Here is a 54,285-nt window from a genome sequence, read left to right as displayed (position 1 = left end):
CGACCTGGGCTCGGGCAGCGAGATTCCGCCGGTGTTCGCGGCGCGGCAGAAGTCGAGCGTGCGGCTCGTGGCCGTGACGCACGAAGACCTCAACAACCAGGCCACGCTGGCGCGCAAGGACTCGGCCATCCGCAGCATCGCCGACCTCAAGGGCAAGCGCGTGGGCTACGTGCGCGCCACTACCTCGCACTACTACCTGGCCAAGCAGCTGGCCGAGGCGGGCCTGTCGTTCGCCGACATCCAGCCCGTGAGCCTCACGCCGGCCGACGGGCTTTCGGCCTTTGCGCGCGGCGACCTCGATGCCTGGGCCATCTACGGCTACAACGGCCAGCTCGCGCGCACCCAGTACGGCGCGCGCACGCTCAAGACCGGCGTGGGCTACCTGTCGGGCAACTTCCCCATCTACGCCAACCCGCGCGCGCTCGACGACACGCTGCGCCGCGCGGCGCTGGGCGACCTGCTGCAGCGCCTGCAGCGCGCGTTCGCCTGGATCAACGGCAACTTCCTGGCCTACGCCCGCGCGCAGTCGGCCGAGACGCGCGTGCCCGTGGGCGACCTGGTCGAGCTGTTCAACGGCCGCAGCGGCGACTACAGCCTGGGCCCCGTCACCGACGCCGTGGTGCGCAGCCACCAGGACGTGGCCGACACCTTCCAGAAGATCGGCGTGCTCGACGGCCCGGCCGATGTGAAGCCGCTGTGGGACCGCCGCTTCGAAAACCTCCTGCGACTTCCTGCCGCCTGACCCCTTCATTCCATCCGCATCCACGAGGACACCATGAGCCAGAACGACGTTGAATTCATCGGCATGATCCAGGGCCAGAAGGTCTCGGAGATCCACGCCGCCAAGGGCCCGGCCATCGACCGCGACTACGTGCGCGCCTTCGCGCAGGCGCACGAAAACGCCGGCTTCGACCGCGTGCTGGTGCCGCACCATTCCACCAGCCCCGACGCCACGCTCACCGTGGCCTATGCGGCCTCGGTGACCGAGCGCATCCACTTCATGCTCGCGCACCGCCCAGGCTTCGTGGCGCCCACGCTCGCGGCGCGCCAGTTCGCCTCGCTCGACCAGTTCAGCGGCGGCCGGCTGGGTGTGCACTACATCTCGGGCGGCTCCGACGAGGAGCAGAAGCGCGACGGCGACTGGCTCGACCACGACCAGCGCTATGCCCGCACCGACGAATACCTCGAGGTGCTGCACAAGGTGTGGACGGCCGAGAAGCCCTTCGACCACGAAGGCGCGCACTACCGCTTCCAGAACGCGTTCTCCGAAGTGAAGCCGGTGCAGACCCGCCACGGCAAGCCGCACGTGCCCGTGTACTTCGGCGGCGCGTCGGAGGCGGCGATTCCGGTCGCGGGCAAGTACGCCGACGTGTACGCGCTGTGGGGCGAATCGCTCGACCAGGCGCGCGAGCTCACGACGCGCGTGCGCGCCGAGGCCGCCAAGCATGGGCGCAGCGTGCGCTTCTCGGTGTCGTTCCGCCCGATCCTGGCGGACACCGAAGAGGCCGCCTGGGCGCGCGCCGAGAACATCCTGGCGGAGACGAAGCGCCTGCGCGTGGTGCAGGGCTACAACCGCGGCGGCCCGCAACAGAGCGAAGGCGCCAAGCGCCTGCTGGCCGCGGCCGAGAAGGGCTCGCGCCTGGACAAGCGCCTGTGGACCGCGGTCGCGCAGGAGATCGGTGGGCGCTCCAACAGCACCGCGCTGGTCGGTACGCCCGAGCAGGTGGCCGACGCGCTGCTCGACTACTACGACCTGGGCGTGACCACCTTCCTGATCCGTGGCTTCGATCCGCTCGAAGACGCGACCGACTACGGCCGCGCGCTGATTCCGCGCACGCGTGAACTCGTCGCGCAGCGCCTGCAGTCGCAGCGCAAGGCGGCCTGAGCCATGAGCGCCGTCCTGTCCATCGACCGCAGCGCGGCCCAGCCGCTGAAGCTGCACGCGAACCCGCAGCAGAAGCACTGGTTCGACCCCATCCCGCCGCGCCCCACCGTGCAGGCCGAGCGCCGCCACCGGCAGGAGCGCCTGGCGGGCGCCTTCCGCCTGTTCGCGCGCTTCGGTTTCGCGCAGGGCCTGGCCGGCCACATCACGGCGCGCGACCCCGAGCTGACCGATCACTTCTGGGTCAACCCGCTGGGCGTGCACTTCTCGCGCATCAAGGTGTCCGACCTGCTGCTGGTCAATTCGAAGGGCGAAACGGTCGTCGGCGACCGGCCGCTCAACAAGGCCGCCTTCGCCATCCACGCCGCGATCCACGAGCACAACCCGAACATCGTGGCCGCCGCCCACACGCACTCGACCTACGGCAAGGCCTGGTCCACGCTGGGCCGCAAGCTCGACACGCTCACGCAGGATGCCTGCGTGTTCCACGACGACGTGGCGCTGTTCGACGACTTCACCGGCATGGTGGTCGACACCAGCGAGGGCGATCGCATCGCCCGCGCGCTGGGCGACAAGAAAGGCGCGATCCTCAAGAACCACGGCATCCTGACGGCTGGCCCCACCGTGGAGGCCGCCGCGTGGTGGTACATCGCGCTGGACAACGCTTGCCACACGCAATTGCTGGCCGAGGCGGCAGGCACGCCGCAGCCGATCGACGAGGCCACCGCGCGCCACACGCACGGCCAGATCGGCGGGCCCGAAGGCGCGATCCATTCCTTCGACAGCCTGTACGAAGGCCTGGTCGAGGCCGAACCCGAACTCCTGCTTTGACGATGACGACGAACCCCCGGAGCCTTTCCCCGATGAACGCATCCCTTTCCCGCCGCAGCGTGCTGCGCACCGGCGCCGCTGCCGCCGTGGTCGCCTCGGGCGGCCTCATTGCCTCGCAGGCCTTCTCGCAGCAGGCGCGCAAGCTCACCTTTGCCTGGAACGCCGCCGCGTTCTGCCTCTCGCCCGTGGTGGTGGCGCAGGAGCGCGGCTACTTCGAGCGCAACGGCCTGCAGGTGGACCTCATCAACTACACGGGCTCGACCGACCAGCTGCTCGAGTCGCTCGCCACCGCCAAGGCCGACGCGGCCGTGGGCATGATCCACCGCTGGCTCAAGCCGCTCGAATCGGGCTTCGACGTGAAGATCGTCGGCAGCTCGCACGGCGGCTGCGTGCGCCTGGTGGGCGCCAAGGACGCGGGCGCCACCAGCCTGGCCAGCCTCAAGGGCAAGATCATCGGCGTGTCGGACATCGCGAGCCCGGGCAAGAACTTCTTCTCGATCCTGCTCGCGAAGAACGGCATCGACGCCGACCGCGACGTGACCTGGCGCCAGTACCCGGCCGACCTGCTCGACATCGCGGTGAAGAAGGGCGAGATCCACGCCATTGCCGACGGCGACCCTAACGTGTACCTGATCGAGAAGCGCAACCAGGGCACCTTCGTCGAGCTCGCGAGCAACCTCTCGGGCGAGTACAAGGACAAGGTCTGCTGCATCGTCGGCGCGCGCGGCGAGCTGGTGCGCAAGGACAAGGCGACCGTTGCCTCGCTGGTGCGCGCCATCGCGCAGGCCTCCGACTACGTGGCCGAGAACCCGAACGAGTCGGCCAAGCTCTTCGCCAAGTACTCGCCCAAGGTGCCGGTCGAAGACCTGCGCGCGCTGCTGGGCACACTCACGCACAACCACCACCCGCTGGGCCGCAAGCTGCGCGACGAGGTGGAGTTCTACGCGCGCGACTTCCGCGGCGTCGGCGTGCTCAAGAAGACCACCGACCCGGTGCGCTTCGCGGAGCACGTGTCTTTCGATCCGCTGGCATGAGCGCCGTCATCGACCGGGTGCTGGAAGCACCGCCGGCGCCGGGCAGTTGGCGCCGCCCCGGCATCGAGAAGGCCGCGCCGGCCGCCGTGTTCGCGCGCCCCGCCGAAGGCTTCTGGCGCACCGGCGCGCTCGCGAGCGCGGGCTGGGTCGCGCTGGGCCTGCTCACCGTCTACTGGCCCAACAAGGCCGTGGGCTTCAGCGACTGGGCCTACACCGACGAATTCGGCATCGCCGCCATCGCCATCGGCGCGCTGCTGCTGCTCGTGGCGCTGCTCGGCACGCGCGCGGGCCGCGTGGCGCGCACGCTGCGCCCGGCCGGGCCGTGGCTGGTCGCGCTGCCGGTGCTGTTTGCCCTTTGGGAGATCACCACTGCCAAGCTCGCGCTGCTGCCCACGCCGTTCTTCGCGCCGCCGCAGAGCCTCATCGAAACCTACATCGACGACTGGCGCCGCCTCGGCGAAAGCCTGGCGCATTCGGCGCGGTTGCTCGCCCACGGCTTCGTGCTGGGCGCGCTGGCGGGCTTTCTCACGGGCGTGACCATCGGCTGGTCGCGCATCGCGGGCTACTGGGTGCATCCGGTGCTGCGCTTCGTGGGGCCGGTGCCTGCTTCGGCGCTGCTGCCGCTGGCGTTCTTCTTCTTTCCGTCGAGCTACGCGGCGGCCGTGTTCCTCATCGCGCTGGCCACGGGCTTTCCGGTGGCGGTGCTGACGTGGTCGGGCGTGGCGGGCGTCAACCGCAACTACTACGACGTGGCGCGCACCATGGGCGCGAGCGAGCGTTTCCTGGTGCTGCGCGTGGCCATTCCTGCCGCGCTGCCGCAGGTGTTCGTGGGCCTGTTCATGGGCCTGGGCGCCGCCTTCTCGGTGCTGGTGACGGCCGAGATGATGGGCGTGAAGGCCGGGCTGGGCTTCTATCTGTCGTGGGCGCAGGGCTGGGCCTCGTACTCGAACATGTACGCGGCGCTGATCGTCATGGCGCTGCTGTGCTCGGGCCTGATCACGCTGCTGTTCAAGGTACGCGACCGTGTGCTGTCGTGGCAGAAGGGGACCGTGAAATGGTAGCCACCGCTGAAGCCAACGTGCGCCAGGCCGGCGCGCAGATCGACATCCAGGGCGTGAGCCACTGGTTCGATGTGCCGGCCGGGCCGCTGCAGGTGCTCGACGACGTCGACCTCACGGTGAAGCCCGGCGAGTTCGTCGCGCTGCTCGGGCCGAGCGGCTGCGGCAAGTCGACGCTGCTGCGCCTCGTGGCTGGGCTGGAGCCCGCCACGGCCGGTCGCATCACGCAAGACGGCGCGCCCATCACGCGGCCCGACCCGTCGCGCATCGTCGTTTTCCAGGACCCGACGCTCTACCCCTGGCGCAGCGTGTGGGACAACGTGGCGCTCGGCCTGCAGGCGCGCGGCGTGCTCAAGGCACAGCGCGGGCGCGTCGACGAGGCGCTGAAGCTCGTCGGCCTCACCGACTTCGCCAAGGCCTTTCCGCACCAGCTCTCGGGCGGCATGGCGCAGCGCGTGGCGCTGGCGCGTGCGCTGGTCAACGACCCGCAACTGCTGGTGCTCGACGAGCCGCTGGGCAAGCTCGACTCGCTCACGCGCATCGCGATGCAGAGCGAGCTGGTCAACCTGTGGCAGCGCGCGGGCTTCTCGGCGCTGCTGGTGACGCACGACGTGGAAGAGGCGCTGTTCCTTGCCAACCGCGTGATCGTGCTGAGCGACCGGCCGGCGCGCATCGCGGCGGAGCTCGTGGTCGACCTGCCGTATCCGCGGCATCGCGGCCACGCGCGTCTGGCTGAACTGCGCCACGAAGCGCTGCGCCACCTGGGGCTCGACGCCACCTGGTAGATGTAGCTCGCCCCCAGGCTGCGCGCACTTCGTGTCGCTTCGCCAACCCCCTACCGGGGGCGGGCCGGCCGCTTCGGGCGGCCGTGCGCGGCGGCCCCCTTGAACAGATATGAACGCTCTGCCGGAAGCCGACTGGCTCAATTTCCTGATCGACCTGCTCCAGGGCGCCCAGGTGCAACTGCTGCGCGTGCTCGATGCGCTCGGCCTCGTGCAAAAGGTGAACGGCCAGCCGGCGTGGCCGTGGGCGCACCGGCTGTCGGGCGAGAACCTGCTGATCGACCTGGGGCAGGCGCGCAGCCTCGCGTGGACGCTGGTGTGCGTCGGCGTGGCGGTGCTGCTGCTGTCGGTCGCGTTGCTCTGGCGGCGCCCGCGCTGGTACCTGCTCGCGCTGGTGCCGATGCTGCTGATCGCCGCGCCCTGGCCCCACGCCAACGTCGTGCTCGTGCCTGCAACGCCGGCGAGCTTCCACGCGTCGCCGACCGGCTTCACGGCCACATCGATCGCGCAAGGCCGCGTGCTCTACGCGCAGCACTGCGTGAGCTGCCACGGTGCGGACGGCAAGGGCGAAGGGCCGCTGGCCGCCTCGCTGGCCGTGTGGCCGCCGAACCTCACGGGCCCGCTGCTGTGGCGCCGCGCCGATGGCGACCTGCTCTGGCGCGTGCTTCACGGCACCGCCACCATGCCCGGCTTCGGCGGCCCGCTCGACGCGGCCGATGCCTGGGCGCTCATCGACTACATGAAGGCGCAAGGCGCGGGTCAGAGCCTGCGCGCGCAGGGTCACTGGCCACAGCCCGTCGGCCTGCCCGACATGGCGGTGCGCTGCGGCGCGCAGGCGCCCCGGTCGCTCGCGCAGTGGCGCGGGCAGCGCGTGCGCGTCGTGGCGGGCGCCGTCGCGCCCAGCGAAGACCCGCGCCTAGTGACGGTGCAGCTGCTGCCGCCCGGGGCGAAGGCGGCGGGCATCACCGCCGATTGCGTGGCCGACTCACCGGCCGCTTGGGAGGCGCTGGCGCTCATCGCCGGCACCGACCAGCTTGCGGGCATGCAGCTCATCGCCGACCGCGACGGCTGGCTGCGCGTGCGCGGCCAGCCGGGGCAGGCCGGCTGGTCCGACGACGACCTGCTGTGCCGCAGCGACAGCCTGCCGGCCGCCTCGGCGAAAGGCGCCGTGTTGCCACCCGATGGCCTGGGCGCGCTCATTGCCCGCATGGACGCGGAGCCGGTGCGCTTCGTCAAGGGCGGCTTCATCCACTGATTTCATTTTTTACTGCTTCTACGGAGAACGAACCCATGACCTCGCACCTCGACCGATCGCGCCGCCAGCTGCTTGCCGGCGGCCTTGCTGCTGCCACGACCGCCACCTTGCCCGCCTTCGTGCGTGCACAAGGCCGCCCGGTGCTCAAGGCCGGCGACCAGAAGGGCGGGCTGCGCGCGCTGCTCGAAGCGGCGGGCGGGCTCGAGGGCCTGGGCTACGACATCCAGTGGTCGGAGTTCCCCGCCGCCGCGCCGCTGGCCGAAGCGCTCAACGCGGGCGCGGTCGATTCGGGCCCGATCGGCGATGCGCCGCTGATCTTCGCGCTCGCGGCCGGCACGCGCGTCAAGGCCATCGGTGCGAACCGCTCGGACGCCTACGGCACGGCGGTGCTGGTGCGGCCCGATTCGCCGCTCAAGAGCGCTGCCGAGCTCAAGGGCAAGAGCGTCGCCACCAACCGCGGCTCCATCGGCCACTACGTCACGCTCAAGGCGATCACGGCGGCGGGCCTGAAGCCCGAGGACGTGAACATCCGCTTCCTCGCGCCGGCCGACGCCAAGCTCGCGCTCACGCAGGGCTCGGTCGATGCCTGGGCCACGTGGGAGCCCTACACCGCGCTGGCCGAAATCAGCCGCCATGCGCGCGTGCTGGTCAGCGGGCGCGGCCTGCTGCCGGGGCTGAGCTACCTCGCCGCGACCGACGCCGCCATTGCCGCCAAGCGGCCGGTGCTGCAGGACTTTCTGCAGCGCGTGGTGAAGGCGCAGCGCTGGTCGTACCGCAACGTCGATGCGTTCTCGGCCACGCTGGCACGCATCATCGGCATTCCGCCCGAGGCGGCGAAGCTGCAGTTCGAGCGCCGCCAACAGCAGTGGATTCCCATCGACGCGCAGGTCATCGCCGACCAGCAGGGCACGGCCGATTTCTACCGGCAGGTGGGGCTCATCAAGCAGCCGCTCGACGTGAAGGGCACGTTCGACACGGGCTTCGGCACGGCGGCCTAGAACCGCCGTTCGAGCGCCTGCACGCGGAAGTCCTGCGGCGCGATGCCGTAGGCGCGGCGAAAGGCGCGGCTGAAGTCCGAGGCGCTGCGAAAGCCCGCGCCGTAGGCGATGTCGGTCACCATCACATGCGGGTAGCGCGCCAGGTCGCTCGCCGCCTGGCGCAGCCGCAGGCTGCGGATGTAGCTGCCCAGCCCGCCTTCGTGCTGGAACATGCGGTACAGCGTGGGGCGCGGCAGCTGCAGCGCGGCCAGCACGCTCTCGGGCGTGAGGTCGGCGCGGTGCAGGTGGGTCTGCACATGGCGGCGCACCCGGTCGAACATGGCGGCGCGTGCCGCCGCGCGCGCGTTGCCGTCGAAGCCGGCCTGCTTGCCGAAGGCCGACACCACCAGCTGCGCGCCCGTGCGCACCGCGCTCTGGGCCGCCGCCGGCGTCATGCCGCCGATGTGGCGCGCCAGCGAGATCGCATGCCCGGCCGCCAGCCGCGCCAGCGGCGTGGTGCAGGCCAGCGTGCGCCCGTGCAGGGCCTCGGGGTCGGGGAAGCTCTCCTGCACCAGCGCGCCGGGCACGAAGAAGGTGTGGACCCGGCAGTCGTGGCGCCGCATGCGCACCGGCTGGTTCATGTCCAGCGCAAGGATCGTGGGCGTGCCGGCGGGGGCGGGCGGCGGTTCGCCCTTGCGGCGCGCACCCGGCGTGGCGCGCACCCGCAGGTCGTCGACGCCGCCTTCCTCGAACACATGGAACACGAAGTCGCGCACGCTGTCGGTCGACACGCGGGCCAGCGAGCGCTCCAGCACCAGCGTGTCGGAGCGGCATTCGGTGAAGACCAGGCCGCCCACGTCGTAGCGGTCGATCGCGGCGTGGAAGGGGCGCTCGAGCGCGTCGCGCGAGGGCAGGGCGTCCATCACATGGCCGACGCGCGCGCGCCAGGCCAGGAACTGCCGGTCGGGCGGCTCTGCGTGCACGTCGAAATGGCTGTGCGCCACGCCCGGGGGACAGAGGGGACGTTCGGGGGCCGTGGCGGCGCTGTGCGTCATAGGGCGAGGTCGGAGCGGCGCCAAGGGGCTGGAGGGTCCATGCCCGCCAAATAGTACTAACTAAGCGTTAAAAAATCACAGATTTTGCGAAATTCTCCCAAGAACTGAGACGGAAGGTCAAGGCTGTTTACAAAGCGACCTCAGGCTCGCGAGAGGCGTCCTTGCATTGCATTTCGTGGCAGAGGGACGCCGGGTTTACTTTTTCCCCTAGCGTTGATCGACCGAGCGAGCATTGACATGTCCAAAGGAAGCGCCGAGCTGCGTGCCATTTCGGAACTGGACGACGCACCGCCCTTGAGCCCCGCCGTGGCCGCGAACGCCGCGGCGCGGCTCTTTGCCCAGGCCAACCAACTGGAGCTGGCCAACCTGATGGCGGCGGTCGAGCGCGGCGACGTGTGGGCGGCCGCGCGCACGGCGCGGCAGATCCTGTGCGACATCGAGGAGGCGGCCCTGGCGGCGCACGGGCTCGACAGGGCGCACGAAGAGGCCGGCGACGAGGGCTTGCTCTCGCCGCGCGAACTCAAGGTGCTGGAGCTCGTGGCCCAGGGCTGGAGCAACCGGCGCGTGGCCGAGGCGCTGCACCGCTCCGACAGCACGGTCGCCAGCCAGATCAAGAGCATCTACCGCAAGCTGTCGGTCCATTCGCGCACGCAGGCCGTGCACGAGGCCACGCGGCGCGGGCTGCTGCGCCCCTCGGGCGCGGCGCAGCGCCGGGTGATCAGGTTTCCGGTGTCCACCCCCGCTCGCAACTGAGCGGGGTCTGCGCGCGGCGCGAGCGCCGCGTGATCGCCATCGCGCCTGTCCACTGTCACCGTTCTGCCATCGGGCCTCAGAAGAATCGCGCCGTCAGCCAAGCTGACCACCGACTGACTTCTCCGATGAAAAGAACATGACCGACACCACGCAGCCTCGCTCGCCATTCCCCACCATTCCCCTCGACCTTCCCCAGCGCCGCGCCTTCCTGCAACGCTCCTTCGCGACCGCAGGCGCCGTGACGCTGCCGGCCTTTCTGGCTGCCTGCGGCGGCGGCGGTGGTGGCGGTGCGGTCGGCTTCCCGCCCCTGGCGGGCCTGCCGCCGAGTCCGCCGCCTGCGCCGGACGCACCGGCTCCGGCGCCCGCACCGGTCGAGCCGCCCGTCAAGAAGAGTCCGTTCGCTGAGTTCTCCGAGCTGCAGCCCGCCGATGCCAACGGCGTCATGCTGCCCAAGGGCTTCAGCTCGCGCATCGTCGCCCGGTCGGGCAGCGTGGCCGCGGGCAGCTACACGTGGCATGGCGCGCCGGATGGCGGCGCCGTGTACCCGGGTGCCGACGGCGGCTGGATCTACGTGAGCAACTCGGAAATCAAGGCGAACGGCGGTGGCGTCGGCGCATTGCGCTTCGACAAGAACGGCACGGTGGTCGATTCGTACCCGATCCTGAAAGGCACGACGACGAACTGCGCTGGCGGTCCCACGCCTTGGAACACCTGGCTGTCGTGCGAGGAATACGCCAGCGGCATGGTCTGGGAATGCAATCCCGCCAAGCCCTGGGTGGACGCCAGCAGCGCGCCCAGCCTGCCCGCGCTGGGGCTCTTCGCGCACGAGGCCGTGTGCGTCGACCCGGTCCACAAGACGCTCTACCTCACCGAAGACGCCTCGGGCGGCCGCGTCTACCGCTTCGTCTGCGACGCCACCGACTGGCCCGAGGGCGCCGACCGCGCCGCCATGAAGACCGGCCGGCTGCAGGTGCTGAAGGTCAAGGACATCGCGAACGACCTCGACCTGGCCGCACCGGCCCAGGCAGCGCTCAAGGACTTCAGCAAGCCGCAGCCCGTGGAGTGGCTGGACGTCATCAACGCCGACAAGGCGCAATCGACCGTGCGCAGCGGCATGCGCACCGCGGGCTTCACGCCGCCGGGCGCCATCTTCACCAAGGCCGAGGGCATCTGGTTCTTTGCCGGCATCGTGTACTTCGTGACCTCGTTCAATGCGCGCATCTGGGCCTACGACACGAAGAACGAGACGCTCGAAGTGATCTACGACGGCAAGGACAAGGACCCCGCCACGCATTCGATCGACGAGCCCGACAACCTGACGATCTCGGCGCTCGGCGACATCCTGGTGGCGGAGGACGCGGGCAACCTCGAGATCGGCGTGCTGCGCATCGAGGCCGGCACTTCGCAGCCGCTCATGCGCCTGGAGGGCCACGACGACAGCGAGGTCACCGGCCCGGCGCTCTCGCCCGACGGCACGCGCCTGTACTTCAGCTCGCAGCGCGGCGTCGGCAAGACCGGCCTCGGGATCACCTTCGAGATCACGCTGCCGTTCGCGGCGAAGTGAGGGGGCGCGGGGCCTGTGCGCCCCGCGTCTTCTTCACCGCTGCACTGGCACCCGGCGCCGGCAACTGCTCGCGCAGGTAGTCCAGGAAGGTGCGCACCACCTCCGGCAGCGTGCGATCGGCCAGCGTCTGCAACTCGACCGAACGCCCGCGCATGCCGGGCTCGCGGATCTCGGCCGCGACCAGCTCGCCGCGCTGCACGCGGTCGCGCACCGTGATCTCGCCCGTGATGCCCAGGCCGCCGCCCTGCAGCACGAAATTGGCGATGGCCTCGAAGCGGTTGCTCACCAGCACGGGGTCGAACACGAGGCCGCGGTTGCTGCAGGCCACGTCGAACAACTGGCGTACCGTGTTCTCGGGGCTGCTGAGTGCGATGGGAAACGGATGCATCTGCGCCAGCGTCACGCTGCGCGAGGTGGCCAGCGCATGGTCGGGCCGCATCACCACGAACACCGACGCCGGCTGGCGATGCTCGACCCGGATGCCGCGCACCGCCGCGCGGCTGTAGGTCAGGCCGATGTCCGCCTCGCCAAGCAGCACGGCATCGCTCACCTGCGTCGGCCCGGTGGCATCGAGCCGGAAGCGCACGCCCGGGTACTGTTCGCGGAACGCCGCGATGGTGCGCGGCAGGAACTCGTTGGCGAAGCCCGAGGAACAGGCGATGCGCACCCGACCGCTCAGCGGCCCCTGCAGCGCCTGGATGTCCGACAGCACGCGCTCGGCCTCCAGCGCGCCGCGCAGCGCGTGCGCCGCCAGCAGCTCGCCCGCGGCGCTGGGCACCATGCCGCGTGGGCGGCGCTCGAACAGCGGCGCGCCCACCAGCGTTTCGAGCGCGGCCACCTGGCGGCTGATGGCCGAGATGCTGACGTTCAGCCGCGCGGCCGCCTCGGTGAGCGAGCCCGTGCGGGCCACTTCGAGGAAGTAGCGCAGCGAGGTTTCCTGCAGGCGGCGGCTGGGCATGGGGTGATGTGAGGTTTGCAAGGAATGCAAAGGTAGCTCAAGAAAATAGCAATTGTTGAAAAGGTATGCGCTTTTTATGCTGCGCAGATCCCCGGTTCCCCGTCCTGCCCCCTTCTGCGCTGCCACCCATGTCCAACCCTTCCCCCCGTTCCCCCCGCCGCCTGATGGCGCTGCTCCCCACGGCCGTCCTGCTGCTGGGCCACGGCCTCGCGCAGTCCGCCGAACTCTCGCCGGCCCTGGCCGAGCGCCATGCGCAGGCCACCTACCGCGAGTACTTCGAGCTGCTGGCCCTGCCCAACGACGCTACCGTGCCGGAGGACATCCGCAAGAACGTCGACTGGCTGGAGCAGGCCTTCCGCAAGCGCGGCTTCACGACGAAGCAGCTGCCCAACAACGGCAAGCCGATGCTCTACGCCGAGTTCCCGGGCAGCGCCCCCGCGCGCAAGACGGTGCTCTTCTACATGCACCTCGATGGCCAGCCGGTGATCCCCGCGCAGTGGGCGCAAAAGAGCCCGTGGACGCCCGTGCTCAAGCGCAAGACAGAGAAGGGCGAGTGGGAAGAGATCGATGCGGCCCCGCTCTTCAGCGGCCCGCTGGACCCCGAGTGGCGCGTGTTCGGCCGGGCGTCGGCCGACGACAAGGGTCCGATCATGATGCTGCTGGCGGCCATCGACGCGCTGAAGGCCGGCGGCGGCCAGCCGGCGGTCAACGTCAAGGTGATCCTCGACAGCGAGGAAGAAAAAGGCTCGCCGTCGATCAGCCAGGTCATGCAGGCGCACCGCGAGCTGCTGCGCAGCGACGCCATCGTGATCCACGACGGCCCCATGCACGCGACCAACCGGCCCACGCTGGTGTTCGGCAACCGCGGCGCGGCCGATGCGCGGCTCACCGTGTACGGCGCCAAGGTGCCGCTGCACAGCGGGCACTATGGCAACTACGCGCCCAACCCGGCCCAGCGCCTGGCCAGCCTGCTGGCCACGATGAAGGACGACACCGGGCGCGTGACCGTGCCCGGCTACTACGACCGCGTGAAGATCGGCGAGGCCGAGCGCAAGATCATGGCCGCCGTGCCCGACGACGAGGCCGCGCTCAAGCGCCGCCTGGGCATCGCCCGCACCGACCGGGTCGGCGCCAACTACCAGGAGGCGATGCAGTACCCCTCGCTGAACGTGCGCGGCATGGCCTCGGCGGCCGTGGGCGACAAGGTGGCGAACATCGTCCCCGACAAGGCCGAGGCCGAGATGGACCTGCGCACCACGCCCGACTCCGACGCGCCCTACCTGGGCAAGCTGATCGAGGCGCACATCGTCAAGCAGGGCTACCACCTCGTGAAGGGCGCGCCGACCGACGAGGAGCGCGCCCGCTACGACAAGCTCGCCAGCTTCAGCTACCGCAGCGAGGGCGCCGACGCGGCGGGCTCGCCGATCAACTCTCCGATCGGCCAGTGGGCCTACAAGGCCCTGACCGACACTTTCGGCACCACGCCCGAGCCGGTGCGCATCCGCATGATGGGCGGCACCGTGCCGACGGCGGAAATCGTGCGCGTGCTGCAGGTGCCGTTCGCGATCATTCCGCTGGTGAACGCCGACAACAACCAGCACGCGGCGAACGAGAACCTGCGCATGGGCAACTACGTGACCGGCGTGCAGACGGTCTACGCGCTGATGACGCACGGGTTCTGAGCCCCCGAACGGGGCGGGTGCCCGTCAGGCCCCCTTGCCGGGCTTCTGCGCCTGTTCGCATTCCACCTGGACCAGCTCGCGCTGGTCCAGCGTCGCGCCGAAGCGCACCGCACTGAGGCAGCCGCCCCACACGCAACCTGTGTCGGTCGAGAGCAGGTCGGGCCGCGAGAGCCAGCCCAGCGTCGACCAGTGGCCGAAGGCGACCGTGGCCGCGGCCGTCTTGCGGCCCGGCACGTCGAACCACGGCAGGTAGCCTTCGGGGCCGGGAATCGCGCCGTCCTTGCTCTCGAACTCCATCACGCCCTCGGGCGTGCAATAGCGCAGGCGCGTGAGCGCGTTGACGATCACGCGCAGCCGCGCGTGGCCCGTGAGCGCGTCGTCCCAGTGGTCGGGCGTGTTGCCGTACATCTCGTGCAGGAAATCGCCCAGCGCGGGCCCGCGCAGCACCGACTCGACCTCCGAGGCCAGCGCCAGCGTGTCGCCCACCGTCCATTGCGGCAGCACGCCGGCATGCACCATCAGCAGGTCGCCGCCGCCGATCTGCATGTGCAGCGCCATGTGCTGCTGGCGCAGCCAGTCGAGCATCGCCGCGCTGTCGGGCGCGGCCAGCAGGCCGGCCACCGTGTCCTTGCGGCCGCCCTTGCGAACGCCGTGCGCCACGCCCAGCAGGTGCAGGTCGTGGTTGCCCAGCAGGCTGCGCGCCGAGGCGCCGTAGCCCTGCAGGCGGCGCAGCACCGCGGCCGAATCGGGGCCCCGGTTGACCAGGTCGCCGAGCACCACGAGGGTGTCGCGGCTGGGAGAGAAATCGATCTTGTCGAGCAGCCGGCCCAGGGGGACATCGCAGCCCTGGACGTCGCCGATACAGTAAAGTGACATTCCCTCATTCTCTCCCCCCGTTCATGGATGTCTTCCTGCTGGCCTTGCTGACCACCCTCAATGCGGTGTTCGCAATGTCCGAAATGGCCCTTTCCACCAGCCGCCGCGCACGCCTCGCGGCCTTGGCCGAAACGGGGGACACCGGGGCGGAGGCTGCGCTGAAGCTGATGGAATCGCCCACGCAATTCCTCTCGACCGTGCAGATCGGCATCACCTCCATCGGCATGCTCAGCGGCATCGTGGGCGAGGCTGCCTTCGCGGCGCCGCTCGCCGTGTGGATGGAAGGCCTGGGCATGGGCGCTGGCACCTCCAGCATCGTGTCGACTGCGGTGGTGGTGACCTGCATCACCTTCTTCACCATCATCTTCGGCGAGCTGGTGCCCAAGCGCATCGGCCAGCTGTACCCCGAGCCGGTGGCGCGTTTCGTGTCGCGCCCCATGCGCGGGCTGGCCAAGGCGGCCAAGCCTTTCGTGTGGCTGCTGGCCGGCGCCACTGCCACCACGCTGAAGCTGCTGCGCATCGACGCCAACGCCGCGCGCTCGGTGACCGAAGAAGAAATCTCGGCCAGCCTCGAGGAAGGCGTGGACGCCGGCGTGATCGAGCAGCACGAGCACCAGATGGTGCGCAACGTGTTCCACCTGGACGACCGCCGCCTGTCGTCGCTCATGATCCCGCGCGCCGACATCGAATGGCTCGATGCCTCCAACACCGTGGCGCAGGCGCTGCAGAAGGTGGCGGACGCCGCGGCGCTCAACCTCGTGCATTCGTGGTACCCCGTGTGCCGCAACTCGCTGGACGACGTGGTCGGCGTGATCAGCGTGGCGCACCTGCTGCGCCTGGGCTCCACCCACAAGGGCGTGCTCGGCCAGGAAGCCACGCCCGCCGTGTTCGTGCCCGAGACGCTCACCGGCATGGAGCTGCTCGAGCAGTTCCGCACGCGCGCCGGCCGGCTGGTGTTCGTGGTCGACGAGTACGGCGTGGTGCAGGGCCTCATGACCCCGCGCGACCTGCTCGAGGCCATCACCGGCGAGCTGCAGCCCGGCATGCAGGCCGACGCCTGGGCCCACCAGCGCGCTGACGGCATGTGGGAGCTCGACGGCCTCATGCCCGTGTCGGAACTGCGCGCGCGCCTGGGCATCCGCGAACTGCCCGACGAAGAGCGCGGGCGCTACAACACCGTGGCCGGCCTGCTCATGTCCGTGTCGGGCCACCTGCCCGCCGTGGGCGAGCACATCGACTGCGCGGGCTGGTGCTTCGAGGTCGTGGCGCTCGAAGGGCGCCGCATCGACCGCGTGTTGGCCTCGCCGGACCCGGCCGCGCCGCAAGAAGACTGAAGAGGAGGGCGCGGCCATGCTGTCGCTGCTTGCACTGAGTTGCCCCCAATGCTCGGCCCCGCTGCCGCGCGCGGCGCGCTGGCGCACCGTCAATTGCGGCTACTGCGGCGCCACCATCACGCGCGGCACCGAGACCGTCGAGCGCGAGAGCTTTCGCGCTGCCTGGCGCCGCGCCAACGCGGCGCAGCTGTCGGACACCGGTCGCCTCCTGCAATGGCGCGGCGCGCACTACCGCGTGCTCGCGCCGCTGGGCCACGGCGAACACAGCGAGGTGCTGCTGGCCGAACGGCTCGGCGCCGTGCCCGAGCGCGTGACGATCAAGCTCGCGCGCGACGCGGCGGGCGACGCCGTGCTGGCGCGCGAGGCCGCCGTGCTGCAGGCGCTGCAAGCCCTGTCGGTGCCCGGCGCGGCCTACTTCACGCGGCGGCTGCCGCAGCCGCTGGGCCTGGGCGTGGCGCAAGGCCTGGGCGACGGCGAACGGCAGGCGCTCGTGCTGCGCCACCCGACCGGTTTCTGGGGCAGCCTGCAGGAGGTGCAGCAGGCCAATCCGCAAGGCATCGATGCGCGCCATGCCGTCTGGCTCTGGCGGCGCATGCTCGAGGTGCTGGCCTTCGTGCACGGCGCCGGCTGGACGCACCGCGCGCTCGCGCCCGCGCATGCGCTCGTGCATCCGCGCGACCACGGCGTGCTGCTCATCGGCTGGTCGCAGGCCAGGCAGGACGTGTCGGGCGGCGCCATCGGGCGCGACCTGATGGCGTCGGCGCGCAGCGTGCGCGCGCTGCTGTCGGACAGCGCCACCTCCGCGCCGCTGGCCGCCTTGCTGCGCGAGTGCAGCGACGACGCCGTCGCCTGCGAGCGCCTGGGCGCGCAAGGCATCGAGCAGGCGCTGTCGGTCGCCTCGCGCGAGGCCTTCGGGCCGCCGCGCTTCGTTCACTTCGACCCCGCGCCGGTTCGCTAGCGAGCCGCCTTTCACTTTTTCCTCACGAAGGAGCACGTCCATGGGTTACGGAAACTACTCGCACGCCGCCCACGCGGCCATCGTGGCCGACCGCGCCGCCAAGTCCGGCAGCGAAGTCTTCACGCAGACCGCCACGCATGTGCTCATGAACCCGCAGGGGCTCAAGGTGCGCGAGTCGCGCGACAACGCAGACCATCCGAACTCGCTGGGCATCGCCTTCGCGCTCGACGTCACCGGCTCGATGGGCGACATCCCGCAGACCCTCGCACGCCGCGAGCTGCCGACCTTCATGAAGCTGCTGACGGACTGCGGCGTGGCCGACCCCCAGCTGCTCTTCATGGCCATCGGCGACGCCACCTCCGACCAGGCACCGCTGCAGGTGGGGCAGTTCGAATCGACCGCCAACCTCATGGACCAGTGGCTCACCTGGAGCTATCTCGAAGGCGGCGGCGGGGGCAGCGGCGAAGAAAGCTACGAGCTCGCCTTCTACGTCATGGCGCAGCACACCGACATGGACTGCTGGGTCAAGCGCAAGAAGCGCGGCTACCTGTTCGTCACGGGCGACGAGCTGCCGTACCCGGCCGTGTCGCGCCACCAGGTCGAAGGGCTCATTGGCGAGAAGCTCGACGAGGACATTCCCATCGAAGAGGTCATCGCCGCCGCGGCCGAGACCACGCACCTGTTCTTTTTGATCCCCGACGCGCAACGCCGCCGCCGCTGCGAGCCGCGCTGGCGCGAGCTGCTGGGCGATCACGTGATCTGCATGGACTCGCCCGACGACGCCTGCGCCGTGGCGGCCGGCATCGTCGCGCTCACCGAGAAGGCCGTGCCCAGCCTCGACGCGCTGGCCGGCGTGATGGCCGCCACCGGCATGGCCAAGGAGCGCGTGGGCGGCGTGCTGCACGCGCTCGACGGCTACGCCGCGCTGCTCGACCCGACCGCACCGCGCCGTGCCACGCCCGCCGCAGGCCACGGGGCGCGCAGCTCGTGGTGGAAGCGGCTCTTCGGCTGACGGCCTGCCGTTGACTTCGACGCGCTACGTTTCGCTGCTCGGCCTCGGTTTCGGCGACTGCGGCAAGGGCCGCTTCACCGACTTCCTGTGCGGCGCCTGGGGCGCGCACACCGTGGTGCGCTTCAACGGCGGCGCGCAGGCCGGCCACAACGTGGTGCTGGCCGACGGCCGCCACCACACCTTCTCGCAGTTCGGCGCGGGCAGCTTCCATGCCGGCGTGGCGACCGTGCTCGCCAGCCCGGTGGTGGTGCACCCGACGGCGTTGCGCGTCGAGGCCGAGGTGCTGCAGCGCGCGGGTGTGCCCGACGCTTTTGCTCGCCTGTTCGTCGATGCGCGCTGCCGCGTGACCACGCCGTTCCATCAGGCTGCTGGCCGCTTGCGCGAATGGGCACGCGGCGCGGCGGCGCATGGCAGCTGCGGCGTCGGCGTGGGCGAGACCGTGCGGCAAGCACTGGCCGCGCCTGAGACGACGCTGCACTACGGCGACCTTGTTCACTCTGCGCGCACGCTCGACAAACTCGAAGCCTTGCGCCTCGCGCTGCACCGCGAGTTCGCGAGCATGCCGCCTTCGTCGGACGACGCTGCGCAAGAGCTGGCCGTGCTCGCTGATGCTTCACTCGCACGACGCTGGCTCGACGCCGTGCAGCCCTGCCTGCGCCAGTCGCCGCCCGCGAGTGTCGACGTCATCGGCGAACGGCTCGCGCTTCAAGGCACCGTGCTGTTCGAAGGCGCGCAGGGCGTGCTGCTCGACGAATGGCGCGGCTTTCATCCGCACACGACCTGGAGCACCGTCTCCACCGCCGCCGTCGAGGCGGTGCTGCGCGACGCGGGCATCGCCGCGCCCGTGCAGCACCTGGGCGTGCTGCGCAGCCACCTCACGCGGCACGGCGTCGGCCCGCTGCCCACGCACGACCGCGCGCTCGATGCGCGGCTGGCCGAGCCGCACAACGCCGACGGCGGCTGGCAGGGCGCGTTCCGCCGCGGCCACCCCGACGCGGTGCTGCTGCGCTACGCGCTCGCTGCCGCCGGGCCGCTCGACGGGCTGCTCGTCAGCCACCTCGACGCGCTCGCGCACGCGGACCTGCGCTGGTGCACCGGCTACCGCGATGCCGACGGGCGCACGCTGTCATCGCTGCCGCTCGGCGATGCGACCGACCTGGACCACCAGCACGCGCTCACCCGCCTGCTGGAAGGCGCCCAACCTTTGTACGAATCGCAATCCGTCGCCCACGCCCCCGAGTGGGTGCGGCGCGTGGAAGCCCTCAGCAGCCTGCCCGTGCGCTTCGGCGCGTTCGGTCCAGTGCGCGAGGCCGTTCGCGCGCGCGACCTGCTGATCTGACCTGATGAGAAAGCCTGCGTGACCCCCAACCTCTTCCTGATCGCCGGTGCCGTGCTGAGCGCCATCGCCGCGCTCTTGCACATCTGCGTCATCTTCGGCGGCCCGGCCTGGTACCGCTTCTTCGGCGCGGGCGAGCGCATGGCCGCGAGCGCCGAGGCCGGCCACCTGTACCCCGTGGCCGTCACGCTGGTCATCGCCGGCATGCTGGGCGTGTGGGCCGCCTACGCGCTGGCAGGCGCCGGCGTGCTGCAGCCACTGCCGCTGCAGGCGCTGGTGCTGCCTGCCATCACCGCCGTGTACCTGCTGCGCGGCCTTGTCGCCGTCGCGATGTGGCTGTTCGACCGGCGCCGCCTCAACGCCTTCTGGATGTGGAGCTCGCTCGTGTGCTTCGTGTACGGCGTGGTGCACCTCGTCGGGCTCGTGCAGGTCTGGGACACGCTCTGACCACGACCCGCCATCGCACTCAAGCAGAATCCGAATCGAAGCAACCTCGTCCTGTTTTCCCTCCCACGATCGACACCATGACCACTCCCGAAGACATCTACACCGAACCCCCCGCCGATCCCGACACGCTCGCCAACCTGGGCCCGCTGCGGCCGCTGGCCGGCATCTGGGAGGGCACGAAGGGCGTCGACGTCAAGCCGAAGAAAGAGGGCCCGAAGACGCAGGTCTACGTCGAGCACTACGAGCTGCAGCCCATCGACGCGCAGACCAACGGCCCGCAGCTGCTGTACGGCCTGCGCTACCACACCTACATCCACAAGCCCGGCCTCACCAAGATGTACCACGACCAGGTCGGCTACTGGCTGTGGGAGCCGGCCACTAGCACCGTGTTTCTCACGCTGGCCATTCCGCGCGGACAGGTGGCCATGGCCAGCGGCCACGTGAAGCCCGGCGACACCGAGTTCACGCTCAGCGCCGAGCACGGCAGCCTGGTGAACGGCATCGTGTCGAACCCGTTCCTGGAGCGCGCCTTCACTACGGTGGCGTGGAACATCACGGTGAAGATCAACGCCGACGGCACCTGGTCGTACGACCAGGACACCGTGATGCAGATCCTGGGCCAGGCCGAGCCTTTCCACCACACCGACCGCAACACGCTCACGCGCGTCGGTGAGCCCGGGCTCAATCCGCTGGCGAAGATGGCCTGAGGCCCTTCAAGCAGCGGGTGGCTTCGGCGTGCGCAGGCGCCGCAGCCGCACGGTGAGCTCCTTCACCAGCTGAAGCTCCCCGCGCCGCTGCGCCACCTCCAGCGCCTGCGCGAACGAGGCTTCGGCCTTCGCGGCGTCGCCGAGCGCCAGCGCGAGCAGGCCCTGCAGCCGCCACGCGGCGGTGAACTCGGGGTCGAAGGCGAGCGCCTTCTCGACATGCATCAGCGCCGTGGGCGCGTCGTCGCGCCGGTGGTGCGCCAGCGCCAGGCTCATGCGCAGCAGGGCGCCGTCGCGGCCGGCGGCCAGCAGGCGCTCGAGCGCCTCGGGGGAGGGGCCGGGTGGGGTGGTGGCGGTGTTCATGGCATTCGTTCGACCTTCCTTGAGGGACTTTGAGCGCCGGCCGGCGGGCGTGTCAATATCAAAGAATAATCTTTGATATTTAAAAACGCAGGCGCCCCGATGAATCTCCCTACCTCCGTCTGGCTGTTCCAGTCCCTCCACGCGCTGGGCATGGCGCTGTGGCTGTCGATTGCCGTGCGCAACAACTGGCGCGGCTTCGCGGGCTCGGTGTTCGCGGTCGGCGGCACGATGTCGATGGCGCCGTTGCGCGTCGACCCCGCCATCGACACGCCCTTGCTCACGCGCGCCATCCGCTCGGTGGCGCTGCACCGCGCGGCGCTGGGCGTGGTGCTGGCGTTGCAGTTGGCGGCGGCGCTGGCGTTCTGGGCCGGCAGCGCGATGCTGGTGGTCGGTGGCGACCTGGCGGCCGCACGGCCATGGCTCAACCTGGGGCTGGCCGGCTTTGCCGCTTTCCTGTTTGCGATGCACCTGGGCGGCCTGTGGTTCGGCTACTGGATCCGGCAAGAGGGCCTGCAGCTTACGCACCTCGTGCTGCTCTTGTGGGTGCTGGCGGCGTTCTTCCTGTTCAACCTGTCATGGCACTGATGCCGTCTTCGTCCTACGCGCGCGGTGAGGCCACGCCCACAGCCCGCGCGACGCGCTGCACCCACCATCGGTCCCCATGAACAGAGTGATTCTTGCGTTCCTGGGTGGGGTTGCCTGCGCTGCCGCCGTGGTGGCCATCGCGGAGCCCGTGAGAGTGCCCGTCGACAGCGACGACAAGGGCACGGCCTACATCGCGCCCAATGTGAACTCCACCGAAACTTCGGCCCGAACGAACGGCGCCACGGTCGGCGTGCAGCGCCCCGATGGCAGTGCTTTGGAAGCCGGCACCGACACGTCGGGCAAGCGACCCACCTACTCGGTGGGTGCCAAGACCGGCGGCGACGTCTCCTTCTCGGGCGGTGCGCATTCGGACGGCAAGGCCAACACCGGCGTGAAGGCCGGCATCACCATCAAGTACTGATCGGTCAGACCATCGTCGCGTAGACGATGAAGCCCTCGTGCTTCGCGACCTTGTCGTAGAGCGTGCGCCCCGCTGCGTTGGTCGTGTGCGTCTGCCAGTACACGCGCTGCCCGCCTGCGCGCCGCACCGCGTCGTACACGCCCTGGATGAGTTGCCGGCCCACGCCCCGGCCGCGTTCGGACGACTGCGTGAACAGGTCCTGCAGGTAGCAGGTCGGCTCGATGCGCGTCGTGCTGCGATGGAACAGGTAGTGCACCAGCCCCACCAGCTGCCCCTCGCGCTCGGCCACCAGCGCATGCACCGGCTCGTACGCATCGAAGAAGCGCTGCCACGTGACCTGCGTGATCGCCTCGGGCAGGGCCGTGGCGCCCTCGCGGCCGTAGAAGGCGTTGTAGCCGTCCCAGAGCGGCTTCCAGGCGGCGAAGTCGCCGGGCGTGGGCGGGCGGATCAGGAGCGCGGGCGTGGTCATGAGGTCAGGAGGCCTTTCCGTTGGGAGCGGGTGTGTTGCGCGCCGCGATGGCGGTGTTGACGGGACAAGCCGGCAGCGCCACGGGCACTGCCGCGGGCATCGGTTCGGGCACCGGCCCCATCGATTTTTCGAGAAAGTCGAGCATCGCGCGCATCGCCGCGCTGTTGTGGCGGCGCTGCGAGTACGCGGCGTACAGCCAATGCTCGTGCGGCATGTGGTCGCGCAGCACCGGTACCAGCGCGCCGCGCTCCAGGTGCGACTGCGCCAGCGGCTCGGGCACGTAGGCCACCCCCACGCCGCGCAGCGCCAGCTCGATCAGCGCCACCGCGTCGTTGGCCTCCATGCGGCTGTGCACCGCCACGTCGTGCGGCTGGCCGTCGGTTTCGAACGGCAGGTGCGTGGTGGGCATCGGCGAGTAGCTCAGCACGTCGTGCCGCGCCATGTCCTCGGGCACCTGCGGAATGCCGCGCTGCGCCCAGTAGGCGGGCGACGCGCACACCACCATGTCGAAGCGCACCAGCCGGCGCACGATCAGGTTCATGTCGTCGATGCGCCCGCCCGTGAGGTGGATGTCGATGCCTTCCTCGATCAGGTCGATGTCGTGGTTGGTGAAATTCAGGCTCACGTACACGTCGGGATAGAGCTTGATGAACTCCGCGATCACGTCCGAAAGCCAACCCGCGATGAGCCCGTGCGGTGCGCTCATGCGCAGGCGCCCGCGCGGGTGCGAGCCGTGCGCCTGCAGGTCGTTGAGCGTGTTCTCGGCCATCGTCACCAGCTCGGTGCTGCGCTCCAGCAGCACCTCGCCCGCGTCGGTGAGGCTCAGGGAGCGCGTCGAGCGGTTGAGCAGGCGCACGCCGCTGCGCGCTTCGAGCTCGGCCACATAGCGGCTGACCGTGGCCTTGGACATGCCCAGCGAGAGAGCCGCGCGGGAGAAGCTGCGCCGGAACGCGACTTCGCGGAACGTTTTGATGAGATCGAGACCATCCATAGATCGGCGCATTGTTCCAGCATCGGGGGAGGGGGCACGGGTCGTAGGGGCATCCCGGTTTTGCGCTGCGAAGGGGGCGGGGGGGCGTGGCTATACTGCGGCCGTCACGTCAAAAACAGGCGTGGCCGGGATTGGCGTCCCGTGCAACTGCTGCGACGAAAGCCGCAGATTTCTCCGCAGAGACTCTGTGGCTTTGTCGTTCGTGCCTCCATTTTTTTGGCGGCTCGAGCAGGGAGCCGCGAGGCTCGCCGGTTTGCGCAAGCAGTTCCCGGTACGCCAACCTGTTCGAGCTGCCGCCCTCAATTGGCGTTGGGTGCGACGGTTGTTGCAAACCGAACTGCCTGGAGGCCACGCATGGCTCTCGCCCCTTCCGTCACAGCCGAATCGCTCGCCTTGCAGGCCTGCGATGACCTCGACAGCTTTCACATGGTGCGCCGCGCGTATGCGTGCATCGAGAAACTCATCGTGCCGCAACATGTGAACGACACCGACGATGTGTACCCGACGCGCACCGAACTCGGGGCGCTCGTGCGGCTGGTCAACGAAGAGCTGCAGCGACGCATCGAAGCCGCCGAGGCCACGCTGCAGTCGTTGCGTGCTGCCGCGGGCGATGCCCAGCGGGGCTGACGGCTCAGGCGGTGCGCTCGCCGTTCTCCGTCGGTAGCTGCTGTTGTCGCTGCTGCAACGTAGTCGAGATGCCGTAGAGCGCCAACATGCCGAGCACGTGCCCGATGGCAACGCCCGGCTCCCCCGATTCGATCCGCGCGATCGTCTGGACGTGAACGCCCAGGCGCGTGGCAGCGACGGCCTGGCCCTCGCCAGCGGTGGTGCGCGCCAGCTTGGCGGCAGCCCCGAACGCCTTGATCGCTTCGATCGCGTCGTCCCCAATGTCGGAAGAGATTCGTTTTCCTTTGGCCATGGGGTGATTGTCTCTGGTTGCCGGGGAGGCGTCCGGGGCGGGTAGGTACGATCAGGCGGGAGCGGTTCTTGGCGACCACAGCCGGACGTTCGCGTCGGCGGGCAGGGCCTGTCGTTCAAGAAGAGCTCAAGTCCCTTATTGCTTAGATTTCATGCCAGAACTTCCGGTCTACTTCCATATGCAACCTGGCGCCACGCTGCCCAACATCGGGTACTTGGCCCCCTTTCGGGCTGTTGTGATCATCGAGGAGGAAGTCTCCATTGAGTGGCGCGACGATGTCAGCAACTGGTTGGTGAATTCCGGCTGCCTCTACATGATGGCGTGGGGGCTGGACTGCACTTTGTGGGACGACTCTGTCGACTGGGCGAACATAGGTCAATTCCCCTTCGAGGACATTCCAGAGGATCGATTCGTCGTGACGACATGGCATGACAGTGATCCACTGGATGAGGTTTTCTATTTCTGCAAACACACTGCTGCTCATCCGATAGTGGAGCTACCTCAAGCGATCTTGCTGCACATCGCCCGCAATGAGAGTGCAGGCCCGATGCTTAATGCGTATAGCCGCGCCTGATAGGGTGGGCGAGACCTCTGACGCATCCCCAGCCATGAACCTAGTCAGCCTGTCAGCACTTTCCCCCGAGGATGTTCGCGCGATCTGGCGCCTGGCTGCATTGCCCCCCGTGGATGTTCAAGGCGCCGCAGCCTGGTCATTCGAAGGAAACGGCATTCGCACGCGCACGACGTTCCTGAAGGCATTCCACGAACTGAACCTGTCCGTCATCGAGCTGCCGAATCTCCTGAAGACAAACGAACGCGTGTGCGATCTCGCGGGCTATCTCGACCCTTTCTATGACATCTACGTCATCCGGGAATCGAACCATGAGCGCCTCGCGGAGTTCGCTGCTTCGTCCCGTAGGCCCGTAGTCAATGCGATGTCAAACGCCGGCCATCCATGCGAAGTTCTTACGGACGCCTACTTCATCGAAACAACCATAGGCCCGATCCAGAAGGTGCGCATCTGCCTTTGGGGGCCGCCGACAAACGTGTTTCGTTCGTGGCACGAGCTGGCCAGTGTGCTGGGCTTTACGCTGGTTCATGTCTGCCATGAGAGCTTCCACGAGACCATCCCCAACGTCGCCTTTTCATCGGCTTCCCCAGAAGCAGCGGACGTGGTCATCACCGATGGCTGGCCTCGGGGCACGGAGCAGTTGAGCCGTCCGCTGTCCGTCGAAGATCTGGCTCGGATGGGCAACCCCATGCTGTTGCCGACGCCACCGTTCACTGTCGGTGGTGAACTTTCGGTGGACCCTCGTCGCTATCCGCACTTCGCCGGCTACGAGCAGAAGAAGCTCCTCTTGCCGGTGCAAAGAGCGGTGCTTCAATATCTGCTTGCAACCTGAATTGGCCGGGGCCGGTCAGTCGAGTACTGGACGGAATTAGAGTCAAAAAAACTGAATAGCCTATGAGCGAGGACTTCATCTCCATCAGTCGATCGCTTGTCGAGGACGCATGGAACAACCCCGACAAGTGGGAAGCCAACCTTGCCTCTGCGCAAGCGTTGCTCTCGAAGGCGCTCATTGAATCTCCTGGCAATGTCCTTGCCCTGACGTGCTTGGGCGCCGTGCTTTCCGATCAAGGCAAGCACAAAGAGGCTGCATCCGCCCTGCAGCGTGCAGTCGAACTCGGCTCCACCGATCGGAACACTTTCTTCAACCTCGGCGTCGCAACGATGAACTTCGGCACGCGCGCGAAAGCGATGTCTGCATTCCGTGGGGCCGAAGGGCTCCAGGCTTCGCCGCTGTCGTGGCCGGCATACTTTGATGCGCAGGCCCATTGAGCACCCTCCACCCCAAGCAAGGAGACCCGCATGAGAACGCTGAAAATCATGGAGCACATCTCGCTGGATGGCGTGATCCAGACCTCGGGCGAAGACGGTTTTCCCTACGCGCACTGGACCGCGCCGTACCGCAGCCCCGCCGGCCGGGATGAAGTGCTCGCCGCGCATGGCGGGCGCTTCGACCTGCTGCTCGGGCGCCGTACCTACGACCTGTGGTCGGACTACTGGCCCAAGGCACCGAGCGGTGCGATGGCAGACGGCCTGAATGCAGCGACCAAGTACGTCGTGACCCACCGCCCCGAAAGTCTGGCGTGGGGCCCGTTCGAAAGCCTGGGGCCGGACATCGTCGAGGGCGTTCGTCGCATCAAGTCGCAGGCGGGCCCGAACCTGATTCTCTGGGGCAGCTCTACGCTGACATCGACACTGCTGGCGCACGGCCTTGTCGATGAAGTGCTGTTGATCGTTTATCCGGTCCTGGTGGGCGCTGGAAAGCGCTTCTTTGCGCAGGGAACCCCGCCGCGCTCCCTCGAGCTCGTCAGCACGAAAGCAATGCCGTCCGGCATCCTCGTCAGTGCCTACAAGGTCGCTGGCCCTTTGAACGCCGGGTAGTCGAACAGCCCGACATCGCGAGAGAAACTTGGCGTCACGCCAGACCCATCTGCCCCGTTCGAACGCCTCATGAATACCTCCACCCTTTCCGCCGCCCGCGCCTATGCACTGCGAAGGGCTGATGCGCGATGACCAGCGGCCACCGAACGTGACCTGAACCCCCCATGTTGAAGAACTCGCGCACGACAGCGGAGGTACGTTTTCTTGGGTAGCACTCAACCCCCTTTCCACACCACGCGCAGCGCGCCTGGACCGGCGGTGCAACGCGCGGTTGCCGACAGAGATCGGCTTCAAGCCGAACCGAAATCCCGTGCACTGCGCATGCTTCGCGCAGCAGCCGCCGCGATCGCTCTGCTGGTGGGATGGGCCGCCGCGCCCGTCGCCGCGCAGTCGCCACCGGCCACGGCCGGACCGACCACCGTGAAGGTGCCCCCCACCGGCGCGCGCACGTGCCTGGGCTTGCAGCAAGACGGCAGATCCGCCCCTCAGCCGTGCACGGACGCGGGACCGCTGGCCTTGATCCCCAAGCAGGACGGCATGTTGCGCGCGGGCCCACCCGACTACGAGGCGGTGGCCGGCCAACCCTTGACTTCGTGCGTGCGCGACCGGGTGTCCGGACTGGTCTGGGAGGGCAAGCCCGACAGCGGCAAGCTGGCGTGGATGAGGACACAGGCCGGTCCGCCAGGCACCGGCAAGCTGATCGACAGCTACGGTCCGCACAACGAGCCAGCGCCCGGCAGCCGGGCCAACACCGACGCCTATTCCTACTACGGCGACGGGCGGCCGGGCGATGCCATGGCCTATGTGGCGCAGGTGAACGCGATGCGCCTGTGCGGCTTCACCGATTGGCGCCTGCCCACGGTGGCCGAGCTGTACGGCCTGATCGATCTGGGGGAGCTGATCAACGAACGGACGGGGCGGTGGCCCGCCGAACAGGCCGCCGTCGATGCGCGATGGCTGCCCAACACCATGCCGGGCAACTACCTGAGCTCCGAGCCCGACGACCAGACCCGCATCTGGTGCGTGAGCTTCAAGCTCGGGTTCGTCTACAGCTGCAACCGCAGGATGGAGAGAAAACCGCAGCCGTTGTTCATTCGCCTGGTGCGCGGCCCCGAAGTGCCGGAGACGGGCCGCTGGCGCGAAGTGCCCGACGAGCGCGGCGTGCCCGGCGGCGTGGTCGAAGACCGCCACACCGGCCTGGCGTGGCGCCGCTGCGACGAGCCGCAGGTATGGAACGGCCAGCGCTGCACCGGAACGGCCGGGCGCTACCGCTATGTGCAAGCCCTGCAGCACGCTGCCACACAACCGGGTTGGCGCCTGCCCACCATCAAGGAGGTGAACAGCCTCGCCGAGCGTTGGTTCAAGAAGCTCGACATCCCCGCCGCCGATTTCCCGGCGTCCGGCACGCAGCCGCTGCGCGAAGGGTATCGGTCCTCCACCGTCTGCACCGCCGGCCCCGCGACGCGGGAGGCCCGTGCATGGATCGGCGGATGGGTGCTGGGAGGTGGGGGCGATGTCTCTTGCGAGGCGCAGCCCATGCCCCTCGGGGTCCGGCTCGTGCGCGAGTGATGTGCAGCGAGCGTCGGTCCCGAAGCAGCGTCGTGAACCTGCTTCCGGGGAAAGGGCGGCCGGGAACAGGCGAGACTCGCTTCACTCATTCACAAGGAACATCTTGATCCACCGCATCCGCACGGCCCTCGTGGCCTGCACCTTGGGCGCCGCGGCACTGGCCGTTTCCGCGCAGGTCAACATCGGCTTCATCGGCACGCTCTCCGGACCCGGGGCCGCGCTCGGGCAGGAGCAGTACGACGGCTTCATGCTCGCGGTCCAGCAACGCCAGGGCATGCTTGGCGGCGTGCCCGTGGCGGTCCTCAAGGAAGACGACCAGCACAACCCCGAGCGCGGGGCGCAGCTGGTGCAGAACCTGATTGAGAAGGACAAGGTCAGCTTCATCACCGGCGTGACCTTCTCCGACGTGATGATGGCCATGGCCAAGCCGATGGCCCGAGCGGGCATGCTGTTCGTCGGCTCGAATGCCGGCCCCGCGCCGATCGCCGGCAAGCAGTGCAACACCCGGTTCGTCTTCGCCTCGTACCAGGACGAGTACCAGGCCGGGATCGTGGGACGCTACGCGGTCGACAAGGGCTACTGGAAGACGCTGTTCATTGCGCCCGACAACGCAGCGGGCAAAGACCAGCTGCGGGGCTTCAAGCGCTACTACTCGGGCGAGGTGGTGAGCGAAATCAACGTCAAGCCCGACCAGACCGACTACGCAGCGGCGCTGGCGCAGATCCAACGCGTGGCCCCCGATGCGGTGGTGGCCTTCCTGCCGGGCGACATGGGCGTGAACTTCATCCAGCAGATGAACCGCTCGGGCCTGCTGAGCAAGGTGCCCTTGCTGACGGTGGGCACGGTCGATGGCACGACGCTGCCGCTGCTCAAGGATGCCGCGCTTGGTGTGGTGGCCGGCGCGGTCTGGGGCCCCGACCTGCCGAGTCCGACGAGCAAGGCTTTTGTTGCCGCCTTCGAAAAGAAGCACGGGCGCATCCCCTCGCAGTACGCGGCGCAAGGCTTCGATGCGGCGCTCCTGATCGACAGCGCGTTGAAGGAGACCAAGGGCTCCGTCGCCGATCGCGGTGCCTTGCGCAACGCACTCAACGCGGCCGACTTTGCGTCGGTGCGCAGCGGCTTCAAGTTTCTGCGCAACGGTTTCCCGGTGCAGGACGGGCACATCTTCGTGGTCGCGAAGGACACGCAGGGCCGCACGTCGCTGAAGCGGATCGCCACGCCGCTGGAGGCGAATCCGGACGGGTACTGGAACGATTGCCGGTAGGGGAGGCGGCCAGGACATGTCGCTCGCCGGGTCTTCGGCTCGCGCGGTGCGAGCCGGAAGACCCTGCGGTTCCTCCCAGACTCAGGGCGCCAGCGTGAGCTTGAAGATCTGGTTGCCGTTGGAGGCGCCCACGTAGACGCTGCCGTCGCTGGCCACTGCCACACCGATCGGGAAATTGAACGCGATCGCCGCGCCGGTGCTGTCGCGCAGCGTGCTGATCTCGCCCGCGGGCGTGACCACGCGCGCCACGCCGTCCCAGGCATGGGTCAGGAACACGTTGTCGTGCGCATCCACCGTCACGCCGTAGGAGAAGCCGAGCCGGGCTGGCGTGGCGGTGGTTCCGTCGACCACGCCGCCGTTGGCGCAATCGCCCAGCGGCGTGCTCACCGTGGCGCTGGCCACATCGATCTTGCGCAGGCACAGGCTGTCGGTGTCCGTGTCGTACAGCGTGCGGCCATCGCGGCTGATCGCCAGGCCCTGCGGGCGCGCAAACTGGGCGGCGGTGCCGACCCCGTCCAGGTTGGCCTGCGTGCCGTCGCCCGCGAGCGTGCTCGTGGTGCCATCGGCCGCGACCTTGCGCACGCGCTTGTTTCCCAGGTCCGCCACGAACAGGTTGCCCGCACCGTCGAGCGCGATGCTGGCGGGGTTGTCGAACATCGGCGTGGCCGGGCTGTCGGCATAGCCGTTGCTGGTGTCGCCGACCCAGGTGCTGTAGGTGGTGGCGTTGGGAGCGATCTTGTTGATGCGGTGCTGGTCGCTCACGTACAGGGTGCCGTCGGCGGCCAGCGCCAGGCCATACGGCGTATTCATGGTCGACCCCGGCGTGACTTCGGCGCCGGTGCCGCTGGCCGTGTCGATGCGGTAGACCGAGCCGTTGCCGCCCATGGCCACGTAGAGGTTCGCACCGCTGGCGTCCAGGACGAGCTGGTAGGGGCGGTTGTAGGTCACGCCGGTGGTCGCCAGCACGGTGGCGACCCAGGGCTTCACGGTCAACGTGGCGGCATGGCTGGTCACGCTGCTGTTGCCGCCCATCACCTGCACGCGCAGCTGCTGGCCGCTGTCGGCCAGCTGGCCGGCGGCGGTGGTGAAGCTGTCGCCGGTGGCGCCGGCGACATCGCTCCAGCTGGCGCCGCCATCGACGCTGCGCTGCCACTGGTAGGCGGTGGCGCGCACGGCCTGCACCTTCAGCGTGGCGGCCACGCCCTGGCCCACGGTGGTGTCCGATGGCTGCGTGGTGATGGCGGGCGTGGTGTCTTCCGGCGCGGGGGCGGGCGGCGGTGTGTCCTGGGCTGCAGGGGCCGGTGCAGGGGCGACGGCGAAGCCGGGGAAACCGCCGCCTCCGCCGCCGCCCCCACCGCAAGCCGCGAGCACGAGGTTCATCACCATGAGCGCGGCAGGTGCACGCCATGCACGAAGAACGGGACGAGAGGTAGTCATGAGGGGCCTTCCTTTTTTCAAGTGGAGTGAGAGAGAAGGCCTCCACGGTAGGGTCGGCAATACCCGCAATCCAGTGTCGAAGGTCATCGACACCCCGCAAAAAAAGTGCTCAGGCGCGCATGCCGGCGTGCGTTGCATCGTGCCGGGTCAGCGATGCCAGGGCCTGCAGCAGCCGGTCGGCGGCCACGGGCTTGAGCAGCACCTGCAGCCCCGATTCGCGCATCTGCTGCTGCCGCAGCGGCGCGGTTTCGCCGGTGATCAACAGCGCCTGCAGGCCGGGGCCGAAGCGCGCGCACAGCCGCTGCGCGGCGGCCAGTCCGTCGCCGCCGTCGGCCAGCCGCACGTCGCACAGCAGCACCTCGACAGGGGCGCTTGCGTGCGCGGCCTGCGCCAGCACGGCCTCGGCTTCGGCCTCGCTGGCCACGGCGTCGATGCGCACGCCGTGGGCCTGCAGCAGCCCGGTGACGGCCTGGCGGATCGCGGCTTCGTCGTCGATGAGCAGCACGCGCTGCGGCAACGGCAGGGCGGCGTCCGGGCGCACGGCCAGCGGCGCGACGCCCGAGGCCGACACCGCCGGCAGCACCAGGCGAAAGCGGCTGCCGTGGTCCAGGCGCGAGCGCACCTGCAGCGGGTGCGCCATCAGGCGCGAGAGCCGGTGCACGATGGACAGGCCGATGCCCAGCCCCTGCGCGCGGTCGCGCCCCGGATTCCCGACCTGGTAGAACTCGTCGAAGATGCGGCCCAGGTGCTCGTGCGGGATGCCGATGCCGGTGTCGCAGACGTCGATCCACACCAGCGGCCCGCGTGCACGGGCGGCCACCACCACGCCGCCGCGCACCGTGTACTTGAGCGCGTTGTCCACGAGGTTGGACAGCAGCCGCTGCAGCAGCTGCGGGTCGCTGAGCACCCAGCACGGCGTGGCGCGCAATCGCAATTGCAGGTCGCGGTCGGCCGCCTGGGCTGCGAACACATTGTTGAGCGCGAGGAACAGCGGGTTGAGTTCCACGGGGCGGATCTGCGGCGACACCTCGCCGGCGTCCAGCCGCGAAATGTCGAGCAGGGTGTCCAGCGAATCGCCGAGCGTGCCGACCGCATCCATCAGCCGCGCCGCGTGGTTCCATTCGTCGCTGCCCTGGAGCTTCTTCTCGATGACGGCGCCGAACAGCGCGATGGCGTGCAGCGGCTGGCGCAGGTCGTGGCTGGCGGCGGCAAGGAAGCGCGTCTTCTCCTCGCTGGCGCGCTGGGTCGCGGCAATCTGGTGGCTCAGCTGCTCGGCCAGCGCCTCCTTCTCGAAACGCATGGTCAGCGCGGCGGTCAGCAGCCGGTGGTGCTGCAGCGCGAAGATGATCATGACGCCCATGTACAGCAGGCAGCCGGTGGCCAGGAACAGGTGCACGGTGTCGCCGCGCCAGGCCAGCGCCAGGGTCAGGCTCGCCATGCTGGGCACGATGAAGCGGGGGATGTTGCGCTTGAGAACGGCCAGCGACAGCGCACCGCCGGCGCAGCCGCCCATCATCATGACGATGACCATGACCCACAGCCCGAGGTTGCGCCCCGGCGGCACGCACAGCCAGGGCGCCAGGCCCCAGACGCAGGAGCGCATCAGCACGTTGCGCGCGTTGAAGCGGGCCCAGTACTCGGGGTGGGCCGCCGCATCGGGGCTGCGCTGGTAGCGCCGGTACGCGCGCCGCAGGGTCAATGCCAGGTGCAGCGCCATCCACAGCAGCACCTGCCAGCGCCGCGTGGCCATGAACAGGCCGATGCCCAGCGTCTGTGCCGTGAGGAAGTCCGCGAGGTAGGCGGCCGGCGCGTTGGCATGCACCGTGGCCACCTGCTCGCGCAGCACGCGCTGGGCCAGCGCGGGCGGATGCAGCTCGGTCATCGCAGGCATGCGGGCATCGCCATGTCGAAGGCCGCACCGTGCGCGGGCGTCACCTCAGGCTGCTGATGAGCTGGGCCCGCGAGCGCATGCCGAACAGCAGCAACAGGGTGGATACGTGGTTCTTGACCGTGCCCTCGGTCAGGCGCGACAGCTGGGCGATCTCCTTGTTCGACTTGCCGGCCAGCAGCCAGTCGAGGATCTCGACCTGGCGCGCATTGAGCTGCGGCTGCAACTCGGCCACGGCCGCCTTCGCGTGCACGGGGGAGGGTGCGTCCGCCAGGGGCCGGGCCGGCAGGCCGACCAGGTCGTTGTCGCGCACGTAGCGCAGCACCTCGCCCAGGTGCCCGGTCTTGGGCAGGAAGGCCTGCGCGCCGAGCGCCATCGCGCCCTGCATCAGCGCATGGCTGTCCTTGCCCGAGAGCACGACCACGCGCGATGCGGGAAAGGCGCGCTTGAAGCGCACGAGGGTGTCCAGCCCCTGTGCGTCGGGCAGGTCGAGGTCGAGCAGCACCAGGAAGTGCGACGCCAGATGGAGCTCGTACAGGTGCAAGGCGTCGGCCAGCGAGCGCGCCTCGTACACCGGCACGCTGCCGGTCTCGGCCAGCAGCAGCGCCCGCAGGCCCAGGCGCACCAGCTCGTGGTCGTCGACCACCAGGATGCCTCGCGCGGGGATGGCAACGCCGGCCTCGCTGCGCAACGGCGCGGCATGCGACGGCTGTGGTGTGGCAGTGGCCATGGTCCGGGCATGGTAGTGCGGACACCAGCGAACCTGAAATGACCAAAGTCATGACGCACGCCGCATTCGCGAAGGGAAAAGACATACGCACAAAGGCATATGCCTTGCGGGCCGACCGGCTACAGTCGGTCGGGACCGACCTGCGCAGCGCCTGTTGCAGGCGTTCAGAAACCAGCCTCCTTCCTCCCGGCCACTGACGGGAGACAACCCGCCCATGCAATCGACCGGAACCCTGCGCGGCATCGCCGCGATGCTGTTGGCCTGCGCCTTCTTCGCCTGCATGGACGCGCTGCTCAAGACCCTGGCCGGGCACTACCCGCCGGTGCAGGTGATGGCGCTGCGCGGTCTCACGGCGCTGCCCCTGGTGTGCCTGTACATCGCCTGGCGGCGCGAGGCAGCCGGTGTTTTCAACCGTCGGCTGCGCTGGCGTCTGCACCTGCTGCGCACCGCGCTGAACATGACGATGCTGGTGCTCTTCGTCCACGGCCTGAAGACCCTGGGCCTGGCCGAGGCCTACACGCTCACGTTCATCGCGCCGTTGCTGATGGTGCTCATCGCCGTGCCGATGCTGGGCGAATCGGTGCAGCCGCGGCACTGGATCGCCATCGGGCTGGGCTTCGTCGGCGTGGTGGTCGCGCTGCGGCCCGAGCAGGGGGCCTTCCTTTCGACGGGCGCGCTGGCGATCCTGGTGGCGGCCGTCTGCTATGCGCTGTCGAACATGCTGGGCCGGCTCATCAGCCGCACCGAGCCGAGCGCTGCACTGGTCTTCTGGACCACGGCGGGCATGGCTGTCGGCGGCAGCCTGCTCGCGGCGCCGCAATGGGTGCCGCTGCAGGCCGGGCACGCGTGGGCGCTGGCGGGTCTGGCCCTCAGCGGCTTCCTGGGCCAGCTGGCCATCGCCGAGGCCTTCCGTCACGGCCAGGCCGCGGCCATCGCGCCCTTCGAATACAGCGCGCTCGCATGGGCGCTCGTGATGGACTGGGTGTTCTGGCAGGCCGCGCCCGATGCATGGACGCTGGGCGGCGGGGCGTTGATCGTCGCGAGCGGACTGTGGCTGGCGCGCAGCGAGGCGCCGAGGTCGGTACAGAAAAAACAGAAGACCGCCTGAGCCGCTAGAGTCGGCCGGAAGCAGCCACGCGCACAAGACTTTCAATGCCTCGAACCACTTCCGAGATCGCTCGCGACATCGCCAACTTCGAACCGCCGGAGGATGGCAGCTGGCGCCACCTGGACTCGCTTCTGGATGAACTCTGGCGGGCGGGCAGTCCGGAGCAAGCCATGCCCGAAATGCTGAGCGTTTTCGAGCGCTACCCGGAGGAAGACGGCTACGGGGTCATGTGGACCATCGTTCACGGATTGGAGAGCTTGCCCAACTACCAGCCTGAGCTTCTTCGCTCCCTCGCGCGACAGCCCAGCGAACTCGGCATCACGATGATCGGGCGCATCCTGAACGCCGGCACGACGGAGATCGGCGGCGTTTCATTGCTGCAGACGCTGCACGATCTGGCGAACACGGCGGCCTCTTCGTACCTCAGGGAAGAGGCGCAACGTGTGGCGTCGCGACCGCGCTGAACGTCCGCCGTCAAGAACCTAGAACTGCTTCGGCGCAACGTCGACCCAGAAGAGGGGCGAGGATCACGCCAGGGTGCGCGACCACGGCATGCAAGCCTTCGATCGTTCCCACAGGGCCGCAAAGCGGCTTGCCGTCGTTTGTCATGGGGCGCTGCGCGGCGTGGATGGAAAGCAGCGGTGGTGCCGCCGCGATCCCGAGCAGCTGCGCAATGGCGTCGCCGGTTCGCGCGGCAAGGGCAGGCATGCCGCGCTCGCCGTCGTCCGGGCAGTCGGCTGCAGACACGAGGCCGCCGCCCAAGGCGGGGCGCAGCTCCAGGTCTTGCGCGCAAACCAGGTGACGCATGCCGTGCGCCTGCGCATCGAACCGAATCAGCACCGCGGGCGACGCATGGACCGGCAGGTCGACGCCGACCGTCGAGGCCAGCGTGCGCGCGCCATGGCCGTTGGCGAGCACCACGATGTCTGCAGGAAGTGAGTGCCCGTCGATCACGACACCGGTGACCCGATGGCCCACGGTTTCGATCGCTTCCACCGTGCCCTGGCGGATACGGGCCCCGGCGGCTTGCGCCGCTGCCAGCAGCTGGCGTGCAAGGGCGGCCGGCTCCAATGCGAAGTCGTCGGGCGCCCAGGCCGCGAGCGGCGGTGGGTCTGCCAGCATCGGTTCCTTTTCGGCGACCTGGGAGCGGGAGAGTCGCTCCATCCGTGTGTCGGCGGCCTGATGCTCCGCAATCATGGCGGCCGTTTCGTCTTCCGAAGACCACCAGAGAAGCGCGCCGCGCGCTGCGATCGGCAACGGGCCGAGTTCGCGCTCGAGCCGGGAAAACTCTTCCAGCGCCTTCAGTCTCTGGGCGAAGGCTTCCGGGTTGTCGGAAGGCGTGCTCGCGCTGGCACCGACCCATCCGAAAGACGACGCGGTCGCAGAGAAGAGATCGTCAGGGGCGCGTTCAACCAACGTGACCGCGGCACCCGCCTTGGTCAGATGCCACGCGGCCGACGCCCCCATGAGGCCGCCGCCGACCACAATGACCTGGGCTCTGCGTTTCACGAAGCAGGGGTGCCTGGTTGCCGGGCCAGCACAGGCGCTTCATGCCGCGAGGCCACTTCCGGCTGGCCATCGAGCGTGGCCCGTGCCCCGGCAAAGCAATCCACGTCGGCCGGCAAGGTCACGCCGCTTTGGGCGGAGCGGGTCCAGATGTGGCTCGTGAGTTCAACGGCATTGGGGTCGTCATAGCAACCGCGCGAGATGGCGCGCACATCGGGCCAACGCTCGAAGGTCAGGCCCATCGTCGTGCCGCACGAGGGGCAGAAATGAACGAAGACCTGCTTGTGGCTGCCGTCCGATCGGTGCGCGTACTGCCGCAGTTCGCCTTCGTTGAACTGCACGGCGTCCATCGGAAAGAGCGACTCGGCGTAGAACGACGTGCCGGTCATGCGCTGGCAGAACGTGCAATGGCACGCGAACGTGCGCAGCGGCGGCTGGCTCGTGCTGAATCGGACCTTGCCGCAGAGGCAACCCCCTTCAAGTACAGCTGGCATACGGCACCCGGAAAAAAGAGGGGATTCTGCCCCCTCGACCGACGGCGTTCGATGCAGCTGCGCGAACCGCGCGCTCAGGCCAGCCCCAGCTCCTTGGCCTCGGCTTCGTAGTTCGGGTACGACGCCTTCATCGTCGCGCCATTGAGGATCATCTCGGCCACCAGCGTGCGCGAGGGCATCTCGTAGACCTGGGTGCGCACCCACACGGACTCGGTGCGCGCGCTTTCGCTCAGCGCGATGATCTCGCGCTCCAGTTCGTAGTCCTGGTCGACGAAGAGCGGGCCCTTGATGAGGCGGATTTCCTGTCCGGCGAACAGGCCCACGGCCGGCTTGCGGCCACTCAGTTGGGCCTCGGCGCTGGTGGAGCCGAGCAGCACGCTGATCATCTCGGTCGGGATGATGGCCCGCCCCCACGGCGAGCGTTTGCCGCCTTCGGCCGTGTACCAGTCGCAGGGCTCGGTGATGACCTTGAGCTTGTCGGCGAGCGTGAAGGGGTAGTGGTCGCCCATGTGCTGGTCGAAGCCCATGCGGATCTTCTCGACGACCGCGCCGCGCTGGCCCACGCGCAGGTCGCGGTTGATGACCAGGCCCTGCGGCGGGCGCAGCTTGGCGATGCGCTGCGGCAGCTCGTGCGGGTGTTGAGCGGCATCGCCCACCGACGCAGTGCCGGTCAGCACCGGCGTGCCGTCGGCCTTCTCGGCGCGCAGGCGCACGAAGGTGGCGCCAGGCGCGGGCAGGTCGACAAAGGCGCGCACCGACTCGCCCTCGACCACCATGTTCTGATAGTGGGCACTGATGCAGCCGGTCTCGAACCAGGCCTGTCCGAACACATGGAACAGCAAGGGGTCGAACTGGCTGAAGTGCGTCGGCCCTTCGATCGGCCCGGCGCGCAGGCCCAGCGTTTCCGCCGTCGCGTCGTCGTGGATCGACTTGTGGTCGTCGTAGGTCTGGTCGGCCAGCATCTGGCGCGGCTGGCGCAGCGGGCCGCACAGGCCCAGGGCGGTGGTGGTGAAAGGCGAGGTCATGGGGGAAGGGCTCCGTGTAGCCGGCGGCGGGCGCCAGTCGAGTTCGCGATGATGGCAAAGTCTCCGCGCCGCGCCTGTCGCCTAGGGAACGCCTGATGCGGCCGGCCACACGGTCACTGGCGGTCGGCGCACGGAAGATGCATCGGTCGTCCTTGCATGACGGTCCGGGTGGTCGCCTGCCTCATTGCGCCTCGACGCCCAGCTCGCGCATCCGCCTGGTGATCACGTTGAACTCCTCCTTGTACGACACCGCGAACTGCTCGGGCGTGCTGTTCATCACCTCGAAGCCCCGGCCCACGAACAGCTGGCTGACGTCGGGCGAGCCGACGATGGCGCGCACTTCACGGGCCAGCTTGTCGACGATGGGCTGTGGCGTCTTCGCCGGTGCCAGCAGCCCGATCCAGACGTTGGTGTCGTAGAGCGGGTCCTTGAAGCCCAGTTCGTTCATGGTCGGAACCTGCGGGAGCGTGGTGGAGCGCTGTCGTCCCAGCACGGCCAGCGGCACGACCTTGCCCGTCGGCACATGCTGCATCGCGCTGGGCACCGACGACAGGCCGACGTCGATGGTGCCCGACAGCAGGTCGGTCACCACGGGACCCTCACCGCGCTGCGGCACATGCACCATGCCTGCATTCAGGCCGCGGTTGAGGCTCTCGCCGGCCAGATGGCCCAGTCCGCCGACGCCCCAGGACCCGTAACTCAGCTTCGCGCCGCCCTTGGCCACCTTGGCCTTCAGGTCTTCGATGCTCTTGATGCCGGTGCCGGGGTGCGTGGAAATCAGCGCCGGGCTGCGCACCACCTGCGTGACGCCGACGAAGTCCTTCTGCGGGTCGTACGCCAGGGTCTTGAACAGCGCCGTGTTGTTGATCTGCGAATCGGTGATGGTCATCAGCAGCGTGTAGCCGTCGGGCTTGGCGCGGCCGACTTCGCCGGCGCCGATGGCGCCTGCCGCGCCCGCCTTGTTGTCGACCACCACCGGCTGCCCCATCGATTTCGACAGGCGATCGCCCAGGGTGCGTGCCACGAAGTCGGTCGCGCCGCCGGCGGCGTAGGGCACGACGAGGCGGATCGGCCGCGAGGGGTAGCTCTCCTGCGCGGCGATGGGCAGCGCCAGCGTGATCGCTGCGCATGCGGCAGTCATTTTTCTGAACATGGTTGTCTCCAGTGGTGGGGTTGGGTTGTCTGCTTGTTGTTGGGGGGCGTCAGAGATCGAGGACGAGGACGGCGCTGCGCGCGCGAGACACGCAGGGCAAGATGCAGGTGTGGCTGTCGCGCTCCTCGTCGCTGAGCACGAAGTCGCGGTGATCCGCCTTGCCCTCGAGCAGCGGGACCTCGCAACTGCGGCACATGCCTTCGCGGCACGAGAAGGGAATGCTGACGTTGGCGCCTTCCAGTGCATCGAGCAGGCTCTGCCGCGGTGCGACCTCGATCCTCTGGCCGCTGCGATGCAGCACCACGGTGAAGGTGCCGGCCGACGCTGCGGGCGTGGCGGGTTCCGGCGGTGCGAAGCGTTCGAAATGGGTGGCCGCCTTGCCGATGCCGACAACGCCTGCGGCCGCGCCGACCGCGTTCATCAGCCCTTCGGGGCCGCAGCAGTAGAGGTGGGCGCCTGGGGCCGCACCGGCCAGCCAGCCCGCCAGGTCGGGTGGCGTGCCCGCCGCTTCCTGGTCCACGTGCAGCTGCACGCGGTCATGGTGGCGCGCCAATGTCCACGCATAGGCGGCACGGGCTCGCGTGCGCACGCAGTACAGCAGCTTCCAGGGCCTGGCGTGGGCCTCGCACCAGAGGATCATGCTCAGGATGGGCGTGATGCCGATGCCCCCGGCCACGAACACGTGCTCGGTGGCGGCCGGGTCGATGCCGAACAGGGCGCGCGGTGCGCCCACCTCGAGCACATCGCCCACGACAAGGCGCTGGTGAACGAAGGCCGAGCCGCCGCGCGAGGCTGGCGCCAGGCCCACACCGAGCACGTAGCGGTGGCGCTCCAGCGGCGAGTTGGCCAGCGAGTACTGGCGGCGGATGTCGCCGGGCAGCAGCAGGTCCACATGGGCGCCCGAGGTGAAGGGCGGCAGCGCGGCGCCGTCCTGCGCACGCAATTCCAAGCCGAGCACATCCTGCGCCTCTTGCGTGAGGCGGGTGACGAGGAGCTTCATGGCTCAGGCCTTGACGGGTTCGGGCGCTGCTGTGGCGGCAGGGCGGGCCGCGGCTTCCTCGAGCGCTTCTTCTTCCAGCCGGCGCGAGACCATCCAGCGGAACTGGTTCAGCGCGGCGTCGATGCCGAAGGCCATCATCTTGAAGTCGGGCGCCAGCGCCAGGCTCCTTTGCTGCGCGGTGATGATGTCGCGGTCTTCGTCGAAGGCATCCACCACGGCCTGGTGGATCGAGTGCGTGACTTCGGGTTGGTCGATGGCGAAGTTGTGGGGATGCGCGAAGAAGTAGTGGGTGGAGTTTTCCGTCTCGGGCGTGATGGCCTGGCAGCCGCGAAATTCGATCGCACCTTCGCGGTTGCCTTCGGCAGCGCCCTGGCCGGTGGGCGCCATGCCGGAGTCCATCAGCAGGATGGCCGGGATGGTGAAGTTGTAGATGTTCCATCGATCGACCCTGCTGCCCCAGTCCTTCACCGCCTGGGCGAACGGCGGCGGCTCGGTGTCGAGGGCCCACCGGGTGATGCGCACGCCGTTGTCGATGCGTTCGACCTTGGGCTGGGCGGCGGCGTAGTCCGCACTGCCTCCCAGCGTGGTCGGGTGCACGAAGGGCAGGTGGGAAAAGTCCAGCAGGTTGTCGCAGATCAGCAGGTAGTTGACGTCGTAGTGGATGTAGCCGTCCAGGCTGCGCCAGTGCGGGTCGTCCAGCCAGGGCGTGTCGGGGATCAGCGCCGGGTCGGCCTTGTCGGGGGCGCCCATCCAGATCCAGACCCAGCGGTGGCGTTGCACCACCGGGAAGGTGCGCACCCTGGCCTGGATGGGAATGCGCTTCTGGGCCGGCGCCTCGATGCACTGGCCCGAGGCGTCGAACTTCAGGCCGTGGTACATGCAGCGCACGCAGTCGCCTTCCCGCCGTCCCACCGACAGGGGCGCGCCGCGGTGGCAGCAGCGGTCTTCCATGGCGACGATCTCGCTGTCGTCCTTGCGGTACATGAGAACGGGCACGCCGATGATGGTGCGGGCGAACAGGCCCTGCGGCGTGAGCTCGTTGTCCCAGGCAGCCACGTACCAGGTGTTTTTGATGAACATGGGGCGTCTCCTTTGTTGTTCGCCGCGTTCGGGTCACGGCATGGGCAGAGCGTAGGGCGAGGGTTCCCATGTATCAATGTCATTTCAGTCATTCCTAGAATGCGCGGCATGCATGCGGAAAACCTCGACCTGAATTTGCTGGCGGTCTTCGACGCGATGTTTCGCGAGGCCAGTGTCACGAAGGCCGCGCAGGGCCTCGGGCTGACGCAGAGCGCGATGAGCCATGCGCTCAACCGGCTGCGTGCTTTCTTCGACGACCCCTTGTTCGTCAAGGTCGGCAGCCGCATGGAGCCCACGCGCAAGGCCGAGGGCATGCGCGCCGCGGTGGTGGAGGTGATGACCACCGTGCGCCAGCAGATCCTGGCGGGCGCCCGGTTCGAGCCCGCACTGGCGCGACGCACCTTCACCCTGTGCATGACCGACATGGGCGAACTGGTGTTCCTGCCCCCACTGCTCGAGCGCTTCAAGAAGGAGGCGCCCGGTTGTTCGCTGCGCACGCTGCAGGTGCCGCTCGAGCAGGTCGAAGGACTGCTTGCGTCAGGCGAGGCCGACCTGGCGGTGGGGTCCATCCGTGCGGCGCCCGAGGGGCTGTTTCATCAGCGCCTGTTCCTGCACTCCTTCGTGACCATCGCCAGCGCGCGGAACAAGGACATCGGCGCCACCCTCACGCGCGAGCGCTTCGAGGCGATGCGGCACATCGTGGTCTCGCTCACCGGCCACTCGGCGGAGAGCTATGACAAGGTGCTGGAAGACCAGGGCATCCGCCGCACCGTGGCCGTGATGACGCCCCACTTCCTGATGGTTCCGCTCCTGATGGACCGGCACGCCGATCTGCTCGCGACGGTGCCGCGCGAACTGGCGGAGGTCTTCGCCCGCATGGGCACGGTGCGCATGTTCGAGCCGCCGGTGCCCGTGCCCCAGTTTCAACTCAACCAGCACTGGCATCCGCGCTTTCACCACGACCCTGCCGTGGTCTGGCTGCGCGACGTGATGAAACATACCTTCGAGCACTACCCGCGCATCACCACGCAGGCCAGTCCTCCGGCCAGGAAAGGGGCGCGAGCCAAGTCGCGTTGACGCGCCAGCCGGCATCGACTTTGCCTCTGCTGCGAACCTCATCCCCCACCCGTTTCTGCGTGCACGCTTGTTCGAGCGGCCGCGCACTGTTACAAAGGGCGTCTCCATGCGCTCGCCCACCTTCCTCTTCGTTTCGCTGCTCTGGCTTGTCGTGGCCGCCCCGGCCGCGCAAGCGGAGGTGGTGCGTTGCACCGACGCCGACGGCCGCATCGTCTACACCGACGGCGCCTGCCCGCCGGGCACCAGGCAATCGCGGCAGCTGCGCATCGACGAGCCGCCGCCTGCACCACCGCGCGCCTCCAACGAGGAAGCCGAGCCGCGCCGGCCGGACTACGCGGCACCGTCCGCGCCACCGCCGCAGCCCGTGCCCTCGGGGCCGGCCATCATTCCGCGCTACCCGGTGGGCGAGGCGCCCGCGGCCGACCCGGGGCCGACCTACATCTGGGGCGGCGATCCGTACTACGGCCCGCCGCGACCGGGGTATCACCCCCGGCCGCCGCGTCCGCCGCGCGATCCGGGGCCGCCACCCGGCCAGCGGCCGTGCAATCTCGCGGGCATCAAGCGCAGCAACTGCTGAGCGCGTTCGTCCTCTTTCCTCTGCTTCCTGCTTCTTCATGACCGTTGCCGCGCCCGAGCGCCTTCCCCCGTGGGTCGTCCATTGCGACGGCAGCGCCATGCCGAACCCCGGGCGCATGGGCGTCGGCGTCGTCATCACGCAGCCTGACGGCACCCGCCACACCTTCTCGCAGGCCACGCACACCACGGGCTGCAACAACGAGGCCGAGCTGCGGGCGCTCACGCTCGCGCTGCGCGAACTGCAGGCGCGCGGCGCCACGGCGGTGCAGGCCTTCAGCGACAACAGCACGCTGGTCGAACAGCTGAGCGGCGCTGCCGACGTGCGACCGATCGTGCGTATGGCGCCGCTGTTCGAGGAGGCGCGCACGCTGCTGCAGGGCTTCGACGAGGCGCGCGTGCAATGGATTCCGCGCCACCGCAACGGCGAGGCCGACGCGCTCGCGCGGGCCGCGCTGGGCTTTGGGCCGAAGCCGCCGCCCAAGGCCTGGAAGAAGCGGCGCTAGCGGCGCCCGCGAAGGGGCATGCGGCAGGTTCTATCATTCGGGTCGATTCAGACACCCGTTTCCCCATGACCGAAGAAGCCACCTCAAGCCCACGCTGCCCGACCACCTCTCGACCGATCCGCGCAGCCCGCACCACATTCCCGCCGTGTTCGAGCACCCGATCGGCATCCGCTTCAACGGCAAGGACCGCCTGGACGTCGAGGAGTACTGCATCAGCGAAGGCTGGATCAAGGTGCCCGCCGGCCGCACGCTGGACCGCAAGGGCTATCCGCTGCTGATCAAGCTCAAGGGCGCTGTCGAGGTGTACTACCGCGACTGACGGACCGGGGCGCAAGCCCCCACCGTTCCTGTTTTTCTTTCAGCGCCACTGCAGCAGCAGCGACCACGGCTGCCGGCTCATGTGGCGATCGATGCAGGCGCTGCCGCCCGCCGCGCAGCCTTCGGGCAGGTAGCTCGGGTCCAGCAGCCGCGTGCCGGGCGCAAAGGCCAGGCGCCGCAAGGTGACCGACTGCAGCACGTTGCCACCCACGGCATCGAAGCCCGCCCCGTCCACGTCCGCCACCACATCGCAGTGCATCGGCAGCGGCGCGCCGCCCGTGGGGCGCCCGGCGAGCCACTCGCCGATCTTGCCGAAGCCGTCGAGCGCGGCACCGCGCAGGCCGCGTGCATGGCAGACCAGGTCGCCCGGGCGCGGCGGTGTGCGCATCAGGTCGCAGGCGCGCAAGGCTTGCGGTGTCGGGCGGCCCGCCGCCTCGTCGATGCCGGCCTGCCACGCGGCGCCGGCGTAGTCGACGTGGGCCTCGGAAAAGACGAACTCGTCGGCGCCGAGCCCGGCCTCGCGCGCCACCCAGCTGATGAACGCGGCGGACCAGGGCGTGTCGATCACCGCGACGCGCTGCAGGGCCACCTCGATGGCGCGCTGGTCCGGTGCGTCCAGCCCCTGGCCGGGGCCGACGCCCAGGCCTTGCAGGCGCGCGGCGCTCGCCTGGTTCAGCGCGTCGGTCAACCGCGTGCGGTCGGCCGCCTGCGGGGCACCGAAGCGAACGAGAGAAGGCAACCGCTCACTCGACGGATCGACCGCGCGCCAGTAGCGCAGCACGCGTTGCCATGCGGGCAGCGCGTCGATCGGATAGCGCGTGTCTTCTGCTTCCGAATAGCCAGACTCGGTGAGTCGGCCTTCGGCGTCCATGGTCTGGCTGCCGAAGGCAACGTGCTCCTGGCGCGCCAACGCCGCCATCGCGAGGGCGCGCGGCGGTGGCGGAATGTAGGAGGCCGTGGCAAGGCAGCCGGACGCGGCCGATGCGAAGGTGGGCGCCGCCGCGAACACCAGGGCTGCGCACAGCGTGCGCGCGGCGTGGCGCAGCGGTTGTGTGAGCGCGGAGGAGGGCGCGATGACGGGCGGTGGCGGCATGTGAGGCGAGCATAGCGGGGCACTGCCCGTGGCAAGCAGAATGCAGGGCGCTCCCTGAAGCGCCGGGCCGTCCGGTGCAGGCGCTCCACCGTGAAGCTCAAGACCATCCTGCTGCGGATCCTCGGCGTCATCGCCGGCCTCGCGATCGTGGGCTATGCCGCGTTCCAGTGGAGCCCGTGGCCCTCGGTGCTGATGATCCGCTACGCCTTCGGCAAGGGCTCGGACGCCGCGTCGCAGTCGCTGCAGAAGCACGTGCCGCTCGGCATCGCGGCGGTGCTCGACCAGCACTACGACGAGGCCGACCCGGATGCCTACCTCGACGTGTTCCGCCCGGCCTCGGCGGGCGCCCAGCCCTTGCCCACCATCGTGTGGGTGCACGGCGGCGCTTGGGTCTCGGGCCACCGGCGCGACGTGGCGAACTACGCGCGCGTGCTGGCGGGGCAGGGCTTCACCGTGGTGGCCGTCGGCTATTCGATCGCGCCGGGTCAGGGTTATCCGGTGCCGGTGCGGCAGGTGAACACGGCGCTGGGTTATCTGGTGCGCGAGGCGGCGCGGCTGGGCGTGGACCCCGCGCGGCTCGTGCTGGCCGGCGACTCGGCGGGCGCGCACATCGTCGCGCAGGTTGCGAACGCCGTGGCCGTGCCGGGCTACGCGAAGGCCGTCGGTCTCACGCCCGTCATCGCGCGCGAGCAGCTGCGTGGTTTGCTGCTGCACTGCGGGGCCTACGACGCGGCGCAGGCCAAACTCGACGGTGCCTTCGGCGGCTTCCTGCGGACCGTGTTCTGGTCGTACAGCGGCAGCAAGGATTTCCAGAACGCGCCGGCCTTCGAGACTGCGTCGGTGCGCCGCTATGTGACCGGGGCCTTTCCGCCGTCGTTCATCACCGCGGGCAACGGCGATCCGCTCGAAGGGCAGTCGCGGTCGATGGCCGAAACATTGGCGGCGAAGGGCGTGCAGGTCGACAGCCTGTTCTTCCCCGCCGACCAGACGCCTGCGCTGCCGCACGAGTACCAGTTCAACCTCGACGATGCGCCGGGGCGGCTGGCGCTGGAGCGCTCGCTGCAGTTCTTGCGGCGCGTCACGGCGCCGTAGCTAGGTCAGCCCTGGGGCTTGCTCGGCAGGTCGCCTTCGCGCAGCTTGCGGCCGACCCACATCAGGCCGGTGGCGTAGTCGGCGCTGCCGACCTGGACGCCGCCCACGGTGCGCAGCGCGCCGGTGCCGTCGTCGGTGGCCGGGCCTTCGCCCGTGAGGTCGCCGGGGACCAGCAGGCGGCCGTCCTTCAGGAAGTCGGCGATGCGCAACTGGCGCATGCCGCGGCCCCAATGCCAGTGCTGCTTGAGGTCGAAGGATTTCGGCGATGGCGCGGGTTTGGATTTCTTCACGGGATGTCGGGGAGGGGCTTGCGAAGGTTCGCGTCGGCGCGATCAAACGTACAAGTTAACGCACCATGAAAAAAGCCTGCTACCTTGTGGGTAGCAGGCTTTCCAGCGTTGCCGCGATGTTGGTTGGTGGGCCCTGAGTGACTCGAACACTCGACCTACGGATTAAGAGTCCGCTGCTCTACCAACTGAGCTAAGAGCCCTTGCTTTGAAAACCGTTAGTGTTTTCTGGCAAGACCACGAGTATATACCAATCTTTTTGGGACTTCAAAAAATTTCTGCACATTTGTACGAGAGCGTTAGGATGCGCGACCTTCGGGGCCCGACCCCATCCCTGTCAGAGGAGAAATTTCGATGAGCGATGCAAGCAACACCCCCCATGTCCTGATCACCGGCGCCGCGGGCGCGCTGGGCCGGGCCGTGGCCCAGCACTTTCTTGACCAGGGCGCGCGGCTCGCGCTGGTCGATCACCACGCCGGTCGCCTGGCCGAAGTCTTTCCGGGCCTGGACAACTCGCAGCACCTGCTGCTGGCCGGCGACGTGACCTCGGCGCCCGACATGGCGGCGCTCACCGGCCAGGTGCTGCAGGCCTTCGGCCGCGTCGACGCGCTGGTGCACATCGCCGGCGGCTTCGAGATGGGCGAGGCGACGCACGCACTCACGCGTGCGAGCTGGGACCGGATGATGAATCTCAACGCTTGGTCGTTCGTGGCCGTGACGCAGGCCGTGCTGCCCTCGATGATCGTGCGCCGCGCGGGCCGCATCGTCGCGGTGACGGCCAAGGTGGCGGCGCGTGGCCTGCCGGCGATGGCGGCGTACATCGCATCGAAGAGCGCGCTGCAGCGGCTCGTGGAATCGATGGCGGCCGAGGCCGCGCCGCACGGCGTGAACATCAACAGCGTGGCGCCCAGCGTGCTCGACACGCCGGCCAACCGCCAGGCGATGCCCGACGCGAACCCGGCCGAGTGGGTGTCGACCTCGGTCGCGGCGCAGACCATCGGCTTCCTGGCATCGCCGGGCGCCGCGGCATTGCACGGCCAGCACCTGACGCTCGACGCCTGATCTGGCATTTCCCGGCGGCAGCGCACAGCTGCAAATGAAAAAGGCCTTGGCGATTGCCAAGGCCTTTTTGCTGGGTCGGTTGGTGGAGAGGAGGAGGATCGAACTCCCGACCTCCGCATTGCGAACGCGGCGCTCTCCCAGCTGAGCTACCCCCCCAACACAGCCCACATTTTATCCAGCCGCGCATTTCCATGCACGCGGCCGTGCCAAGATGCGCCCCGGAAAAACAAGGAGCAAGCACCGCATGGAAGCGCACGACCCCGCCTGGCTGGAAGGCATGTACAACAACCTGGCGCGGGTGAAGGACCACCCCGCCTACTTCGCGCGCTGGGGGCGCGATTCCGCCGCGGCGCGCGACACGCTGCCGTGCCGCATCGATGTTCCCTACGGCACCGGACCGAACGAAACGCTCGATATCTTTCCGGCGCCCGTGCCCGATGCGCCGGTGCTGGTCTTCATCCACGGCGGCTACTGGCGCGCCATGGACAAGAAGGACCATTCGTTCATCAGCCCCGCCTTCCACGACCGCGGCATCTGCGTGGTGCAGCCCAACTACGCGCTGTGCCCGGGTCCGGTCGACCAGCCGGTGACGGTGCCGGGCATCCTCTTGCAGATGGTGCGGGCGCTCGAATGGACGTGGCGCCACGTGGCGGCGCATGGCGGGGACCCTTCGCGCATCACCGTCGCGGGGCATTCGGCAGGCGGCCACATGGCGGCGGCGTTGCTGGCCTGCGACTGGAAGGCGGTGGCGCCCGATCTGCCCGCGCAGCTGGTGCGCAATGCGCTGTCGGTCTCGGGCCTGTTCGACCTGCGGCCGTTGCAGCGCACGCCCTTCCTCGAGCACACGCTGAAGCTCACCGATGCCGACGCGCGGCGTGCGAGCCCGGCGCTGTGGCCTGCGCCGGCGCGCGGCCAGCTCTATGCGGCGGTGGGGGGCAACGAGAGCGCTGAATTCCTGCGCCACAACGCGATGATCCGCGAGGCCTGGGGCCGCCACACCGTGCCGGTGTGCGAGGTGCTGCCGGGGCTCGACCACTTCGGCGTGGTCGATGCGCTGGCCGATCCGGCGCACGCGCTGCACCGCTACGCGGTGCAACTGCTCGAGGCCTGAAAGAAAAGAGACGGGCGGAGGGCCGCCCGTCGCGCTCACATCAGCAGGTGTTCGCCGGCGTTGTCGCCGCCCAGCGTGACGTAGTTGACCTTGCGGATGTCCATCAGCGTGCGGCCGCCCGCGTAGCTGATCGAGCTTTGCACGTCCTGCTCCATCTCGACCAGCGTGTCGGCCAGCTTGCCCTTGATGGGCTCGAGGATGCGCTTGCCTTCGACGTGCTTGTACTCGCCCTTGTTGAAGTCGCTGGCCGAGCCGTAGTACTCCTTGAAGAGCGTGCCGTCGACGTCGACCGTCTTGCCCGGCGACTCTTCGTGGCCCGCGAACAGCGAGCCGATCATGACCATCGACGCGCCGAAGCGGATGCTCTTGGCGATGTCGCCGTGGTCGCGGATGCCGCCGTCGGCAATGATCGGCTTGGTGGCCACGCGCGCGCACCACTTGAGCGCCGACAGCTGCCAGCCGCCCGTGCCGAAGCCGGTCTTGAGCTTGGTGATGCAGACCTTGCCTGGGCCGATGCCGACCTTGGTCGCGTCGGCGCCCCAGTTCTCCAGGTCGATCACGGCTTCGGGCGTGCCGACGTTGCCGGCGATCACGAACGACTTCGGCAGCTTGGCCTTGAGGTAGCCGATCATGTTCTTCACGCTGTCGGCATGGCCGTGCGCGATGTCGATCGTGATGTATTCGGGCACGAGGCCTTGGGCCACCATCTGGTCGACGGTGTCGTAGTCGGGCTTCTTCACGCCCAGCGAGATCGAGGCGAACACGCCCTTGCCCTGCATGTCTTTCACGAACTGGATGTTGTCCAGGTCGAAGCGGTGCATCACGTAGAAATAGCCGTTCTGCGCGAGCCACAGGCAGATCGACTCGTCGACCACCGTTTTCATGTTGGCAGGCACCACCGGCAGGCGGAAGGTGCGCTCGCCCAGCGTGACGCTGGCGTCGCATTCCGAGCGGCTTTCCACGCGGCATTTGCGCGGCAGCAGAAGGATGTTGTCGTAATCGAAGATTTGCATGACCAGGCTCCTGAAAGGAATCGTTGAGTGGAACGAATGAGCGCTTGGTCCGGCCGGTTCTCGTGGTCGCGTCATGAAAATGACGGCCAAAAAAAACCGGACGCAAGAAACTTGGGCCCGGTGATTGATTTTACGGCCATGGCGATGATGCGCAAGTCGCCGGAGCGTATTGACCCTATGGGTTGCTGCGTATACCCGACGACCATGGTGCGGCTCTTCCTCAGAACCGGTAGCCGATGCCTACGCCGAACAGCCACGGGTCGACCTTCACGGTCGAAAGCTGCACGCCATTCATGTTCACGGCGCTGCGGATGCGCAGCTTCTTCACGTCGAGGTTGAGGTAGGTGTTCTTCGCCACCTCGATGTCGACGCCGGCGCCCAGCGCGAGGCCGAAGCTTTCGTTCTGCAGCTGAAGGCGGCCCACCGTCGGCACCTGCAGGTTGACGCTGCTCAGCCGTGTGTAGTTCAGGCCCGCGCCGATGTAGGGCCGGATCTTCGCGGTCGGCATGAAGTGGTATTGCAGCATCAGCGAGGGCGGCAGGTGCTTGAAGGTGCCGATGTCCACAGGGCCCCCCAACGCACTTTGCTGCACGGTGACCGTCTGTTTCTGCGGCACCGTCAGCACCAGTTCGGCGGCGATGTTCGGCGTGAAGAAGTAGGTGATGTCGAGCTCGGGAATGGTCTTGCTGTTGACCGTGATGGCGTCGGCCGGAATCGACAGGTCGGCCACCGGCGCCGAGTGGTTCGCCGGCTTCAGGTACACGGCGCGGGCGCGCACCAGCCAGTTGCCTTGTGCTTCCTGCGCGGCGGCCGGCAGGGCGGCCATGGCGCCGAGCAGGGCGGCGATGCAGGCGGGGGCGAGTTTTTTGGGCATGGGTTCTCCAGTGACGGCCGGCGCGCAGGGCCGGCAACTGGAAGGCAGTCTCCCGCCCGGCACGGCCGCCTCGCTTGATCTGTCGCAAGCGCGGCGGGCCGGCGCACGCCAGCGGGCACTGCCTTGATCCAGGTCATGCCCGCAGGGGCAAGCGCGCCCGGCGGGGCCCGGGGCGGGGCAGCTTTCTACAATGGCACCCATGCTCCCTCACGACCTGTTTTCCGGCGCGTCCGCAGCCGATACGGGCGGCCCTGCCTCGCCGTTGCTGAACAACCTCAACGCCGAGCAGCTTGCTGCCGTCACGCTGCCCGCGGGCAACGCGCTCATCCTCGCCGGTGCCGGCTCCGGCAAGACGCGGGTGCTCACCACCCGCATCGCCTGGCTGCTGCAGACGGGGCAGGTGTCCGCCGGCGGCATCCTGGCCGTCACCTTCACCAACAAGGCGGCCAAGGAAATGATGACGCGGCTGACCGCGATGCTGCCAGTGAACGTGCGCGGCATGTGGATCGGCACCTTCCACGGCCTGTGCAACCGCCTGCTGCGCGCGCACTGGAAGCTGGCCAACCTGCCTTCGACCTTCCAGATCCTCGACACACAAGACCAGCTCTCGGCCATCAAGCGCCTGATGAAGCAGTTCAACGTCGACGACGAGCGCTTTCCGGCCAAGCAGACGCAATGGTTCATCGCCGGCGCCAAGGAAGACGGCCTGCGCCCCGGCGACATCGAGGCCCGCAGCGACGACGACCGCAAGAAGGTCGAGCTGTACCAGCTGTATGAAGAGCAGTGCCAGCGCGAAGGCGTGGTCGACTTCGGCGAGCTGATGCTGCGCAGCTACGAGCTGCTGCGCGACAACGAGCCGGTGCGTGAGCACTACCAGCGGCGCTTTCGCCACATCCTGGTCGACGAGTTCCAGGACACCAACCGCCTGCAGTACGCATGGCTGAAGATGCTCGCGGGCCACACGGCACCCGGCGGCCACTTCACGCCGGGCGAGCACAACAGCGTGATCGCCGTGGGCGACGACGACCAGAGCATCTACGCCTTTCGCGGCGCGCGCGTGGGCAACATGACCGACTTCGTGCGCGAGTTCGACGTGCGCCGCCAGATCGTCCTGGAGCAGAACTACCGCAGCTACAGCAACATCCTCGATTCGGCCAACGAGCTCATCAGCCACAACAAGAAGCGCCTGGGCAAGAACCTGCGCACCGACCAGGGGCCAGGCGAGCCCGTGCGCGTGTACGAATCGCCCACCGACCTCGCCGAAGCGCAGTGGATGGTCGAGGAAATGCGCCAGCTGGCGCGCGACGGCTTCGACCGCAAGGAAATGGCCGTGCTCTACCGCAGCAATGCGCAGAGCCGGGTGATCGAAACGGCGCTGTTCAACGCCTCGGTGCCGTACCGCGTGTACGGCGGCCTGCGCTTCTTCGAGCGCGCCGAAATCAAGCATGCGCTGGCCTACCTGCGCCTGCTCGAGAACAAGGACGACGACACCAGCTTCCTGCGCGTCGTCAACTTCCCGCCGCGCGGCATCGGCGCACGAACGCTCGAAAGCCTGCAGGACGCGGCCCGCGCCGCCGGGCGCTCGCTGCACGACGCGGTGAGCGCGGTCGGCGGCAAGGCCGGCTCGAACCTCACGGCTTTCGTCGCCAAGATCGACGTGCTGCGTGAGCAGACGCAAGGTGTGAGCCTGCGCGAGATCATCGAGCTGGTGCTCGACCACAGTGGCCTCGTCGAACACTACAAGGCCGACCGCGAAGGCGCCGACCGCATCGAGAACTTGGACGAACTCGTGAACGCGGCCGAGAGCTTCGTCACGCAGGAAGGCTTCGGCCGCGACGCCGTGGCGCTGCCGGTCGACGAGCTGCGCCAGTCGCCCGCCAGCCAGGGGCTCGACCCCAGCCGGCCGGTGCTCGACGAGCCGCTGGCGCCCGATGCCGAAACCGGCGAAACGCTGAGCCCGCTCGCGGCCTTTTTGACGCATGCGGCGCTCGAGTCGGGCGACAACCAGGCGCAGGCCGGGCAGGACGCGGTGCAGCTCATGACCGTGCACGCCGCCAAGGGCCTGGAGTTCGACTGCGTGTTCATCACCGGCATGGAAGAGGGCCTGTTCCCGCACGAGAACTCGATGAGCGATTTCGAGAGCCTCGAGGAAGAACGCCGCCTGATGTACGTGGCGATCACGCGCGCACGCAAGCGCCTGTACCTGAGCCATTCGCAGACGCGCATGCTGCACGGCCAGACCCGCTACAACGTCAAGAGCCGCTTCTTCGACGAGTTGCCGGAAGGCGCGCTCAAGTGGCTCACGCCGAAGAACCAGGGCTTTGCGCCTTCGGCCTTCGGCTATGGCGGCGGCTATGGCAGCACGCGCGGCGGTGCCGGCGGCTACGGTGGTGGCGGGGGCGGCGGCAACCGCTACGGTGGTGGCGGCAGCAGCGCCGGCAAGGACACCTTCGCCAGCCCACCCGTGCCGCCGCAGAAGACCGCGCCGTCGCACGGTTTGCGTTCAGGCATGCAGGTGTTCCACAACAAGTTCGGCGAGGGCACGGTGACCGCGCTCGAAGGCACCGGCGACGATGCGCGGGCGCAGGTGAAGTTCGCGCGCCACGGCGTGAAGTGGCTGGCGCTGTCGGTGGCGAAGCTCACGCCGGTCTGAGGCCGGCGGTCCCGCTTGCCCGAAAGGGCAGCGGGCGATGCCCGCTCAGTTCGCGTCGAAGCTGTCGCGGAACGTGAACCAGGTCGAGGCCAGCGACATGGCCGCCAGCACCAGCGCGGTGCCGATCATCAGGATGTTGCCGATCGCCAGGGCCGCGCCGTCGGAGCCCATGGCGCCGACGCCGATCAGCACGGTGGCGAGCAGGCCGATGGCGATGCCCGCGAGCATGAACACGCCGAACCACGCCAGGCCGAACAGCGCGTAGGCGCCGAAGTTGCGGAACAGCGCGACGATGCTGAAGAAGACGCTCTTCACCGGCTCCACGCGGTGCCAGTGCACCAGCGCCGGCGCATGCCACATGGCCAGCGACAGTGGCAGGTTCAGGCACATCAGCAGCGTGCGCGCCGTGAGGAACTCGCTGCTCTTCATGACCTCGGGCGTCACCACCTCGTCGAACAGGTAGGCGCGCATGAGCTGGCCGCCGTCGACCAGTGCCGTCAGCGTGACGGCCAGCACGAAGTACACGGCCGAGATCACGCCCAGCACCACCAGCGAGCGCCATTCGGTGCGCATGGCGTCGAACACCGCGATGAACATGGCCGAGCCCGTGGGGCGGCCCAGGTCGCCCGCGTTGCCCAGGCCGTCGGCGTTGTCGGTTGCTGCGACCGAGGTCGCGACCATCAGGCCGAGCGTCATGAAGGGCAGCAGGATCGGGGCGAGCACGCTGCCGAGCAGCGGCAGCATCGACACCGTCGAGATCATCGCCATCAGCAGGAAGAACAGCGAGATGAAGGCCAACGGCTGGCGCCAGAAGGTCTTGAGTCCGAGGCGGACCCAGTCGAAGCCGGTGCGCGCCGGCACGAGGTGGAGTTTCATGTGGGGGGTCAGAAGGTGTGAATGAATCCGGCGTGGCCGAGCAGGCCGCCCAGACGCGCCCAATCAAGGCGCAAAGCGCAGCCATAGCTTGGGCTATGGCGAGCATTTGCAACGCAGAGTGGGTGTGTCTGGGCGGGATGAGCGGGCATGGCGGGTTCGGTCACACCTTCTTTAGGCTGCCAGCGCCGGCTCTAAGACGTGGGCGATGGCGTGCGGGTGGGTGGCGCGCTCGCGCAGCACGCGCTCGAAGTGCGTCGGGTCGTGGGGCTTGAGCATGCTGGCCTCGCGTGGCAGGTGGAAGTCCCACAGGCGCGAGATCCAGAAGCGCAGCGCGGCGGCGCGCAGCATCGCGGGCAGCAGGGCGCGCTCGGAGGCGTTCAGCCTGCGCACGCTCTCATACGCGGCGAGCAGGGCGTCGGCGCGGGCGGCGTCGTGCCGGCCGCTGGCCAGGTCGATGGCCCAGTCGTTCAGGCACACGGCCAGGTCGAACAGCCAGGTGTCGGTGCCGGCGAAGTAGAAGTCGAACACGCCCGTGAGGCGCGGCGGCGCGTCGGGCTCGCCGCCGGTCGCGAACATCACGTTGTCGCGGAACATGTCGGCATGCACCGGGCCGCGCGGCAGCGCCGCGTAGGCCGACGATTCGGCGACATGGTTCTGGTAGGCCAGCTCGGCGCGCAGCAGCGCGGACTGCGGCTCGTCCATGTAGGGCAGCACCACCGGGGCGGTCTCGTTCCACCAGGGCAGGCCGCGCAGGTTGGGCTGGATGCGCGGGTAGTCGCGCCCGGCCAGGTGCATGCGGGC

At 68.9% G+C, this 54,285-nt stretch carries 58 protein-coding genes and 2 tRNA genes (2 of these 60 running past the window's edge); 36 read left to right on the top strand and 24 right to left on the bottom strand.

Annotated features, from left to right (window positions below; translation table 11 throughout):
- The 8 genes from FFI97_RS14345 to FFI97_RS14310 all read left to right on the top strand — a co-directional run.
- Positions 1–742 carry the 3' portion of an ABC transporter substrate-binding protein gene (locus FFI97_RS14345; RefSeq protein WP_062482537.1) on the top strand. It extends 257 nt beyond the left edge of the window, so only the last 742 of its 999 coding nucleotides appear in the window; its start codon lies beyond the left edge, outside the window; its stop codon occupies positions 740–742.
- Between the two features lie 33 nt (positions 743–775).
- Complete coding sequence (locus FFI97_RS14340) at positions 776–1,885, top strand: LLM class flavin-dependent oxidoreductase (RefSeq protein WP_062482534.1); 1,110 nt, start codon at positions 776–778, stop codon at positions 1,883–1,885.
- 3 nt (positions 1,886–1,888) lie between these two features.
- Positions 1,889–2,713, top strand: coding sequence for a class II aldolase/adducin family protein (locus FFI97_RS14335; protein ID WP_139701955.1), 825 nt, complete (start codon positions 1,889–1,891; stop codon positions 2,711–2,713).
- 32 nt (positions 2,714–2,745) lie between these two features.
- Positions 2,746–3,747, top strand: a complete 1,002-nt coding sequence (locus tag FFI97_RS14330; RefSeq protein ID WP_062482528.1) for an ABC transporter substrate-binding protein — start codon at positions 2,746–2,748, stop codon at positions 3,745–3,747.
- Positions 3,744–4,808, top strand: a complete 1,065-nt coding sequence (locus tag FFI97_RS14325; protein WP_139701954.1) for an ABC transporter permease — start codon at positions 3,744–3,746, stop codon at positions 4,806–4,808. The genes FFI97_RS14330 and FFI97_RS14325 overlap by 4 nt, the downstream gene beginning before the upstream one ends.
- Positions 4,802–5,590, top strand: a complete 789-nt coding sequence (locus tag FFI97_RS14320; RefSeq protein WP_139701953.1) for an ABC transporter ATP-binding protein — start codon at positions 4,802–4,804, stop codon at positions 5,588–5,590. Before FFI97_RS14325 ends, FFI97_RS14320 begins: the two co-directional genes overlap by 7 nt.
- A 109-nt stretch (positions 5,591–5,699) precedes the next feature.
- The gene (locus tag FFI97_RS14315) at positions 5,700–6,842 is read left to right on the top strand and encodes a c-type cytochrome (protein ID WP_144004453.1); all 1,143 of its coding nucleotides are present in this window, start codon (positions 5,700–5,702) and stop codon (positions 6,840–6,842) included.
- 35 nt (positions 6,843–6,877) lie between these two features.
- On the top strand, positions 6,878–7,840 hold the full coding sequence (locus FFI97_RS14310; protein WP_139701952.1) for an ABC transporter substrate-binding protein: 963 nt from the start codon (positions 6,878–6,880) through the stop codon (positions 7,838–7,840).
- Here the strand turns inward: FFI97_RS14310 and FFI97_RS14305 are convergent.
- Positions 7,837–8,874 carry an AraC family transcriptional regulator gene (locus tag FFI97_RS14305; RefSeq protein WP_095946785.1) on the bottom strand — a complete coding sequence of 346 codons (1,038 nt, stop codon included), beginning with the start codon at positions 8,872–8,874 and terminating at the stop codon, positions 7,837–7,839. The two genes, FFI97_RS14310 and FFI97_RS14305, sit on opposite strands and share 4 nt — an antisense overlap.
- 237 nt (positions 8,875–9,111) lie before the next feature.
- On the opposite strand from FFI97_RS14305, the gene FFI97_RS14300 reads away from it, so the two are divergent.
- On the top strand, positions 9,112–9,627 hold the full coding sequence (locus FFI97_RS14300; RefSeq protein WP_139701951.1) for a response regulator transcription factor: 516 nt from the start codon (positions 9,112–9,114) through the stop codon (positions 9,625–9,627).
- Positions 9,628–9,763: 136 nt separating this feature from the next.
- Entirely contained in the window at positions 9,764–11,191 is a 1,428-nt protein-coding gene (locus tag FFI97_RS14295) for an alkaline phosphatase PhoX (RefSeq protein WP_095744229.1), read from the top strand.
- On the opposite strand, the gene FFI97_RS14290 is transcribed toward FFI97_RS14295, so the two are convergent.
- Positions 11,166–12,149, bottom strand: a complete 984-nt coding sequence (locus tag FFI97_RS14290; protein ID WP_139701950.1) for a LysR family transcriptional regulator — start codon at positions 12,147–12,149, stop codon at positions 11,166–11,168. The two genes, FFI97_RS14295 and FFI97_RS14290, sit on opposite strands and share 26 nt — an antisense overlap.
- Positions 12,150–12,277: 128 nt before the next feature.
- Between FFI97_RS14290 and FFI97_RS14285 the strand changes: the two genes are divergently transcribed.
- Positions 12,278–13,831: a M20/M25/M40 family metallo-hydrolase gene (locus FFI97_RS14285; protein WP_139701949.1), complete on the top strand. Its 1,554-nt coding sequence runs from the start codon at positions 12,278–12,280 to the stop codon at positions 13,829–13,831.
- A 24-nt stretch (positions 13,832–13,855) separates the two neighbouring features.
- Here the strand turns inward: FFI97_RS14285 and FFI97_RS14280 are convergent, their stop codons facing one another.
- Positions 13,856–14,707: a symmetrical bis(5'-nucleosyl)-tetraphosphatase gene (locus tag FFI97_RS14280; RefSeq protein WP_139701948.1), complete on the bottom strand. Its 852-nt coding sequence runs from the start codon at positions 14,705–14,707 to the stop codon at positions 13,856–13,858.
- 23 nt (positions 14,708–14,730) lie between these two features.
- Between FFI97_RS14280 and FFI97_RS14275 the strand changes: the two genes are divergently transcribed.
- The 6 genes from FFI97_RS14275 to FFI97_RS14250 all read left to right on the top strand — a co-directional run bounded on the left by FFI97_RS14275 (position 14,731) and on the right by FFI97_RS14250 (position 20,501).
- The gene (locus FFI97_RS14275; RefSeq protein ID WP_139701947.1) at positions 14,731–16,041 is read left to right on the top strand and encodes a hemolysin family protein; all 1,311 of its coding nucleotides are present in this window, start codon (positions 14,731–14,733) and stop codon (positions 16,039–16,041) included.
- A 16-nt stretch (positions 16,042–16,057) separates the two neighbouring features.
- Positions 16,058–16,999, top strand: a complete 942-nt coding sequence (locus tag FFI97_RS14270; protein WP_139701946.1) for a protein kinase family protein — start codon at positions 16,058–16,060, stop codon at positions 16,997–16,999.
- A 40-nt stretch (positions 17,000–17,039) separates the two neighbouring features.
- On the top strand, positions 17,040–18,011 hold the full coding sequence (locus tag FFI97_RS14265) for a VWA domain-containing protein (RefSeq protein ID WP_139701945.1): 972 nt from the start codon (positions 17,040–17,042) through the stop codon (positions 18,009–18,011).
- 10 nt (positions 18,012–18,021) lie between these two features.
- Complete coding sequence (locus FFI97_RS14260) at positions 18,022–19,350, top strand: adenylosuccinate synthetase (RefSeq protein ID WP_260684997.1); 1,329 nt, start codon at positions 18,022–18,024, stop codon at positions 19,348–19,350.
- Positions 19,351–19,368: 18 nt separating this feature from the next.
- The gene (locus FFI97_RS14255) at positions 19,369–19,794 is read left to right on the top strand and encodes a hypothetical protein (RefSeq protein ID WP_139701944.1); all 426 of its coding nucleotides are present in this window, start codon (positions 19,369–19,371) and stop codon (positions 19,792–19,794) included.
- A 77-nt stretch (positions 19,795–19,871) separates the two neighbouring features.
- The gene (locus tag FFI97_RS14250) at positions 19,872–20,501 is read left to right on the top strand and encodes an FABP family protein (RefSeq protein ID WP_139701943.1); all 630 of its coding nucleotides are present in this window, start codon (positions 19,872–19,874) and stop codon (positions 20,499–20,501) included.
- A gap of 6 nt (positions 20,502–20,507) precedes the next feature.
- Here FFI97_RS14250 and FFI97_RS14245 read toward each other — a convergent pair whose 3' ends face one another.
- Positions 20,508–20,861, bottom strand: coding sequence for a hypothetical protein (locus tag FFI97_RS14245; RefSeq protein ID WP_139701942.1), 354 nt, complete (start codon positions 20,859–20,861; stop codon positions 20,508–20,510).
- A 99-nt stretch (positions 20,862–20,960) separates the two neighbouring features.
- On the opposite strand from FFI97_RS14245, the gene FFI97_RS14240 reads away from it, so the two are divergent.
- On the top strand, positions 20,961–21,446 hold the full coding sequence (locus FFI97_RS14240; RefSeq protein WP_139701941.1) for a DUF2165 family protein: 486 nt from the start codon (positions 20,961–20,963) through the stop codon (positions 21,444–21,446).
- A gap of 76 nt (positions 21,447–21,522) precedes the next feature.
- The gene (locus FFI97_RS14235) at positions 21,523–21,867 is read left to right on the top strand and encodes a hypothetical protein (protein ID WP_139701940.1); all 345 of its coding nucleotides are present in this window, start codon (positions 21,523–21,525) and stop codon (positions 21,865–21,867) included.
- Between the two features lie 4 nt (positions 21,868–21,871).
- Here the strand turns inward: FFI97_RS14235 and FFI97_RS14230 are convergent, their stop codons facing one another.
- Together FFI97_RS14230 and FFI97_RS14225 are read right to left on the bottom strand one after the other, a co-directional pair.
- Entirely contained in the window at positions 21,872–22,336 is a 465-nt protein-coding gene (locus tag FFI97_RS14230) for a GNAT family N-acetyltransferase (protein WP_139701939.1), read from the bottom strand.
- A gap of 4 nt (positions 22,337–22,340) precedes the next feature.
- On the bottom strand, positions 22,341–23,327 hold the full coding sequence (locus FFI97_RS14225; RefSeq protein WP_139701938.1) for a LysR family transcriptional regulator: 987 nt from the start codon (positions 23,325–23,327) through the stop codon (positions 22,341–22,343).
- Between the two features lie 354 nt (positions 23,328–23,681).
- Here FFI97_RS14225 and FFI97_RS14220 point away from each other — a divergent pair, with 354 nt between their 5' ends.
- Positions 23,682–23,954 carry a hypothetical protein gene (locus FFI97_RS14220; protein ID WP_260684996.1) on the top strand — a complete coding sequence of 91 codons (273 nt, stop codon included), beginning with the start codon at positions 23,682–23,684 and terminating at the stop codon, positions 23,952–23,954.
- Positions 23,955–23,958: 4 nt separating this feature from the next.
- On the opposite strand, the gene FFI97_RS14215 is transcribed toward FFI97_RS14220, so the two are convergent.
- Complete coding sequence (locus FFI97_RS14215; protein ID WP_139701937.1) at positions 23,959–24,246, bottom strand: helix-turn-helix domain-containing protein; 288 nt, start codon at positions 24,244–24,246, stop codon at positions 23,959–23,961.
- A gap of 151 nt (positions 24,247–24,397) precedes the next feature.
- On the opposite strand from FFI97_RS14215, the gene FFI97_RS14210 reads away from it, so the two are divergent.
- From FFI97_RS14210 to FFI97_RS14185, 6 genes are all read left to right on the top strand, one after another.
- Positions 24,398–24,820 carry a hypothetical protein gene (locus FFI97_RS14210; protein WP_139701936.1) on the top strand — a complete coding sequence of 141 codons (423 nt, stop codon included), beginning with the start codon at positions 24,398–24,400 and terminating at the stop codon, positions 24,818–24,820.
- A 34-nt stretch (positions 24,821–24,854) separates the two neighbouring features.
- Entirely contained in the window at positions 24,855–25,649 is a 795-nt protein-coding gene (locus FFI97_RS14205) for an ornithine carbamoyltransferase (RefSeq protein WP_139701935.1), read from the top strand.
- Between the two features lie 62 nt (positions 25,650–25,711).
- Positions 25,712–26,086: a tetratricopeptide repeat protein gene (locus FFI97_RS14200; protein ID WP_139701934.1), complete on the top strand. Its 375-nt coding sequence runs from the start codon at positions 25,712–25,714 to the stop codon at positions 26,084–26,086.
- Between the two features lie 30 nt (positions 26,087–26,116).
- Positions 26,117–26,695: a dihydrofolate reductase family protein gene (locus tag FFI97_RS14195; protein WP_139701933.1), complete on the top strand. Its 579-nt coding sequence runs from the start codon at positions 26,117–26,119 to the stop codon at positions 26,693–26,695.
- 540 nt (positions 26,696–27,235) lie between these two features.
- A complete protein-coding gene (locus tag FFI97_RS14190) occupies positions 27,236–28,264 on the top strand; it encodes a DUF1566 domain-containing protein (protein ID WP_221937672.1) in 1,029 nt (342 codons plus the stop codon).
- A 103-nt stretch (positions 28,265–28,367) separates the two neighbouring features.
- Positions 28,368–29,528, top strand: a complete 1,161-nt coding sequence (locus FFI97_RS14185) for an ABC transporter substrate-binding protein (RefSeq protein WP_260684995.1) — start codon at positions 28,368–28,370, stop codon at positions 29,526–29,528.
- Positions 29,529–29,609: 81 nt separating this feature from the next.
- Here FFI97_RS14185 and FFI97_RS14180 read toward each other — a convergent pair whose 3' ends face one another.
- The 3 genes from FFI97_RS14180 to FFI97_RS14170 all read right to left on the bottom strand — a co-directional run bounded on the left by FFI97_RS14180 (position 29,610) and on the right by FFI97_RS14170 (position 33,583).
- Positions 29,610–30,965, bottom strand: coding sequence for a hypothetical protein (locus FFI97_RS14180; protein ID WP_139701930.1), 1,356 nt, complete (start codon positions 30,963–30,965; stop codon positions 29,610–29,612).
- 109 nt (positions 30,966–31,074) lie between these two features.
- Positions 31,075–32,856: a hybrid sensor histidine kinase/response regulator gene (locus tag FFI97_RS14175; protein WP_139701929.1), complete on the bottom strand. Its 1,782-nt coding sequence runs from the start codon at positions 32,854–32,856 to the stop codon at positions 31,075–31,077.
- 40 nt (positions 32,857–32,896) lie between these two features.
- Positions 32,897–33,583: a response regulator transcription factor gene (locus FFI97_RS14170; protein WP_139701928.1), complete on the bottom strand. Its 687-nt coding sequence runs from the start codon at positions 33,581–33,583 to the stop codon at positions 32,897–32,899.
- A 214-nt stretch (positions 33,584–33,797) separates the two neighbouring features.
- On the opposite strand from FFI97_RS14170, the gene FFI97_RS14165 reads away from it, so the two are divergent.
- Positions 33,798–34,691 (top strand): DMT family transporter, encoded by an 894-nt coding sequence (locus tag FFI97_RS14165; RefSeq protein ID WP_139701927.1) that lies wholly within the window; start codon positions 33,798–33,800, stop codon positions 34,689–34,691.
- A gap of 44 nt (positions 34,692–34,735) precedes the next feature.
- Complete coding sequence (locus FFI97_RS14160) at positions 34,736–35,155, top strand: hypothetical protein (RefSeq protein WP_139701926.1); 420 nt, start codon at positions 34,736–34,738, stop codon at positions 35,153–35,155.
- A gap of 10 nt (positions 35,156–35,165) precedes the next feature.
- Here the strand turns inward: FFI97_RS14160 and FFI97_RS14155 are convergent, their stop codons facing one another.
- From FFI97_RS14155 to FFI97_RS14130, 6 genes are all read right to left on the bottom strand, one after another.
- A complete protein-coding gene (locus FFI97_RS14155; protein ID WP_139701925.1) occupies positions 35,166–36,200 on the bottom strand; it encodes an NAD(P)/FAD-dependent oxidoreductase in 1,035 nt (344 codons plus the stop codon).
- A complete protein-coding gene (locus FFI97_RS14150) occupies positions 36,197–36,691 on the bottom strand; it encodes a GFA family protein (protein ID WP_139701924.1) in 495 nt (164 codons plus the stop codon). The genes FFI97_RS14155 and FFI97_RS14150 overlap by 4 nt, the downstream gene beginning before the upstream one ends.
- Positions 36,692–36,765: 74 nt before the next feature.
- Positions 36,766–37,716 carry a hypothetical protein gene (locus FFI97_RS14145; protein ID WP_139701923.1) on the bottom strand — a complete coding sequence of 317 codons (951 nt, stop codon included), beginning with the start codon at positions 37,714–37,716 and terminating at the stop codon, positions 36,766–36,768.
- A gap of 181 nt (positions 37,717–37,897) precedes the next feature.
- A complete protein-coding gene (locus tag FFI97_RS14140; RefSeq protein WP_260684994.1) occupies positions 37,898–38,857 on the bottom strand; it encodes a Bug family tripartite tricarboxylate transporter substrate binding protein in 960 nt (319 codons plus the stop codon).
- Between the two features lie 61 nt (positions 38,858–38,918).
- Positions 38,919–39,869 (bottom strand): PDR/VanB family oxidoreductase, encoded by a 951-nt coding sequence (locus tag FFI97_RS14135; protein ID WP_139701921.1) that lies wholly within the window; start codon positions 39,867–39,869, stop codon positions 38,919–38,921.
- A gap of 3 nt (positions 39,870–39,872) precedes the next feature.
- Positions 39,873–40,949 (bottom strand): aromatic ring-hydroxylating dioxygenase subunit alpha, encoded by a 1,077-nt coding sequence (locus tag FFI97_RS14130; RefSeq protein ID WP_139701920.1) that lies wholly within the window; start codon positions 40,947–40,949, stop codon positions 39,873–39,875.
- 108 nt (positions 40,950–41,057) lie between these two features.
- Here FFI97_RS14130 and FFI97_RS14125 point away from each other — a divergent pair, with 108 nt between their 5' ends.
- The 4 genes from FFI97_RS14125 (at position 41,058) to FFI97_RS14110 (ending at position 43,424) form a co-directional block, all read left to right on the top strand.
- Positions 41,058–42,026: a LysR family transcriptional regulator gene (locus FFI97_RS14125; protein WP_139701919.1), complete on the top strand. Its 969-nt coding sequence runs from the start codon at positions 41,058–41,060 to the stop codon at positions 42,024–42,026.
- A 106-nt stretch (positions 42,027–42,132) separates the two neighbouring features.
- Positions 42,133–42,603: a DUF4124 domain-containing protein gene (locus FFI97_RS14120; protein ID WP_139701918.1), complete on the top strand. Its 471-nt coding sequence runs from the start codon at positions 42,133–42,135 to the stop codon at positions 42,601–42,603.
- A 37-nt stretch (positions 42,604–42,640) separates the two neighbouring features.
- Entirely contained in the window at positions 42,641–43,105 is a 465-nt protein-coding gene (locus FFI97_RS14115; RefSeq protein WP_139701917.1) for a ribonuclease HI family protein, read from the top strand.
- A gap of 94 nt (positions 43,106–43,199) precedes the next feature.
- Complete coding sequence (locus FFI97_RS14110; protein WP_144004474.1) at positions 43,200–43,424, top strand: DUF3297 family protein; 225 nt, start codon at positions 43,200–43,202, stop codon at positions 43,422–43,424.
- 39 nt (positions 43,425–43,463) lie between these two features.
- Here FFI97_RS14110 and FFI97_RS14105 read toward each other — a convergent pair whose 3' ends face one another.
- Positions 43,464–44,516 carry a DUF2272 domain-containing protein gene (locus FFI97_RS14105; protein WP_260684993.1) on the bottom strand — a complete coding sequence of 351 codons (1,053 nt, stop codon included), beginning with the start codon at positions 44,514–44,516 and terminating at the stop codon, positions 43,464–43,466.
- A 90-nt stretch (positions 44,517–44,606) separates the two neighbouring features.
- Here FFI97_RS14105 and FFI97_RS14100 point away from each other — a divergent pair, with 90 nt between their 5' ends.
- Entirely contained in the window at positions 44,607–45,608 is a 1,002-nt protein-coding gene (locus FFI97_RS14100) for an alpha/beta hydrolase (protein WP_139701916.1), read from the top strand.
- A 5-nt stretch (positions 45,609–45,613) separates the two neighbouring features.
- Here FFI97_RS14100 and FFI97_RS14095 read toward each other — a convergent pair whose 3' ends face one another.
- Positions 45,614–45,898, bottom strand: a complete 285-nt coding sequence (locus tag FFI97_RS14095) for a hypothetical protein (protein WP_095946811.1) — start codon at positions 45,896–45,898, stop codon at positions 45,614–45,616.
- 124 nt (positions 45,899–46,022) lie between these two features.
- Positions 46,023–46,098 (bottom strand) — tRNA-Lys (locus FFI97_RS14090).
- A gap of 151 nt (positions 46,099–46,249) precedes the next feature.
- Here FFI97_RS14090 and FFI97_RS14085 point away from each other — a divergent pair.
- Positions 46,250–46,957, top strand: a complete 708-nt coding sequence (locus FFI97_RS14085) for an SDR family NAD(P)-dependent oxidoreductase (RefSeq protein ID WP_139701915.1) — start codon at positions 46,250–46,252, stop codon at positions 46,955–46,957.
- Between the two features lie 80 nt (positions 46,958–47,037).
- Here the strand turns inward: FFI97_RS14085 and FFI97_RS14080 are convergent.
- A tRNA-Ala gene (locus tag FFI97_RS14080) sits at positions 47,038–47,113 on the bottom strand.
- 88 nt (positions 47,114–47,201) lie between these two features.
- Here FFI97_RS14080 and FFI97_RS14075 point away from each other — a divergent pair.
- On the top strand, positions 47,202–48,068 hold the full coding sequence (locus FFI97_RS14075) for an alpha/beta hydrolase (RefSeq protein ID WP_139701914.1): 867 nt from the start codon (positions 47,202–47,204) through the stop codon (positions 48,066–48,068).
- A gap of 35 nt (positions 48,069–48,103) precedes the next feature.
- Here the strand turns inward: FFI97_RS14075 and FFI97_RS14070 are convergent, their stop codons facing one another.
- Both FFI97_RS14070 and FFI97_RS14065 read right to left on the bottom strand, forming a co-directional pair.
- Positions 48,104–49,081: a GMP reductase gene (locus tag FFI97_RS14070; protein ID WP_095744259.1), complete on the bottom strand. Its 978-nt coding sequence runs from the start codon at positions 49,079–49,081 to the stop codon at positions 48,104–48,106.
- A 220-nt stretch (positions 49,082–49,301) separates the two neighbouring features.
- A complete protein-coding gene (locus FFI97_RS14065) occupies positions 49,302–49,955 on the bottom strand; it encodes an OmpW/AlkL family protein (protein WP_139701913.1) in 654 nt (217 codons plus the stop codon).
- 199 nt (positions 49,956–50,154) lie between these two features.
- On the opposite strand from FFI97_RS14065, the gene FFI97_RS14060 reads away from it, so the two are divergent.
- Positions 50,155–52,608 (top strand): UvrD-helicase domain-containing protein, encoded by a 2,454-nt coding sequence (locus tag FFI97_RS14060; RefSeq protein WP_139701912.1) that lies wholly within the window; start codon positions 50,155–50,157, stop codon positions 52,606–52,608.
- 45 nt (positions 52,609–52,653) lie between these two features.
- Here the strand turns inward: FFI97_RS14060 and FFI97_RS14055 are convergent, their stop codons facing one another.
- The gene (locus FFI97_RS14055; protein WP_095744262.1) at positions 52,654–53,484 is read right to left on the bottom strand and encodes a BPSS1780 family membrane protein; all 831 of its coding nucleotides are present in this window, start codon (positions 53,482–53,484) and stop codon (positions 52,654–52,656) included.
- A 171-nt stretch (positions 53,485–53,655) separates the two neighbouring features.
- Positions 53,656–54,285 carry the 3' portion of a homoserine kinase gene (locus tag FFI97_RS14050; RefSeq protein ID WP_139701911.1) on the bottom strand. Its footprint extends 420 nt past the window's final position, so 630 of the gene's 1,050 nt are visible here — the last part of the coding sequence; its start codon lies off the right edge, out of view — the gene reads right to left on this strand; its stop codon occupies positions 53,656–53,658.

The organism is Variovorax sp. KBS0712 (assembly GCF_006323185.2).
Lineage (GTDB): Bacteria > Pseudomonadota > Gammaproteobacteria > Burkholderiales > Burkholderiaceae_C > Variovorax > Variovorax boronicumulans.
This window is presented reverse-complemented; position numbering and strand designations above follow the sequence as displayed.

Coding starts and splice junctions, on each gene's coding strand:
- FFI97_RS14105 (WP_260684993.1), bottom strand. CDS start 44,516: ATGCCGCCACCGCCCGTCATCGCGCCCTCCTCCGCGCTCACACAACCG.
- FFI97_RS14235 (WP_139701940.1), top strand. CDS start 21,523: ATGAACAGAGTGATTCTTGCGTTCCTGGGTGGGGTTGCCTGCGCTGCC.
- FFI97_RS14215 (WP_139701937.1), bottom strand. CDS start 24,246: ATGGCCAAAGGAAAACGAATCTCTTCCGACATTGGGGACGACGCGATC.
- FFI97_RS14060 (WP_139701912.1), top strand. CDS start 50,155: ATGCTCCCTCACGACCTGTTTTCCGGCGCGTCCGCAGCCGATACGGGC.
- FFI97_RS14180 (WP_139701930.1), bottom strand. CDS start 30,965: ATGACTACCTCTCGTCCCGTTCTTCGTGCATGGCGTGCACCTGCCGCG.
- FFI97_RS14210 (WP_139701936.1), top strand. CDS start 24,398: ATGCCAGAACTTCCGGTCTACTTCCATATGCAACCTGGCGCCACGCTG.
- FFI97_RS14085 (WP_139701915.1), top strand. CDS start 46,250: ATGAGCGATGCAAGCAACACCCCCCATGTCCTGATCACCGGCGCCGCG.
- FFI97_RS14280 (WP_139701948.1), bottom strand. CDS start 14,707: ATGTCACTTTACTGTATCGGCGACGTCCAGGGCTGCGATGTCCCCCTG.
- FFI97_RS14130 (WP_139701920.1), bottom strand. CDS start 40,949: ATGTTCATCAAAAACACCTGGTACGTGGCTGCCTGGGACAACGAGCTC.
- FFI97_RS14285 (WP_139701949.1), top strand. CDS start 12,278: ATGTCCAACCCTTCCCCCCGTTCCCCCCGCCGCCTGATGGCGCTGCTC.
- FFI97_RS14115 (WP_139701917.1), top strand. CDS start 42,641: ATGACCGTTGCCGCGCCCGAGCGCCTTCCCCCGTGGGTCGTCCATTGC.
- FFI97_RS14075 (WP_139701914.1), top strand. CDS start 47,202: ATGGAAGCGCACGACCCCGCCTGGCTGGAAGGCATGTACAACAACCTG.
- FFI97_RS14170 (WP_139701928.1), bottom strand. CDS start 33,583: ATGGCCACTGCCACACCACAGCCGTCGCATGCCGCGCCGTTGCGCAGC.
- FFI97_RS14275 (WP_139701947.1), top strand. CDS start 14,731: ATGGATGTCTTCCTGCTGGCCTTGCTGACCACCCTCAATGCGGTGTTC.
- FFI97_RS14245 (WP_139701942.1), bottom strand. CDS start 20,861: ATGAACACCGCCACCACCCCACCCGGCCCCTCCCCCGAGGCGCTCGAG.
- FFI97_RS14140 (WP_260684994.1), bottom strand. CDS start 38,857: ATGACTGCCGCATGCGCAGCGATCACGCTGGCGCTGCCCATCGCCGCG.
- FFI97_RS14135 (WP_139701921.1), bottom strand. CDS start 39,869: ATGAAGCTCCTCGTCACCCGCCTCACGCAAGAGGCGCAGGATGTGCTC.
- FFI97_RS14165 (WP_139701927.1), top strand. CDS start 33,798: ATGCAATCGACCGGAACCCTGCGCGGCATCGCCGCGATGCTGTTGGCC.
- FFI97_RS14250 (WP_139701943.1), top strand. CDS start 19,872: ATGACCACTCCCGAAGACATCTACACCGAACCCCCCGCCGATCCCGAC.
- FFI97_RS14290 (WP_139701950.1), bottom strand. CDS start 12,149: ATGCCCAGCCGCCGCCTGCAGGAAACCTCGCTGCGCTACTTCCTCGAA.
- FFI97_RS14065 (WP_139701913.1), bottom strand. CDS start 49,955: ATGCCCAAAAAACTCGCCCCCGCCTGCATCGCCGCCCTGCTCGGCGCC.
- FFI97_RS14270 (WP_139701946.1), top strand. CDS start 16,058: ATGCTGTCGCTGCTTGCACTGAGTTGCCCCCAATGCTCGGCCCCGCTG.
- FFI97_RS14145 (WP_139701923.1), bottom strand. CDS start 37,716: ATGACCTCGCCTTTCACCACCACCGCCCTGGGCCTGTGCGGCCCGCTG.
- FFI97_RS14230 (WP_139701939.1), bottom strand. CDS start 22,336: ATGACCACGCCCGCGCTCCTGATCCGCCCGCCCACGCCCGGCGACTTC.
- FFI97_RS14320 (WP_139701953.1), top strand. CDS start 4,802: ATGGTAGCCACCGCTGAAGCCAACGTGCGCCAGGCCGGCGCGCAGATC.
- FFI97_RS14220 (WP_260684996.1), top strand. CDS start 23,682: ATGGCTCTCGCCCCTTCCGTCACAGCCGAATCGCTCGCCTTGCAGGCC.
- FFI97_RS14150 (WP_139701924.1), bottom strand. CDS start 36,691: ATGCCAGCTGTACTTGAAGGGGGTTGCCTCTGCGGCAAGGTCCGATTC.
- FFI97_RS14160 (WP_139701926.1), top strand. CDS start 34,736: ATGCCTCGAACCACTTCCGAGATCGCTCGCGACATCGCCAACTTCGAA.
- FFI97_RS14300 (WP_139701951.1), top strand. CDS start 9,112: ATGTCCAAAGGAAGCGCCGAGCTGCGTGCCATTTCGGAACTGGACGAC.
- FFI97_RS14055 (WP_095744262.1), bottom strand. CDS start 53,484: ATGAAACTCCACCTCGTGCCGGCGCGCACCGGCTTCGACTGGGTCCGC.
- FFI97_RS14175 (WP_139701929.1), bottom strand. CDS start 32,856: ATGCCTGCGATGACCGAGCTGCATCCGCCCGCGCTGGCCCAGCGCGTG.
- FFI97_RS14125 (WP_139701919.1), top strand. CDS start 41,058: ATGCATGCGGAAAACCTCGACCTGAATTTGCTGGCGGTCTTCGACGCG.
- FFI97_RS14315 (WP_144004453.1), top strand. CDS start 5,700: ATGAACGCTCTGCCGGAAGCCGACTGGCTCAATTTCCTGATCGACCTG.
- FFI97_RS14070 (WP_095744259.1), bottom strand. CDS start 49,081: ATGCAAATCTTCGATTACGACAACATCCTTCTGCTGCCGCGCAAATGC.
- FFI97_RS14340 (WP_062482534.1), top strand. CDS start 776: ATGAGCCAGAACGACGTTGAATTCATCGGCATGATCCAGGGCCAGAAG.
- FFI97_RS14325 (WP_139701954.1), top strand. CDS start 3,744: ATGAGCGCCGTCATCGACCGGGTGCTGGAAGCACCGCCGGCGCCGGGC.
- FFI97_RS14310 (WP_139701952.1), top strand. CDS start 6,878: ATGACCTCGCACCTCGACCGATCGCGCCGCCAGCTGCTTGCCGGCGGC.
- FFI97_RS14205 (WP_139701935.1), top strand. CDS start 24,855: ATGAACCTAGTCAGCCTGTCAGCACTTTCCCCCGAGGATGTTCGCGCG.
- FFI97_RS14120 (WP_139701918.1), top strand. CDS start 42,133: ATGCGCTCGCCCACCTTCCTCTTCGTTTCGCTGCTCTGGCTTGTCGTG.
- FFI97_RS14305 (WP_095946785.1), bottom strand. CDS start 8,874: ATGACGCACAGCGCCGCCACGGCCCCCGAACGTCCCCTCTGTCCCCCG.
- FFI97_RS14295 (WP_095744229.1), top strand. CDS start 9,764: ATGACCGACACCACGCAGCCTCGCTCGCCATTCCCCACCATTCCCCTC.
- FFI97_RS14240 (WP_139701941.1), top strand. CDS start 20,961: ATGAATCTCCCTACCTCCGTCTGGCTGTTCCAGTCCCTCCACGCGCTG.
- FFI97_RS14200 (WP_139701934.1), top strand. CDS start 25,712: ATGAGCGAGGACTTCATCTCCATCAGTCGATCGCTTGTCGAGGACGCA.
- FFI97_RS14195 (WP_139701933.1), top strand. CDS start 26,117: ATGAGAACGCTGAAAATCATGGAGCACATCTCGCTGGATGGCGTGATC.
- FFI97_RS14330 (WP_062482528.1), top strand. CDS start 2,746: ATGAACGCATCCCTTTCCCGCCGCAGCGTGCTGCGCACCGGCGCCGCT.
- FFI97_RS14335 (WP_139701955.1), top strand. CDS start 1,889: ATGAGCGCCGTCCTGTCCATCGACCGCAGCGCGGCCCAGCCGCTGAAG.
- FFI97_RS14265 (WP_139701945.1), top strand. CDS start 17,040: ATGGGTTACGGAAACTACTCGCACGCCGCCCACGCGGCCATCGTGGCC.
- FFI97_RS14225 (WP_139701938.1), bottom strand. CDS start 23,327: ATGGATGGTCTCGATCTCATCAAAACGTTCCGCGAAGTCGCGTTCCGG.